The organism is Microcystis sp. M015S2, from assembly GCF_020245945.1.
GTDB lineage: Bacteria > Cyanobacteriota > Cyanobacteriia > Cyanobacteriales > Microcystaceae > Microcystis.
The window spans coordinates 1-54,285 of record NZ_JADBTX010000033.1 but is presented as its reverse complement, the minus strand read 5'-3'; the positions used below and the strand labels follow the sequence as shown (position 1 = coordinate 54,285).

The window sequence follows — 54,285 nt, the reverse complement described above, 5'->3', positions numbered from 1 at the left end:
GAGTCAGAAGCCAGTAGTCGGTCGTCAGGAGAATTAAGAATGAGCATTAATCAATTAAATGCTCTATTTAGGGATTTTATGCAATTTTATGTCTATTTTTCTCATTTTTGCACTCTCAAAAATTAATTATGCAAGAACTCTATTATCGATAGCTAATGAGAATAAACTGCAAAAAAACTCTGCACCCATCCGCAAAAGCAACAGAAAGAGTGCAAAAATTAAGACAGGAATATTGGGATAAAAGTCTAGATGTGGATAATGAATTTTTGATGGGTCTGATTTCCTACTAGGCTTTAGGTCTTAAATAAACTAGAGACTGTTGCCAAATTAAAGTGGGTTTATCGTAGTGATCAACTAGGTATAGACAGTTAACATCTTGCCAAAGGATGCGACCAACGAGCAGATCATCGGTGCTTAACTTAATTTCTACTTCCCGTTTCTCTTGAATATAGCTCTGTACTTGTTTGACACTCGGCAGACCAGGATCGAATTGAGACATAATAAGTTTATCGATGAGGTGTTCATCCTCTATTATTCCTGTTGAGCAGCTTTTATTGACGATGAAAATCCCCTTTACCAAATATCAAGGCCTGGGCAATGATTTTATTTTGATAGATAACCGTCACAGTCCCGAACCCCTGATCACAGCGGAAATGGCCGTGGCTATGTGCGATCGACATTTTGGCATCGGTGCCGATGGCGTGATTTTTGCGCTTCCTGGCCAAGCGGAAACCGACTACACCATGAGAATTTTCAACTCCGATGGTTCAGAACCGGAGATGTGTGGTAACGGTATTCGCTGTCTAGCCCAATTTATCGCCCGTTTAGAGGCTAACAACGCCATTGGCCGCACCTATCGCATTCATACTCTAGCAGGAACTATCATTCCCCGTTTAGAAGCCAATGAACAGGTAACGGTCGATATGGGGCCGCCGCAACTCCTCGGCCGTGAAATCCCCACCACCTTGGTCAAGGGGTCAGAAAAAGTCCTCGCGGTTCCCCTAGAGGTAGAGGGTAAAGATTGGTTAGTTACTTGCGTTAGTATGGGTAATCCCCACTGTGTCACTTTTGTGGATGATCTCGCCTCTATTCCCCTAGAAACTATCGGGCCAAAATTCGAGCATCACCCGGTTTTTCCCCAGCGGACTAATGTGGAGTTCGTGGAGGTAATCGCGCCAGATTATATGAAGATGCGTGTCTGGGAAAGAGGAGCGGGAATTACTCTCGCTTGCGGCACCGGTGCTTGTGCTGTGGTAGTGGCGGCCGTGTTAACGGACAAATGCGATCGCATCTGTACCGTGGAACTCCCCGGTGGTTGTCTTCAGATTCACTGGTCCCAAACCGATAACCGGGTTTACATGACAGGTCCTGCTAAAGCTGTTTTTGAGGGCATTTATGCTATCTGAATCACCCCGTCTGGACGGGGACTGAACTCCCCGAACAGCGCGACGGGATTGTTAATTCTTAGAGACTGGTAATCCAAGCAATGATTCCTTTACCGGTTAACAATTCAATGGCTAAAAGAGAGACAAAGCCAATCATAGCTAGTCTGCCATTCAATTTTTCGGCGTTTTTGGTAAAACCGAGACCGCTGGAACTATCAACGTACATTTTCGGTTCGACAGCAAAATTATTCAGTCTTCCTTGTTCTTCGGTGGTGTAGCCGCGGGCAGTCATGGGGAGGCTCCTTTTGTATGCTTGTGTTAAGAAGTGTAACACATTGTTAAGTTATGTTGCAAATTTTAACAAAAAATTTTTGGGGACTCAGAAAACCTCGATCGGGTAGGCTGTCAGGGTAGTGCTATAGTTCTATCTCCTCTGGGTTTATCGATGAAATTTTGCCTTTTTCTTGACAAATTAGTCAGATTGTGGTACCAAAGAGGTATAAACTCGATCGCCTAATCAGGGAAAAGACAAAAACTATCTTAAGGTCGCCAGAGGAGTCCCGTTAAACCGTGCAGGAGTTAGCGGGGGATAAATTGCCACCAAAAGCGAACCCGACCCTAGAGAGTCAACTTACCTTGAGTGGAGATGCGCCGAATGGGTAAGTGTGGGGAGAATAGGTAAAAACCACTAGGAAAAACCTGAATAGAATCTTAATATATAGAGTGCCTAGTAGCCGTAACGATTGCGCTCACTGTTTTTGTAAATTCTATGGCAGAGATTAGCCCAGAGATCAACCTCATGCAGATAGCGACTATACTCAACCAATATCGATTTGAAATGAGAGGATATAAAGCGCAAGAATTAATCGAGCGCTGGTTGCCCACCTATTCGCTAAATTGGATTCGCATGGCGATTTTAGAGGCACTCTATCAGGGACGTTACAAAGTCATTTCGGTGGAGGAAATTCTCAAAATTTGGCACCGTCGCGGCCATCCTACCTTTCATTTTACGGGGGAATTCGAGCGCTTGGTTTGTAAAAACTTGCCAGATTCCCAGTTAAATGGCAAAAAACCAGTATTTATCCCTCAACAGGAACAGGTCAATATACTTTCTCCCACCCTTGAGCGGCCTTGTCCAGAGCCACAAGCGGAAGCCACAAGTGAAGATTCTTTACTCAACTTAGAAACTTCTCTTTTTAATGATCCTCGCAAAGGTATGAGTAATGTGGAGGAATTATTCTCGCAGTTAACCCCGGAAACGCCCAAATTCCCCGAATTAGAATCATTGCCTAAATCGCCTAACGGTCATGGAACTAGGGAGAATTTTCCAGCTAATTTTAAGCCAGTAATCGATGAGTTTATCCCTTTGTTAGACCCTTCGGAATTATATCCCAAATTAAAAGCTGTGGCTCGCTCACAGTCTAAGTAGGGTTGGCTGAAAAAGTTTTTCGTGGGGACAGGGTGTGGGGTGTTAGGTGTGGGGTGGTGGGGTACTGACACCAATTAATTGCCCGCCCTCAAGAAAAAAAAATCGCCCTGACGATTAAAATAGAGTTAACTTTTCCCCTCAAGGCTCTGCTCAATTAACTAAATTATGACATCCTCCTATTTTGGTCTAGAAACCGAAGAAAATAAACTAATTAACTCTAATAATCTTTCGTTCGCCGCTTCTCTTGGTATTCATGCCCTACTTTTAGCGATTATCTTACCTAATTTCCTCAATAATCCAGCGCAGGAGCCAAAAAAGGATTTACGCAACGTCAATCTGATTGAATTGAATCCTCTAGAGCAGTCACGTCTTCCCAGTCTTGACTCCTCCCTGTCCAGCTTACCCGGACTGCCTAACCTCAATTCGTCTTCTTCCTCTTTGCCTCCTCTCCCCCCCATGGACGGCATCCATAACAGCACCTTACCTCCTTTACCCTCGGTTTCTTCCCTTCCCCCTTTACCTTCCTTACCTGCTTTACCTCCCCTCTCCTCTTTACCCTCCGTCAATATCTATTCTCCTCCCGTGGCATCTATCCCCTCTCCGGGTAGATTACCGATTCCTCGCAATTTTCCCACTTCTACCCCCAGTTTACCTAGTCCTCCTGCTGTTCCCACCCTGTCAGAGAATAACAATCTGCCTAGGGAGACTAATAACCAACAGATGCCGCCTTACTTTGATCCCTACCAAGATAATCTAACTTTAGATAGATTGCGAAAATCGCCCCTTAGTGCATCGCAACAGGCACAGCAACAATTAAACAATTCCTTGGCCCGCACGTCGGAGCCGAATGGTCAATCGCCCCTCGATGAACAACGTCGTCAACAATTAATGTGGGAAATGCGGGAACGTTTGCGCTCCCTGGAGGCGGACAAAAGCAATACCAGTAACGAGGAGGCCATGAGAAATCAGGTGGATTGGCTGGCCAGAGTCCAAAAAACTAATCCTAACGCCTTAAATGAATTAAATCAGCCCAATCAAGGCAGCAGAGGCATAACTACCGTCAATTTGACTGGTAATTATCCCGCCACGGCTTGTTCCCGTCAATTAGCGGGGACGGCGGTTTATGGGGTGACGGTGGATGCCCAAGGCCGCCTCAGCAGTGAACCCCAGTTAATTAAAAGTGCTGGCTTCCCGATTTTCAATCAACAGGCGGCTGGGGAAGTGAGATCAACTCGTTTTAATAATCCCAGTGGTGAGTCGAGAATCTATCAGGTGCGAGTCAGTTTTGCCCCTAACCCGGAAGTGTGCCGAGGCGCGATCGCTAATCCCCCAAAACCGGAGGGTAGTAACCTCAATACGCGTAACTCCCCCCCTGTAACGCCAGCAATTGAAACCCCGCTTCGTCCCAATCAACCGCCGCAACCCGCCGTTAGCCCCCAACCGGATAACGTCAAGCCGCCCGAAACCACAGGGACAAATCCACCCCAAACCCAGCCAGAACCGCCCAAAGAAGCGATAATCGAAGAAAAAGCCCCAGACACTCCTCCCCAAACCCCCGCTCTCAATCAGCCGGAGGTTTCCCCCGCTAGTCCCCCCACTAGCCAAAATCCTCAACCCGTCAGCGAGGAAGCCTTGCCCCCCGGTCCGCCGGCGTCCGCTAAAACTGAACCAGAAAGTTAGGCCTTTTCAGTTATCAGTTATCAGATGTGAGTTTTAGGTTTACTGATTACTGAAAAAAACTCTCATCTTCCTAGTCAATGATTCGATCCCCCCTTAATCCCCCCTTAATAAGGGGGTGCCGATCCCCCCTTAATCCCCCCTTAATAAGGGGGGCATCTGATAATTTTTAACGGCTACCTACTTATTTTTACTTAAATGATTTCCACTTCCCAAATCCCCGATTCTTTTGTCTCACCTTGCCGTCGCGCCTCGGTTAGTCGTACTACCAAAGAAACCGATGTAGAGGTGACGATCGATCTTGATGGTAGCGGCAATTGTCGCGCCCAGACAGGAATTCCCTTTCTCGATCATATGTTGCAGCAAATCGCCTCCCACGCTGCGATCGATCTCGATGTACGCGCCACCGGAGATCTAGAAATTGATGACCATCACACCAATGAAGACGTGGGAATCACCCTTGGACAAGCTTTACTGCAAGCTTTGGGGGACAAAAAAGGGATCGTCCGTTTCGGGCATTTTGTCGCCCCTCTCGATGAAGCTTTAGTACAGGTTGCCCTCGATTTTTCCGGTCGTCCCCACCTCAGTTATGGTCTAGAAATTCCCACCCAAAGAGTGGGAACCTACGATACTCAGCTAGTGCGGGAATTTTTCGTTGCTTTGGTCAATCACAGTCAAATGACCCTACATATTCGCCAATTAGACGGGATTAATTCCCATCATATTATTGAGGCTACTTTTAAGGCTTTTGCCCGGGCGATGAGTATGGCCATAGCGATCGATCCCCGTCGCGCCGGTATAATTCCCAGTTCTAAGGGAGTTTTATAGAAGCGCTGCTTAACCCGAATTAACGTTAGCTTAGAAGCCCATAATTTGAGCCACTTGCGTTAATTCGGGAGCAATCCCAGATTTTAGTTGGTTATTGCTGTGTTTTACCGCCGAATCTGGGTCTTTTAGTCCATTTCCCGTTAAAACACACACTACGGTGGCCCCATCGGGAACCTGTTGATGCACTTTTAATAATCCTGCCACAGAAGCGGCGCTGGCAGGTTCACAGAAAACCCCCTCTTGGCCCCCTAAAATCCGATAGGCTGCCAATATTTCCTCATCGCTGACCGCGTGAAATTGCCCTTGACTAGCGTGACTAGCGGCCCAAGCTTTTTCCCAGTTAGCGGGGTTGCCGATACGGATAGCCGTGGCCAGGGTTTCGGGATGGTCAACCGGTTGTTTAGAGATAAAAGGGGCGGCCCCGGCGGCCTGAAAACCCATCATTTTCGGCAGTCGGTCACATTTGCCTATCTGGTGATACTGACAGAATCCCATCCAATAGGCGCTAATATTGCCCGCATTACCCACGGGAATACATAACCAGTCGGGGGCATTACCCAAGACATCGACAATCTCGAAAGCAGCAGTTTTTTGACCCTCTAAACGGTAGGGATTGACGGAATTGACTAAAGTTACGGGATAATTTTCTGATAGTTGGCGGACAATCTTGAGGGCATCATCAAAGTTGCCATTGATAGCGATGACTTCGGCTCCGTACAATAAAGCTTGGGCTAATTTTCCTAAGGCCACATAACCGTCGGGGATAATCACAAAGGCCCGCATCCCGGCTCTTCTTGCATAGGCTGCCGCCGCCGCCGAGGTGTTGCCGGTACTGGCACAAATCACCGCTTTTGCCCCTTCTTCTTTAGCTTTCGAGATGGCCATGGTCATGCCCCGGTCTTTAAAGCTGCCGGTGGGATTTAAACCATCATATTTGACAAAAACCTTGACATCGCGCCCGATTTGTGCTGAGAGATAGGGGGCGGGGATCAGGGGTGTATTGCCTTCTAGGAGGGTAATTACAGGGGTGTTACTGCTTACGGGCAGAAATTGGCGATATTCTTCGATCAAACCGCGCCAGCCGCCGATAGACGAGGATTTAGTGGGTGATTGGGGGATCGATCGAGAAATAATTGTCATAGCCTTAAGGATACAGATTTGATTAGATGGCCCAGTCTCCTATTTTATCCAATAAGCAGTCCAAAAAATTAATCTCGATCGCCCTATTGGGATTCATGGGGTTTAAAACAGGGATGCGGGGAGATAAAAGGCAATAACAGCAAATAAATGGGCTTTTAGGCAAAAAATTGTTATTTTATCGCTATAAATCTGATTTTTTGCTCTTTTTGTCTTTCAGAGGTTGATTTAATTAGGGTTTACTGAATAAATCTAAAAACCTTCTGAAAATCGGTAAAACCCCACACCAACCAACAAAGTTTTTCAGCAAACCCTAATTAGTAGTAGTGCCAGATTAATTTCTTAGCTAGGATAGGCAAGAGGCAGCTGGAAGAAATTCTCCTGTCTCCTGTCACGGCTGCTGGCAGTAAGTAATTTTGCTGGCATCTGATATTCAAACTCAAGCAACTATGTGTCAACTTCTAGGCATGAATTGTAATGTCCCCACGGATATCTGTTTTTCCTTTGAGGGATTTTGTGCGCGGGGAGGAAAAACCGACGAACATCGAGACGGTTGGGGAATCGCTTTTTTTGAGGGTTTAGGTTGTCGAACTTTTATTGATGTTCAACCCTCGATCGCTTCTCCGATTGCGGAATTAATTAAAAACTATCCCATCCATTCTACCAATGTTATCGCCCATATTCGCAAAGCCACCCAAGGAGAAATTAAACTAGAAAACTGTCATCCTTTTCGGCGGGAATTGTGGGGAAAATATTGGGTTTTTGCCCATAATGGTCATTTAGAAAATTTCTCACCTCCTGCGGGAGATTTTTATCAACCGGTTGGGGAGACGGATTCGGAAAAAGCTTTCTGTTTAATTCTTAATATCCTGCGAGAGACTTTTCCCCAGGGCAAACCTTCCCTAGAACAACTTCATCAAGTCCTAAAAACTATAACAAACTCTATCGCTTGTCAAGGAATTTTTAATTATCTTTTATCCGATGGTGAACATTTTTTTGCCCATTGTTCAACAAAATTAAGCTATATAATCCGGCAATATCCTTTTGCCGCTGCTCATTTAATTGATGAAGATGTTAGCGTTGATTTTCAAGCTTTAGCTCGTCCGGGCGATCAAGTAGCAATTATTGCCACTACTCCCTTAACTGATAATGAAGTTTGGACAGCGATTAATGCAGGAGAATTATTAGTTTTTCAGGAGGGCGCACCAATTTTAAGTTAATCTTACCAGTTGTCACTTTGTCGAGATTTTTCTAAATCAATTAACTGAGTTTTTAGCCCTAACCAATCTAATTGATTGGTTAGGCAATCTGACCTGATTTTTCCCGCTTCTAGATAAATAACTCTCTCGGCAAATTCCTCTAAAAAATCCAGTTGATGATTGACCATAATTATCGTCATTGAACTTTGATTATTTAATACTTCTAATAACCTGTTGGCCGTGCCTGTATCCAGAGCAGAGGTGGGTTCATCTAATAACAGTATGCTCGGTTCTAACAGCAAGACTCTGGTAATTGCCACCAATTGTCTTTGTCCTAAAGATAATTCTAACTCCCCGCGTTCAAACCACTGTTGAGGAATTTTTAATAGAGATGTCCAACGGTCAATTCTCTGATTAATTTCCGCAGGGTTAAGTTTTTTTAATTGCAAAGGATAAGCGAGAGCCTCTCGAACGTTCATTCCTAATAACTTTGACTCTTGTAGCAATAAAACTATCTGTTGTCTCAGGGAAATAACTGGTATTTCCTTAATCGATTTACCGTGAAAATAAATATTTCCCGTGCTGGGTTCCTGCAAACGATTTAACAATCGTAAAAGAGTCGTTTTTCCTGCCCCAGATGCTCCGACAATAGCTAACTTTTCTCCTTGCTTGATGCTAAAATTAATATCTTCTAACAGATAAGCACTGCCCCGTCGGATAGCTAAATTTACTTGCTGTAGTTCTAAAATCAAGATCGGTCTTTTCCTTACTTAGTTCAAATTTATTATATAATGAAAATAGCCCAATGAGTTCGGCAGGTATTCCCCATGGTTAGTCAAGTTAACAAAAACGAGATTATCTATCCTGAGAGCGACGGTAAACCGATGGCAGATAATACTAAACAATTTAACTGGATAGTGACGATTAAGCAGAATATCGACTGGTTATATATCGATGATCCCCAGGTATTTGTAGCGGGGGATCTGTTGTGGTATCCCGTGGAAGGCCAGCCGAAAATTGCCGCCGCTCCTGATACGATGGTAGTATTTGGCAGACCGAAAGGCGATCGAGGTTCCTATAAACAATGGCAAGAGGATAATCTTGCTCCTCAAGTCGTCTTTGAGATTCTTTCTCCCAGTAATACCTCCATCGAAATGGCCAAAAAATTGCTATTTTATGATCGCTATGGAGTCCAAGAATACTACGTCTATGATCCCGATGATAATAGTCTAGAAGCTTGGCAGCGAATTGGTGACAGTTTAGACAGTGTTAGTGAGGTTAATAATTGGGTGAGTCCTCGTTTAGGAATTCGTTTTGACTTAACCGACGAGTTAAAAATTTATCGTCCTGATGGTACTCAATTTTTGTCCTACAGCGAAATTAATCAACTACTGGAGCAGGAAAAGCAACGGGCTGAAAATGAACGACAACGGGCTGAAAATGAACGCCAACGGGCAGAACAGGTCAATCAGCAGTTAGTAGAAATGGAGGCAAAACTGCAAAAATATCGTCAACTTTTTGGGGAATTACCTAACTAGGGTTTGCGGCAAAAAGTTTTTCGGTGGGGGCAGGGTGTGGGGTGTGGGGTGTAGGGTTTTACCCATTTTCAGGGAAAAAGTGCCTAAATTTCCCCCCCGATCACCCCAAGGTCTGGCACTTTTGGCTTTCAAAAAGGTCTAAAAGTTTTATCCAACAAGGTTTTTAGATTTATTTAGCCAGCCCTAACTAAAATGTTAACTAGCGACGGGAGTATAACAAAAAAAAAGAGGACTGGTTAGTCCTCTTAACAAGATTAGTTTTCGCTAAATGTTAAACACAGAATGATTGCCAGGCCTAGTAGGCTAGACCCATACTGCGGGTGGTTTCTGCTCCGAGATAAACCCGAATGCTTAGGAAATCCGTCGGACAAGCCGTTTCGCAACGTTTACAACCAATACAGTCTTCCGTGCGGGGGGAGGAGGCAATTTGGGCAGCTTTACAGCCATCCCAGGGAACCATTTCCAGCACGTCGAGGGGACAAGCCCGAACGCATTGGGTGCAACCGATACAGGTATCGTAAATTTTAACGCTATGAGACATTGAATTATGACTCCTTACCGAGTGTTCTCCATGTTAAATTTCGGGTTTATCGGTTAGTTTACCTTACAGCGATCTGTTCATCGCTCGATCGGTGACATAACTTTAAACTCTGTAACACTTGGGGCAAAATGGCGATCGCTAGTCAGGGATCGGGCAATTCTAAAATAGCCTTAAAGAATTGCTTGCCGGGGTTACGCGGGGAACCGAAAAAGGTAATCTGGATCGCAAGATAATTTATTTCGTTTGCCATTATGACAGAAATAGCGATCGAATCGATCCTACAGGAAAATCGGCTGTTTCCCCCCAGTGCCGAATTTTCCCAGAATGCCACCATTAAAAGCTTTGAAGAATACCAGCAACTCTACGCCAAAGCCAAGGCCGATCCCCCGGCTTTTTGGTCCCAATTAGCTGAAAAAGAACTACATTGGTTTGAAAAATGGTCAGAGACTCTTGACTGGCAGCCCCCCTTTGCTAAATGGTTCGTCAACGGCAAGATTAATATTTGTTACAACTGTATTGACAGACATCTCACCACCTGGAGACGTAATAAAGCCGCCATCATCTGGGAAGGAGAACCGGGGGACAGCCGCACCATTACCTATGAACAGCTACACCGAGAAGTGTGCCAATTTGCCAACGCTTTAAAGGAATTAGGCGTGAAAAAAGGCGATGTGGTCGGAATTTATCTGCCGATGATTCCCGAGGCGGCCATCGCCATGTTAGCCTGTGCCAGAATTGGTGCGCCCCACAGTGTAGTTTTTGGGGGATTTAGTGCCGATGCTTTGCGCGATCGTCTTAATGATGCGGCTGCTAAGGTGGTAATCACTGCCGATGGTGGTTTCCGCAAGGATAAAGTCGTTGCCCTCAAGGAACAGGTAGATCTGGCTCTAGCCGATAATAGCGCCCCCAGTGTGGAAAAAGTTCTCGTTGTCCAGCGCAGCAAGGAACCCATCAATATGGTTGCCGATCGCGATTACTGGTGGCATGATCTACAAAAACAGGTATCTGCTAACTGTCCGGCCGAACCCATGGATAGCGAAGATATGTTATTTATCCTCTACACCAGTGGTTCCACCGGCAAACCGAAAGGAGTCGTCCACACCACCGGCGGTTATAATCTCTACACCCATGTCACCTGCAAATGGATTTTTGACCTGAAAGACACCGATGTTTACTGGTGTACTGCCGATGTGGGTTGGATTACCGGCCATAGTTATATCGTTTACGGACCGCTTTCCAATGGTGCAACCACGGTAATGTATGAAGGGGTTCCCCGTCCCTCTAATTTAGGCTGTTTTTGGGATGTAATCGAGAAATATCGCGTTAATATCTTTTATACTGCCCCCACTGCTATCCGCACTTTTATCAAAATGGGTGAAGATATCCCCAATAGCCGGGATTTATCCTCTTTGCGCTTACTGGGAACCGTGGGAGAGCCGATTAACCCAGAAGCGTGGATGTGGTATCACCGAGTTATCGGTAAAGAAAAATGTCCGATTGTCGATACTTGGTGGCAAACGGAAACCGGGGGGATTATGATTACTCCCCTACCCGGGGCAATTGCCACCAAACCGGGGTCAGCAACCCTACCTTTCCCCGGTATTATGGCCGAAGTGGTGGACTTAGACGGTAATCCCGCCCAAGCGAATGAGGGGGGTTATCTGGTGGTCAAACATCCCTGGCCCGGTATGATGCGAACAGTTTATAAAAATCCCGATCGCTTCCGCAATACCTACTGGGAACATATCGCCCCCAAAGATGGCCAATATCTCTATTTTGCTGGAGATGGTAGTCGTCAGGACGAAGACGGTTATTTCTGGGTAATGGGGCGCGTTGATGACGTGATGAGCGTTTCTGGCCACCGTTTAGGGACAATGGAGATCGAATCAGCTTTAGTATCTCATCCCGCAGTAGCAGAGGCGGCTGTGGTGGGACGACCGGATGAAATTAAGGGGGAAGAAGTCTATGCTTTTGTGACTCTCGAGGGGCATTATGAAGCGAGTCCGGAGTTAGCGCAAGCATTAAAGGATCACGTTGTCAAGGAAATTGGCATTATTGCCCGACCGGGAGAAATCCGTTTTACCGATGTGCTGCCAAAAACGCGATCGGGTAAAATTATGCGTCGTCTCTTGCGAACTTTAGCATCAGGTCAAGAGATTTCCGGTGATACTTCTACTCTAGAAGATCGATCGGTTTTGGATAAATTACGGCAAGGTGCTTAATTTAATTGCTGGTTTTTCCTAGTAGTTAGGGTGAGGAATAAGAGTTAATCTTATCTCACTCTAACGGGAGTGATTCTCGGTGAACATATTTGCTCAAGCATCAAATCTATAACGGTTCTTCGTTAGAACCAGAATTAATTGGAAATTATAAAAATAGCGGTGCTGAATGGCTAAAAAAGGGAGAGCCAGTACAAGTATTGGTTCATGATTTTCCTGACCAAGATAAGGGAAGAATCATTCCCTATGGAATTTACGATCTGAGCGAAAACGCGGGATGGGTAAATGTAGGCAAAGGAATATACCAGAGCGCGTCGAGAAGCCGCCAGACAAACAGGTTTAGTCCTCAGCATTTTTCCCGAGTTTTGTCCCGATACTATCGCGCAGGTGATAGAAGATTGGTGGCCCCAGTGATAGCCTTGATTAAAGGTTAAATAATATCAGCCAGACTGGGAAACTATCTGATCAAATTAGTTCCCCCAGAGAACCCCCTTAGTCCAAATAGCACACTTTCCTTTTTTTGTCAAATTTTATGTTAAGAAAGATGTAACTAGGGCTGGCTGAATAAATCTAAAAACCTTGTTGGATAAGGCTTTTAGACTTTTTTGACCTCAAAAAGTGCTGACCATTGGAGTGATCGGGGGTAAAATTCAGGTACTTTTTCCCTGAAAATTAGGTAACTGACTACCTCAAAATCGGTAAAACCCTACACCCCACACCCCACACCCCACACCCTGCCCCCACCAACAAACTTTTTCAGCAAACCCTAACTAATGGATAGGGGGACTGTCAAAGATTAACCGTCTTCGTATTCGGGGATTCTTTCTTTTTTCTTCTCGGTGATATTGATGCGGGGGGGATTATAATCCGGTTCCACGTCATCATCCCACATATCATCCTCGGCCTTATCTTCGTAATCGTCGTACTGAGGACGAGAAAAGCTTTCGGTGCGTTCTGAGCGAGCTTCTCCCCAGTTATCTTCTTCTTCCTCGTATTCTTCCTCATAATAACGAGCTTCGGCCCGTTTTTGCGGTGGGGGAGTGGCACGCAGGGGTTCTTTTTCCCATTCATCCTCACTCCAGCGTTCTTCAACGGGTTTAGCTGCCTCAACGGGGGTACGGAGAGGAATGCCCGTACCTAACTGATTTTCTGGGCGAGCAGCGGGGGTATAATAAGCTTCTTCCTCTTCTCTTTCCCAGGGGGGACGACCAATACCCAAACGTTCCAAAACCCCCACACTAACTTGGGTGAGACGTTCTTCGGCCCCTTCAAAAACAATTAAGCGATTCGGACCACTGCTAACCACTTCTTCAATGGCAATTTCGTAGGTGCTGATCAATTGTTCGGGGATCAGAGGCAATCCCAGGGAAGCGATGATAATGGAATGTAATTGACCACTAAGGGGATCAAATTGATAATCGCGGACTTTGCCTAAAGGTTCGCCGGTTTCCGTGATCACGTCACTACCGATTAAGGGAGTATAAGCATCGATATCGACGGATTCCAAGACGTTATCATCTTCAACGAGAACCACGTCTCCCGTCTGACTGATGCTCGATAAATACATATATTGAGGCATTCCCGACAGGGAGAGGATATTATCGCGGAGTCCCAGGGCAACCACTTCTCGTTGATCGATATCTACTAGGATATCTTTAACAACGCCGAGTTTTTTGCCTGTATTGCGAGTGATAACCTGTGTATTTAAAAATTCTGAACGTAAGCGACTATTCTCTGTGATCATTTTTTCCTATGGGTAGGCGTTAGGTCGTGGGAATACGAATTAGTGTAGGCTTAATATATAGGGCGAGATTGGGTGTTAATTTACCGATATTAGCTTAGATCTTAAAGTTCCCTGAGATTAACACTTTTTTTGGCCTCGTTTGGGCGATAGTTTCGGGTGATAGATAAGGTTAAACCCATTTTAGCTAATTCCTTACATTTTTTTATTGACAACAAAGCAGGAGCTAGAGAGAAACTCCCTTGGCTCCTGCTGTCTAGATTCTGATTACATAGTTAAAGACTGCACCTCAGTTTCGATCAGTTTAGCTAAGTCTTGCAGGAAGGAGGCTGCATCGGCCCCGTAGATGACTCGGTGGTCACTGGTGAGATTAACCGTCATCTGTTTTTGCACTCCGAATAAACCATCTTTATTGACGACGATTTGGGGACGGGAAGCACCCACTGCCAGGATCGCGCCTTGGTTGGGGGGTAAGATAGCGGTAAAGCGATCGACTCCGAACATTCCCAGATTAGAAATGGTAAAAGTACCGCTATTATATTCTTCCGGTTGCAGTTGTTTACTGCGGGCGCGATCGACTAAATCTTTCCAACTGCGGGAGAGGGAATAGATATCCATCTGGTTAGCAGAGCGCAAAACCGGCGTAATTAAGCCACCATCGGGCATAGCTACGGCGACAGCGACGTTAATCGCCCCGTGGTATTGAATTCCTGCGTCGCTATAGCAGGCATTAACGATCGGATGTTTAGCGAGGGTGTTGGCCACCGCTTTTGCTAACAGGGCCGTCATGGTGACACCCTTGGATTTTAGCTGTTGATAGAGTTGATCCAGTGGGTCGGTGGTGATAGTGTAGCCCACTTGGAAGGTGGGAACTTGTAAGCTAACCGACATATTCTGGACGACGGCTTTTTGCAGAGTGGTGAGGGGAACAGTCCGACCGACCGGGGTGCTGGCCGGAATCGGGGCTTTAGGAGCCGCTACAGGGACGCTGACGGGTTGCGGAGGAGTAATGACGGGAGCGGGGGCGGTGCTGACTTTTCCTGTCGATTTTTCTACGTCTTCGGCGGTAATTCGTCCGTGGGGACCGCTACCCACTAGGGTTTTCAGATCCACCTTTAATTCTTTAGCCAGTTTTTTGGCCCTGGGAGAGGCGACTAAACGGCCATTATCTTTAACGACGGCGACGGGGATCGAAACGGGAGGCGGAGCGATTTCTGGGGTCTCTACGGGCTTGCTAGGGGCGACTGCGGCGGTTTTTCCCTGAGCTTTGGCCAGTTCAATTTCCGCTTCAGTTTCGGCAATATAGGCGATCGCTTCCCCCACGGGCGCTTCTTGGCCAGCTTCGACTAAAATTACAGCGAGATAGCCATCATAAAACGATTCCACGTCCATGTCGGCCTTGTCGGATTCGACCACTAACACCGTTTCCCCTTTGCTGACTTTTTCCCCGGGGGACTTCACCCAAGAAACTATTTTTCCTTCGGTCATGGTGGAACTGAGCGCGGGCATGAAGATATCTCGAATCATGGTGGAGTGCTTCTATCTCTAATGTTTTGAGCCATAGCGCATTTTACCACAGTTGATGGGGATGGGGGGCTTTTCAGTGAGCAGTAATCAGTAATCAGTAATCAGTAATCAGTAATCAGTAATCAGTGAACTGATAAGCTGTTGACTATCTAAATTACTCGTTAAGATTGCAGGGGAGCGCCGGAGCTGCGGAGCAGGGAGAAGCAGTTTGAGCATTTGTACTAAAATTTCCAAGACGCAGTTTCAATTCAGTACAGCTTAACTCACGTCTGATAACTGATAACTGGCAACTGATAACTGATAACTGATAACTGGTGACAGAGGGAAAAAGAGAAGGGAAAACGGACCCTTCTCTGCCGTATCTAGACAAAAATTGTTCTAGTTGCCAATATGGACCGGTTGTGCTTGCAGAGATTCAACTAAACCGCGCACGGCTGCCACCATAGCTACTTCATTATCCAATTGATTGATCGCCGAACCAACACCGATACCAGCCGCTCCAGCAGCGATCGCCATAGGGGCGGTAACGCTGGATAAACCGGAAGCGCAGAGGACGGGAACTTTAACCGCATGGGAAATAGCGTGGGCTGCCGCTAAAGTCGGGGCGGCTTTTTCAATCAGTCCCAAAATACCGGCGTGACGGGGTTGACTGCTAGTGCCGCCTTCGGTTTGAATGATATCGGCACCCTGACTAACTAAAGCTTCCGCTAGTCTCACCTGTTCATCGAGGGGTAGGAGATGGGGAACTGTCACAGACAGGGTAATTTCGGGCAGTAGGTCGCGAGTTTGACGGGTTAGGGCTAAAACTTCCGCCGCCTCAAAAAAGCGTCCTTGAGCATAAAAACTATCGAAATTACCGATCTCAATTAAATCGGCCCCGGCCGCCACTGCCATCACCAACAATTCTGGCTCGACGGCCGATACACACACGGGTAAATTTGTCAAGGCTTTTACCGCCCGAATTAGGTCAGCATTAGCGGCAATATCGACAAAAGTTGCTCCTCCGGCTGTAGCGGCTTTAACTACTGAGAGAACCTGCGAGCGATCGAAATTATTTAACCCACTGATCACTTTCAGGGCATGACGACGGGCGAAGGCTTGCTGTAAGGCAAAATTGATCATTAATCTACACCTATCTGGAATTCTCAAAAAACATTTTCCCACCTTCTCGCTGATCAGAGGGTGGGATTTGAGAATTCTTAGGGAAATTTTCTTTAATTTAGGTTTTGATTCTCTTGGTTTTTGCGCTTGAGGTTTTGCAGTTGTTGCAGCAGTACCTCGATTTCCGCTTCTAGATGCAGGTATTTAACCTGTTGGTCAGCTTGGTAGGTGGTGCGAATCTGTTTCATGGCGGGGGATTCCTTAGTTAGTACAGTTGTCATAGCGGTATCTATAGAGGGCTAATTATGTTCAATTGTTTCAATTTGTACATAGTACCTTAACAATGTCTTAAAGAAAACCTTTTTATGGTAGTTTCTCAACTGGCACAGGATGAAAGAGGGGAAAAATTCTTGCAACCAAAGGGATCGGAGTGCGATATACTCAGTCGCGAACGATATTGGCAAGCATGACCATGGTAGCGGTAGCAATTTTAGCAGCGGGTAAGGGAACCAGAATGAAGTCCAGCCTTCCGAAAGTTTTACATCCCCTCGGCAGTCGCTCGCTAGTGGAACGGGTGCTTAATGTCAGCGAATCCTTACATCCCCGGCGAAAACTGGTGATTATCGGTTATCAAGGGGAACAGGTGCGAAATACTCTACAGCATCTCGAGGATATCGAATTTGTTGAACAAAAGGAACAGTTAGGCACTGGCCATGCTATTCAGCAGTTAATCCCCCATTTAGAGGACTTTCAGGGGGATTTGTTGGTCTTAAATGGCGATGTTCCCCTGTTGCGTCCCGAAACCTTGCAAAATCTTCTCCAGATTCATCAAGACCATGGTAACGCTGCCACCCTCTTAACTGCTAACCTCCCTAACCCGAAAGGTTACGGTCGAGTTTTTTGTGATGGCAATAATCTCGTTAAGCAGATTGTGGAAGAAAGAGACTGTACCGATGCCCAACGACAAAACCACCGGGTTAATGGGGGTATATACTGCTTTAATTGGTCAAAATTAGCGGCGATACTGCCTAATTTAACGCCCAATAACGATCAAGGTGAGTATTATCTCACGGATGTGGTCAATTTTCTCGATCCCGTCATGGCTGTGGATGTGGAGGACTGTTTAGAAATTAGCGGCATTAACGATCGCAAACAATTGGCCGCCGCCTATGATATCCTGCAAACTAGAGTCAAAGATGATTGGATGGCCGCCGGAGTCACCATTATTGACCCCGATAGTGTCACCATTGAGGATACTGTCACCCTCAGTGCCGATGTGATTATTGAACCCCAAACCCATCTGCGCGGTGAGACGATAATCGCTTCTGGTTGTCGTATAGGTCCGGGGAGTTTAATCGAAAATAGTCGCATAGGCAGCGATGTAACCGTCTTATTTTCGGTTATTTCTGATAGTCAGGTGGATTCTGGTTGTCGTATCGGCCCCTATGCTCATTTGCGCGGAGAAGCGAAAATTGGGGCTAATTGTCGAGTCGGTAATTTTGTTGAAATTAAAAAAAGTGACATCGGCAATAAAACCAATATTGCCCATTTATCCTATTTGGGAGATGCCACTTTAGGGGAAAAAGTGAACGTTGGTGCGGGAACAATTACTGCTAATTACGATGGGGTGAAAAAACACCAAACTATGATCGGCAGTGGCACAAAAACCGGGGCAAATAGTGTTTTAGTGGCTCCTCTAGAATTAGGGAAAAATGTCACCGTGGCTGCGGGTTCAACTATCACTAAAAATGTCCCCGATAATGCTTTAGTTATTGCTCGTCAAAGTCAGCGCGTGATCGAAAATTGGTCAAATTAGTTTCAGTAGGTTATGGCAGTAAACAGTTATCAGTTATCAGTTATCAGACGTGAGTTTTCAGTTTACTGTTTACTGTTCACTGATGCTGATTAAGGCGTTAAATTTGCGCGATGAAGCATGAAATGCTATAAAAATCTCAGTCCTCCCTATAGAAAAGAGTAGAAACTTTATGGCACGCACCGAGTCCACAATGTTAGATCTGGGGACAAAAGCTCCCAGTTTTGCCTTACCCGATGTGGTTTCGGGTGAAACTATTTCTCTGGACAGCTTTGCGGCTAAAACCGCTCTGTTAGTCATCTTCCTCTGTGAACATTGTCCCTTTGTTAAACACATTCAAGAAGAACTTAGCCGTCTAGGTCGCGATTATGCTAACACCAATCTGGGCATCCTCGCCATTAGTTCTAATGACGTGGAGAAATATCCCGATGATTCGCCCGAAAATTTGAAAAAAATGGCGATAACCCTTGACTTTAAATTCAATTTATGCTATGACGAAAGCCAAGAAGTGGCGAAAGCTTACACAGCAGCCTGTACTCCCGATTTTTTCCTCTTTGATAGTCAGCGGATTCTAGTCTATCGCGGTCAATTGGATGATAGTCGTCCTAGTAATGGAATACCAGTAACAGGCAAAGATCTCCGGGCCGCTATTGACAAGGTTTTAACCGGTCAACCGGTGCCGACAGACCAAAAACCGAGTTTAGGCTGTAATATCAAATGGAAACCGGGTAATGAGCCACCCTATTATGGTTAATTAACGAAGGGTGTGGGGTGTAGGGTGTGGGGTGTAGGGTGTAGGGAAGGAAACCTCTTTCATCTGTGGGGGTGAAAATTTTTTCATCGGGACTGACTCCTGACTCCTGACTCCTGAATACTAACTCCTAACCCCACCAACAAGCTTTTTGCCGCAAACCCTACTTATGAGACTATTTCAATAGCGTAACCGATTGCTGTGCTAATAAGGCAGTACCATAGGCCGCTTGCTCCTGTTTAGATAAAAGCACGGGAACCCCCAAATGACGCTGACGAATTATTCTCCAAGTCGGATTTTTTGCCCCACCACCGGCACTATCAACTCGCTCTAATTTATTGGCCCCCAATTCCTGTAAACGCTGATAACCTAAAGCTTCAATGCGGGCAATACTTTCTAGTAAACCATGTAAAAATTCTAGAGGATTATCGGGGCGGGGAGTCAGTTTTGCGGGTAAAAAAGGATCATTAATGGGAAAGCGCTCGCCCGGTTTTAGTAGAGGATAATAATCTAAATTACTTTCTTTTTGTCCATCTATTGCTAAACTATAATTTCTCAATTCTTGATCAGAAAAAAACTTCTTTAACACTGCTCCTCCCGTATTGGATGCCCCACCGGTTAACCACAAATTTCCTAAACGATGACTATAGATGCCATAGTTACTATCATCAACTTTCTGGCTACTTAATAATTTTAAGACTAAAGTTGAACCTAAAGATGTCACTGCATCCCCTAAAGAATTAGCACCACTGGCTAAAAATGCCGCTATGCTGTCGGTGGTTCCCGTATAAATTAAACAATCTTTCGGGATAGCAAAACGAGTCACTAAATCCGGTTTAATAGTATCGATCGCTGTACCCGGGGCAAAAATTTGCGGTAATAAATTAAACATCGGTAAATTCTCTAACCAATCGGGATAACAGAGATTTTCGAGATCATAACCTAACTTTAAGGCATTGTGATAATCACTAATTCCCAGTTTACCGTGCAGGAGAAATGCTAACCAATCCGCTTGCGAGAGAAAATAACGCGCTTGCGAAAAAATTTCTTGTTCACTCCACCAAAGTAATTTAGCTAAACTGGAGGTAGCAATAATCACGGGATGGTGAGGGGGTGCTATAGCTTTAATTGCTTCTAAAAAGGCAATTCCTCGCCCGTCATTGTATAATATTGCCTCAGAAAGAGGATTACCCCAATTATCACATAATAACACCGTCGAGGAAGTACCATTAATCGCGATCGATTTAAGTTCTGAACGCACCGAATCCCCTAGATTATCCAATAAATAAAATAGGGCTTTTTGCCAATCCTGAAAATTGGCATCAGTGAAAGGATAATGAACCTCAGCGACGATATTTTTGCTAGAATCAATAGCAATCGCTCGCGCTCCCGATGTGCCAAAATCAATACCTAAAGATAAACACATAGATGTCTTCACAACCCCCTCATTCTGGCTACCATTGGGATGGTATCACTTCCCGATTCTTTGAAGGTTGGTACTTCCGAGTCATGATTCCGCAATTAGCCGATGGATTCGCCTTTATGTATTCTATTCAAGACCCAAGGGGCGGTCAAGTCAATAGCGGTGGAGCGGTACAAATTTTAGCCATAGAATCTAATTATCTTTGTCGCACTTTTCCCGATACGGATAAATTTTGGGCAAGTCGTCAGGAATTAGCTATCATCCATTGGGGAAAAACTAACTTAAAAACCCGTCCCCGTCTGCTTTCTCCGTCAGATTTTTTTGAGTCTATTCGAGAAGGTTATCAAGCAACAGCAAACCAGCAGCAAGGACGAATTTATGATCCCGTCACTGGAGAAATCTGTCAATGGGATTATCGCATTGAAACTAGGTACACTTGGGGAGATAAAAAGCGTCCACCCCAAGCAACAGCAGGAATATTATCTTATTTACCGATTTTTGACCCGGGTTGGCAGATTTTAACTGCTCATGGTTTAGCAACGGGAATGATTACCTATGGGGGAAAAAATTACCAATTTGAGAATGTACCTTTTTATAGCGAGAAAAATTGGGGTTATTCTTTCCCCGAAAAGTGGTTTTGGATTAATTGTAATGCTTTCCCTGAAAATCCCGATTTAACCTTAACCGCAGTGGGTTCTACCCGGAAAGTTCTCAACTGGACGGAATCGGTGGGAATTATCGGTATTCACTGGCAAAATCGCTTTTATAAGTTTGATATCTGGAATTCTCAACTAACTTGGACAGTGCAACCCTGGGGATACTGGGAAATGAGGGCAACTAACGAGAATTATACCATTGTCTTAATCGGGATCAGTGATCATCCTCCCGATCGCGTGCGTGTACCCACGGAAAAAGGTCTCTGTTTTGCTTGTCAAGATACCCTCAAAGGTAAATTATCGATAAAATTGGCTGATAGTCGTGGTAAAACCCTTATAAATGCCTCTAGTCGTCTAGCTGGTCTCGAAATTGGCGGTATTTGGCCATCAGCTTGGATTAAACATTAAATCACCATGGCGACGGGAGAATGTGGAACGAACCACAGAGACACAAAGGACACAAAGATCGATCGCTACTATATAAGTCAAACTTATCACACAAAGAATAAGAGAGCCGGGGAACTTGTCACCACACTGGCAATTAGATATTTAATTATAACCACTTACTTAATAAAGATGATAATTATTTACTTGTCTAGCATTTTATCTAATCTTTCCTGAATCAATAAAGCCAGGGAAGAACGCAGAAAAAATAAAGCAAATAACCCCGCTAAACTGAAGGGAATAATAGCTAGTTTGCTATAGTTTGTGTCTAATAAAAATATGGCTGAGACAATGCTAAATCCCAATAAACAGACATTAATTAATAATTTAATTCCCAGATAAATTCTTTTCAGAAGTCGTTCATTTTCCCGTGACTTAACTTGAAAAACTAAATTTCCTCGCTCGATTTTTTCCTCTAATTGACGGATCATTCTCTCGTTTTTATTACCTTTTTGCCATTGTTGTTTAAGAAAAGTGCGAGCTTGATTAGCTAGGGTAAGCATGGTGTTGGTAGTTCCTCCCGATACCGCTAGACTTTTCACAAAAGGTTGACTAGCTGCTAATAAATTATACTGGGGATCTAAAGAGCGGGCAATCCCATCCAAAGTGGTGACAGATTTAATAATAAAAGTCATTTGGGGAGGTAAGCGAAAAGGTTGCTGTTTAAACATTAAATACACTTGATCGCTAATTTGTTCAAAGACCCTCACATCTACCGGTTTATCGCGAAATTCATCTAAAAGAAACTGCAAGATATTTCGCACAGGTTGCAGATCTCTAACGGGTTCAATTAACCCCATATACACGAGAGTTTTTAAGACTGTTTCCGTATCCTTTCTCAAGATAGCAAAAAAGGTTTCAATCATTTGATCTTTAGCGACGGACTTTAACTCGAACATCGTGCCGAAATCGTAGAAAATTAACTCCCCTTCCTGACTAACTGCCATATTACCCGGATGGGGATCCGATTGGAAAAAACCATCCTGTAATAGTTGTTTGAGATAGGAACAGATTCCCAGTTGAATAATCCCATCTACGTTAATACCATTAGCTAGTAAAGTCTCCCGATCATCAACTTTAATACCCGGTACATACTCCAAAGTTAATACCTTGCGGGTGGTATATTGCCAGTAAACTAAAGGGACTTTTACCTGGGGATAATTCTTAAAATTTTCCCGAAAGCGATCAGCATTTTTGCCCTCATGAATATAATCGATTTCTTGAAAGAGTAGTTCAAAGAATTCTTGATAGATAGCTTCTAAATTATATTTTTTCACCACGGGGAAAATATTTAACCAACGGGTGAGACGATGCAACACTTCAAAATCGAGATTAAATAGTCCTTCTAGATTTGGTCTTTGTACCTTAATAACGACCTCTTCCCCACTTAATAACTGCGCTCGATGAACTTGTCCTAAACTGGCACAAGCGAGGGGAGAAACGCTAAAACTTGCAAATAAATTATCTAGGGGTTGTCCTAATTCTGTTTCAATAACTCGGATCGCTTCTTGATTATTAAATTCGGGAACTCGATCCTGTAATTGGGTTAATTGTTCGATATATTCGAGCGGAATTAAATCTGCTCGCGTCGATAAAGATTGCCCAATTTTAATAAAAGTTGGTCCCAAATTCATGAGGCGATCTACTAACCATTTCGCTCTCCTTTGCCGTTTTTTGCCCCTATTAGCCCCCGTTAAACGATCCCAGAGCAAAAAAGTCAAAAACTGCGTTGTAAAGCTAAATATCTCCAATTGACGAATAATTGGCGATCGCAAGCTTTGCTGCCAATGTAAAGATTTGGGGGAATCAAAGGGAGTAAGCATCAGTTATCATTTATCAGTTATCAGCAAAACCGATCTACAGCGTTTCTCGTCAAGGTGAAGTATAGATTAAACCTTGCCGAAGTAAAAATTCCAGTCGCAAAAATGCACCTCATCTATCTGAGAAACGCTGTCAAGTATCCCCTTCCCGTTTCCGAATTCGCCGGTAAAAATCCTGATTTTCAGCTTTTAATCTCTGGGACTAGGTAAACCGAGATCTACCGCTAGACGATGACCACAAGCAAAACCAGAAAAGGCCACCGCATTTAATCCTTGACCGGGGAAGGTACTATCTCCCACACAATAAAGATTAGGAATAGCTGTGCGATTAAAGGGCATTCCTAACAAGCCTAACAGTTTTCTTCGCGGTATTGGGCCGTAACTGCCATCGATTCTATTCAAAAAGCGGCGATGAGTTCGGGCCGTACCAATTTCGATATAATCTAATCCTGTATCTAGTTTGGGAAAGAGTTTTTTCAGGCGCTCGATGAGACGATGAGCAGCGGCCTCTTTTTTCTGTTGATATTCTTGGGGAGGCAGTTTTTGCCATTGATCAATCCAGCTAGGGGTGAAAGTATGAATGATATGATGGTCCGGGGGTGCTAGGGAGGGATCGAGTAAGGTAGGAATAGAAACAAAGATAGTTCCCTGTTCTGCTTCCATATTTTCCCAATCTTCTAGTAAAATATGGTGACATTCGCTTCCTGATGGTAACACATCGGCCTTGACTCCCAGATGCAAACTCAGGAAACTGGGGGATTTTTGATAGCGTTTTTGCCATTTTTTTTCGCTACCCGGGAGAGATTCCGGGGGGAGTAGTTTCTCGAAGGTATCCCAACGGGTGGCATTAGAAACAATCTTTTTAGCGTAATATTCCTTACCATTGGTCAATCTTACCCCGATCGCCCGTCCTGCATCTAAAATAATCTTGGTAACTCTCGCTTGATACTGGATTTCACCACCAGCTTTTGCCAATCCCTCGACTAACTTGAGAGCAATCTGTCCCACTCCCCCTCGGGGATAGTTAATTCCGCCGTAATGGCGATCGCTAAAGACCATTCCCGCATTAATCATCGGAGTGCGATCGGCGGGTACTACCGACCAACAATAACATTCCATATCGATAAATTTCAATAATTTCGGGTCTTTAATATATTTTCTGGCCAGATCTCCCGCATTTTGGGGTAAATACTTGACCAATCCCAAACAGGATAAAGGATGCTGGAAAAAAACCTTAGTCAGATAGCGGGGTTCTTCCAACGATAGTAAATCCATACTATTGAGGCAATTAAACACCTGCCAGCATTCATCGTAAAAGCGCCGGATACCGGTTTTTTCTGCGGGAAAATGGCTAATTAATTCCTGTAAAAATTGTTCGTAGTCGCGATGAACTTTTAGGTCTAATCCGTCCGGGAGATGATAATGGATCTGGACGGGATCGGCAATGGTTTCGATACTCATATCCACCGCTGCCAAAGCCTTGGTTAAGAGGTTAGTCGTCCCCTTTTTGCCAAAACCAAAAATCATCGAAGCACCCACATCAAAACGATAACCCTCTCGTTCAAAATAACCCGCGCTGCCCCCCGGAATCAGATAACTCTCTAAAACTAAGACTTTTGCTCCTTTTGCCACTAATTGCGTCGCTGTCACCAATCCCCCGATTCCTGACCCAATCACGATCGCATCGTACTGATTACTCATAACTTTAGTTGATAAATTTTTGTGTCAATTCTTGATTGTAACCCTTGACTAGGGATCATTTATCGGCTAGTTTTCGGGAGCAGAAAATTTTTGAGGAGAGATGAAAAGTTGCTAAAAGGAAAAAATTCTGGACAAATCTGGCAACTTGACATAATTGGGTTTGGGTGATATCATCTCCGGAAAGACAGGTAGCGCTACTGTTATAAAAAACATTAGCTCTTCTTGTTTCTGTGTGGAAGGGAGAAGAATAGGGGTAATTTTCCAGAAATATATTCTTCAAAGCCTTGCCTAGCAAGACTACTAGAAATAATAAGCACTGATTATCACAGAAAGTCGAGAGGAGCTAAGTAAATTTACCTTAAAATTAATTATAGCGGTGTGCAGTCGTATGAAGTACAGTGTCACGAGCTATAAACCATGCTAGGCAAGGCTTGGTCTGTATCTCACTCAAGCGCTTACCGCTATAATCAATTGGATAATGTATAGAAAACTGGCCAACAAAATCCTTAAATTAGCTAATTCCCTATCTAGATCATCGAAGCGCTCTCTTTTAATTGTCACCGATTGCCTGGTTTTTTGTCTAACCATCTATCTAGCCTTCTCTCTCAGGTTTAATCTCAGCCTCGAATATCAGGAAATTAGACCTTTTTTGGGGGAAATATTGGGCTTAATCGCCATTAAAACTCTAGTTTTCTATCTCAGAGGTATTTACAGTCCCGTAGTACGTTATACAGGATTAGAGTTTCTTTCCTCTGTGCTGCAAGCGGTTCTCTATAGTTCAGGGGTTTTAATCAGTCTTGCCTACTTTCAAAGGGATGCCTTTTTGCCGCGTTCAGTCCTGATTATCGACGCCTTGTTAACCCTAGTATTGGTTATTGGGATCAGATTGTTGATTCGCTCTGTCTTTCACCGTCTGAATATTTACGTTAGTAGTGTAGATAGAGAACCGACAATTGTTATCTATGGTGCCGGGGTTGTGGGTCGTCAATTAGCACGTTCCCTACAAAATGACCCCCACTATCGTTTATTGGCCTTTGTTGATGATAATCCCAATTTGCAGCAGCGAGTTATCCAAGGCATTAGGGTTTACCCCCCCCTCTCAATTGGCACTACTGCAGCAAAAACGGGCCTTTGACTGGGTTGTTCTCGCTATTCCGAACCTAGACAAGGCCAGAAAGCGGCAAATCATCGAAAGTCTAGAAACTTTACCCATCGTCATTAAAACCGTCCCTCCCCTCTCAAAAATTTTATCGGGAGAAGCGACCATCAATCAGATTCGCAGTGTCGATGTCTCGGAATTATTAGGACGAGAAGAAATTCTACCCCATCCCGAACTTTTGGGAAAAAATGTCACGGGTAAAGCGGTGTTAGTCACCGGGGGTGGCGGTTCCATCGGTTCGGAATTATGCCGACAAATCGCCTTCCTTAAGCCAAAATGCTTGGTAATCTACGAATTAAACGAGTTTTCCCTCTACAAAATCGATCTCGATTTAAGTGAAAATTATGCCGATTTACGCAAGTATGCCTATCTAGGCAATGTTCTCGACCGTAATCATCTGGCCCGAGTCATCCAACAACACCAGATCCAGACAATTTATCACACGGCCGCCTATAAGCACGTTCCCCTTGTGGAAGCTAATCCTAGTCAAGGGATTTACACTAATGTTTGGGGGAGTTTAAATGTCGCTCAGACCGCGGTCGAGAATTCAGTTAGTAATTTAGTTCTCATTTCCACCGATAAGGCCGTCAGACCGACTAACATTATGGGGGCCAGTAAACGCTGTGCTGAGTTAGTCGTGCAAGCTTTGGCCGCTTTACCCGACACTTCCACCTGTTGCGCTATCGTCCGCTTTGGCAATGTTCTCGATAGTAGCGGTTCCGTGGTGCCGCGTTTCCTGGAACAAATCGCCCAACGTAAGAATATTACCCTCACCCATCGCGATATTATTCGCTATTTTATGTCTATTCCCGAGGCGGTGCGTTTGGTTATGCAAGCAGGAGCCATGGCCCGAGGGGGTGAGGTATTCCTGTTAGATATGGGTGAACCGGTAAAAATTTACGATTTGGCCCTACAGATGATTCGTTTAAGTGGCTTGGAATTAGGACAAGATATCGATATTGAAATCACAGGATTAAGACCGGGGGAAAAACTCTACGAAGAATTATTAATCGATACCGATAAAGCTCGTCCCACCCCTCACCCAAAGATTTTTTGCGCTCATGAACACTTTCTTGCTTGGGACAAATTGCCAATCAAATTAGAGCAACTGCTTAATTATATTCAAGTTAATGACCGTCAGGGCTTAGTTAAGTCCCTACAAGATTTAGTTCCCGAATATCAGCCGCCGCAGCAAATAGCCAGTAATTTGTCAAGTAAAAAGTAAAAAAGAGGAGTTTTACCTCTCCTCTTGTTGCCAAAATTTATTAATCTAATTGAACCGAATGCTCTTGTTTTAATTGCTTTTGGATAGTTTTTACCGTCTGCTCAATTTTATTGATTCCGCGAGAAGAAGGGCGATTTACTCTATCAGCTAGAGGAGAAGTTTGTTGAATAGCAATGCTTAAATAAAGAGGAAAAGCGAGGGTAAAGGCTAAAAAAAGACGTTGTAACATGATCCACTCCCACAAAAGTTTTTCAGCGATTATTCTAGCCGGCTGAAACTTTTACCAGAATAACGACTAACTAGGAAAATTTCAGCTAGTTTGTGACAGTCCGGCAATTGGTGGGGCAATCCTAAAGAATTAGCGCTGAAACCCTCAACCCTAGACCGAGATTCTGATACATTGATCTAGAAACATGATCGATCGCTCTATCTATGCACAAAATTCCAGTTACTGTGATCACGGGTTTTCTGGGTGCGGGAAAAACTACCCTCATCCGTCATCTACTGCAAAATAATCAAGGCCGACGGGTGGCCGTTATGGTCAATGAATTCGGAGAAGTGGGAATTGATGGTGATTTGTTGAAAAGTTGTCAGACCTGCGACGACAACCCCAACGATAATATTGTGGAACTGACCAACGGTTGTCTGTGCTGTACAGTGCAGGAAGAATTTCTCCCCACCATGCAGAAATTGCTGGAGCGACGGCAACAGTTGGATTGTATGCTGATCGAAACTTCGGGGTTAGCTTTACCTAAACCTCTGGTTCAAGCTTTTCGCTGGCCGGAAATCCGCAACGGTGCGACGGTGGACGGAGTAATCACCGTGGTGGATGGTTTTGCCATCGCTAGGGGTCGTCTGGTGGCGGATTTGGACGCTTTAACGGCACAAAGGCAAGCAGACCCCAATTTAGAACACGAAACGCCCATTGAGGAGTTATTTGAGGATCAGTTAGCCTGCGCTGACCTGGTACTCTTAACTAAAACTGATCTCATCAGCGAAATTGAATTAGAAAAAATTATTAATTGGCTGAAAACGCAACTGCGATCAACGGTAAAAATAGTTACTTGTGCTGATGGACAAATTAGCCCCGATGTGCTATTGGGATTTAATGCCGCCGTCGAGGATAATTTAGCTAGTCGTCCTAGTCATCATGATCACGAGGAAGAACACGATCACGATGAGGAGATCAATTCTGTGCAGTTTTGCCTCGATTCTCCCGTAGATGCCCAAATTTTGACCCAACGGATCAAAGAATTGGTAGCCCTGGAAGAAATCTATCGGGTCAAGGGATTTGTTAACGTGGCCAATAAACCGATGCGTATGGTGTTACAGGGAGTCGGCGAGCGCTTTGATTCTTTCTTTGATCGACCCTGGCAATCCACAGAAATGCGGCAAACCCGCTTGGTCTTTATCGGCCGCTCCCTCGATAGTCAGAGAATCGAGCAGGCCTTAACTAGCGTTTGCTGAAGAAGTTTTTCCTGGGGTTAGGGAGATTATTTTTATTTATTCTCCCTTCTCCCTTCTTCCCCTCTACAATAATTACTCGCAGCCAGAAATACGTTGGGTAATTTCATACTTTGTGCTTTTTGTCAAAAAAACTTTTTTTTTGCAATAAAACTACACAAAAAAAAGATCATCGTCATGGGTGAAATTGACTGATTTAACCGTCTTAATTAGGATCACTTTCTATATGTGGCAAGGGTTTTAAGCGTTGCTGCCCAAAAAAGCACAAAATAACCCATTATGAAATTCAGTAAAATCGCTGTAACCATGATAACATCGTTGTTAAATAAAAATCTTTCTCAATTAATTTTTAAGAATTTGTAAATATTGCGGAATGTTAATTTAAATATTCTCAATCTTGTGCAGTCAATAGATAATTTTTGCTTATCTTTGCCCCACATTGGGTTAGGAGTCAGGAGTCAGGAGTCAGGTTTTAGGTGTTGGAGTTTTAGGGTTTTGGGGTTTTAGTTCAATTTCCCCACTTCCCCACCTCCCCACTTCCCACACCCCACACCCCACTGATCACTGAAAAAGCTCCGGCAATCGATCGCCCGGATAGATGGTTGGGGATTTGGGTTAGGGTAGTAAAAGATACAGATTACTCGCCCTTGCAGACCAAAAATTATGACGAATACCAGTAACCCGCTGCTTGCCGGTCAAGGATTACCGGCTTTTGACCAAATCCAACCCGGCCTGATTGTCCCTGGGATGACGCAACTTTTGCAGGAACTGGCCAGAGAATTAACCGAACTAGAAGCGCAGATTATCCCCACCTGGGAAAAATTGGTCGAACCCCTCACCCGGATCGAAGAACGTTTAAGCTGGAGTTGGGGGATTATCGGTCATCTGATGGGGGTAAAAAATAGCCCGGAATTGCGTCAAGCTTACGAAACCGTACAACCACAGGTAGTCGAGTTTATTAGCCGTTTAAGCCAAAGTAAACCCATTTATGAGGCATTTTTGTCCCTGCGCCAAGGGGAAAGCTGGGGGCAATTAGACGAGGCACAACAGCGCATTGTCGAAGCTTCCCTACGGGATGCTCAATTGGCTGGGGTGGGATTGGTAGGGGAGAAAAAAGACAGATTTAACGCGATTCAACTGGAATTAGCCGAAATCACCACGAAATTTTCTAATAACATCCTCGATGCCACCAAAGCTTTTCAACTGAAACTAACAACCCCAGAAGATATCGCCGGTTTACCCCCTAGTCTCCTTAGTTTAGCCGCCCAAACCGCCCGGGGCCAAGGAGAAACTAACGCCAGCAGCGAAACTGGCCCCTGGGTGATTACCCTCGATTTTCCCAGTTATTTCCCCTTTATGAAATACAGCGATAATCGGGAATTGCGCGAAAAACTCTATAAAGCCTACGTTAGTCGGGCCGATCTGGGAGAATTGGATAATAATCCCCTCATCGATCGCATTTTGCAACTTCGTCAGGAACAAGCCCATCTTCTAGGTTATAGTACCTACGCCGAGGTCAGTCTTGCCCGGAAAATGGCCAATTCTGTGGATGAAATCGAGAAATTGCTTGACAATTTGCGCCAAGTAAGCTATGAAGCGGCAAAACAGGATTTAGAGGCCTTAAAAACTTTTGCGGGAACCGACGATCTCAAGCATTGGGATATAGCCTATTGGTCAGAAAAACAGCGTCAGGCCAAGTTTAACTTTAGTGCCGAGGAATTACGCCCCTATTTCCCCCTACCACGGGTTTTAGAAGGCATATTTAGCCTCGCTAAACGGATTTTTGCGGTAGAAATTATCGCCGCCGACGGTAAAGCACCTATCTGGCATCCCGAGGTGCGTTATTTCCAGATTAACGACGAAAAGGGCGAAAAAATCGCCTATTTCTACCTCGATGCCTACAGTCGTCCCGCCGAAAAACGCGGCGGCGCTTGGATGGATGTCTGTATCGGTCGGGCCAAAACCGGCACCGAGGTGCGTTTACCCGTGGCTTATTTAATCTGCAATCAAACGCCTCCAGTGGACGGAAACCCCAGTTTAATGACCTTTGAGGAGGTAACTACCCTATTTCACGAATTTGGCCACGGTTTACAGCATATGTTAACCACTGTGGATTATTCTGGCGCAGCGGGTATTAATAACGTTGAGTGGGACGCGGTGGAATTGCCCAGTCAATTTATGGAAAATTGGTGTTATGATCGCCCTACTTTAATGAGTATGGCCAAACACTACGAAACTGGTGAAACTCTCCCCGAACATTACTATCAAAAACTGCTTCTAGCTAAGAATTATATGAGCGGTTCGGCTATGCTGCGTCAGTTACATTTGTCTTTAGTAGATTTGGAATTGCACCATCGTTATCAACCCAATGGCGGCGAAACTCCTAAACAAGTCAGACAGCGTTTAGCGGCGACGACGACAATAATTCCTCCTCTACCGGAAGATGCTTTCTTATGTTCTTTTGGGCATATTTTCGCTGGCGGTTATGCGGCGGGTTACTATAGTTATAAATGGGCAGAAGTTCTCAGCGCCGATGCTTTTGCCGCTTTCGAGGAAGTGGGATTAGATAACGAAGAAGCAGTGAAAGCGATCGGCCGCCGTTTTCGCGATACTGTCTTAGCTATGGGGGGAAGTTCTCATCCTATGAATGTTTTTAAAGCTTTCCGCGGTCGCGAACCTAGTACCGAGCCTCTCCTCCGTCATAGCGGCTTATAAAAGTAGTCAAAAACTTTTTTTTGTGGTGCGTTACGGCAATATTTAGCTCTTGATTTTTTCCCTAAAAACAAGGGATTGTCTGACGCACCCTACTTGAATATATTGTGATAACATATCAGGAAAAAAAAGTTAACTAACAGGAGGAAACTGTAATGAGTATCGCATTTTTTCAAGATATTATCGAATCGGTAGAGAGTCTATCCATTGAAGACCAAGATTATTTGTTTGAGCTAATTCGTAAAAGACGCATTGAGAAACGCCGGGAGGAGATGGCTAAAAATGGCGAAGAAACCTTAAAATCTTTAGCAATGGGAACAGCAAAAAAAGGCAGTGCTGAAGAGATAATGGCTTATTTGTTAGAGGATGAAGAAGAATAAAATTAGTTGCTGACAAAAGCTTTAAAAGAGCTTTTCAACGCTTAATCAGCAAAAATCCTCAACTACAAAGCAAGGTATCAGAGGTTCTACATTTGTTAGAAGATAATCCCTTCACCCCTTCTTTAAAATCTCATAAGCTGACAGGTAGATTAGAAGGTTATTGGTCATGTTCTGTTAGTTACGATTGCCGTATTATTTTTACTTTTCGTCAAGATACTGATTCAGGAGAAACTTTAATTGTTATAGTTGATATTGGAAAACACGATCAAGTTTACTAATTTATCTCTTGAATTTGTTCTTGCTTATCAATTGTATAATTACAGTGCGATATCGCCTACTTTTCTAGCGTGCGTTCCTGGAAATTTTTGGGTCTGAAACCCCTTAACTACTGTATATTTTTATTAAGAATTATCTGTCCCTTGTAACATTAACTCTTAATTCTTAACAAATTACCCTAGATTCTCAGAGAAAAACTGATTATAATAAAGGGAACTGAACAGAACTGCTCGATCGATAGATAACTGATTAATTAAAGTTTTATTACTTTTGATGGACTGGGATTAAGAGAAGTAAATTTATTCTCGATCGCTCCCTGAAAGTGAGAAGAAATAGTTTTAATAAACAAAGAGTTTTCAACTTGGCAAAAATCCTCTGGGGGCAATACACATGGAAGTTCTAACCGAGACAATTAACCCAACTTCGCTCGAACGGGAACCGATCCATCTCTATAACCGAATTCAACCGCACGGGGTGCTTTTAGTTCTCAGCGAACCGGAGCTAAAAGTCAGCCAAACCAGCAGTAATAGCCGCAGTTTATTGGGTATTTCTCCGGGGGAAATTATCGGTAAAACCCTAGAGGAAATCTTCGATCCCTTTCAGATCGATCCTCTGAAATCAGCCATAGAAAATAACGATTTTGATGCTATCAATCCCTCCAAAATTTGGGCGCGGGTTAAAGGGGATGATTTTGCCGTCTTTGATGCTATTTTTCACCGCAACGCCGAACAAATGCTGATTTTAGAGTTAGAACCAGCTATTTCCTATGAAAACATTCCTTTCCTGAGATTCTATCACCTAGCCAAAACTTCGATCGATAAACTTGAAGCCACCCGTAACCTGAAAGATTTCTGTAATATCATCGTTAAAGAAGTGAGAAAAATGACAGGATTCGATCGAGTTATGTTATACAAATTCGACGAAGAAGATAACGGTGATGTGATAGCAGAAGACAAAATAGAACAACTAGAACCCTATCTCGGTTTACGTTATCCCGCTTCCGATATCCCTCTCCCAGCACGAAATTTATTAAGTGCTAATTGGATTCGACAGATTCCCGATGCTACCTCTGAACCCGTCGATCTAGTGCCTAGTCTTCATCCCGAAACTCAACAACCCTTAAATTTAACCCTGTCCAGTCTTAGAAGTGCTTCTCCCTGTCATTTAGAATACCTGCATAATATGGGAGTGGGAGCATCTCTAACCATTTCTCTGATTGAAAATAAACGTCTCTGGGGAATTATTGCTTGTCATCACCGCACCCCTAAATATGTACCCTACGAACTCCGTAAAGCTTGTGAATTCTTAGGAAGAGTGATTTTTTCGGAAATATCGGCACGGGAAGAAACCGAGGATTATGACTATCGAGTAAAATTAAGCTTTGTGCAATCGCAATTAATCGATTATATGGCGGAAGCTAATAACTTTATTGATGGATTAATTGCCCATAAACCGAATCTGCTCGATCTAACTAAAGCCACGGGAGCCGCTATTTGCTTAGGTGGTAACTATACCTTAATTGGAGTAACACCGAGCGAAGAAGAATTAAACTATCTGATTACTTGGCTAGAAAAAAACGTCCATGAAGATGTTTACTATACTAATTCCTTACCGCGAATTTATGCCGATGCGGGTAAGTTTAAAGACATTGCCAGTGGTTTACTAGCAATTCCCATTTCTAAACGTAATTATCTCCTCTGGTTTCGTCCGGAAGTAATTCAAACCGTGAACTGGGGTGGTGATCCGGGTAAAGCGATCGAAACGACTGCCATAGATGGTGATATTCGTCTCTGTCCGCGTAAATCTTTCTCCCTCTGGAAAGAAACCGTTCGCTTGAAATCTTTACCCTGGAAAGCAGTAGAAATCAACGCGGCACTAGAATTACGAAAAGCGATCGTCAATATCATCTTAAAACAAGCCGATGAATTGGCACGTTTAGCGCGGGATTTGGAACTATCGAACGCCGAATTAAAAAAATTCGCCTACGTCGCTTCCCACGATTTACAGGAACCCCTCAATCAAGTCGCCAACTATGTGCAGTTGCTAGAAATGCGCTACACCGAAGAACTGGACGAAGATGCTAAAGAATTTATTACTTTTGCCGTCGAAGGTGTCAGCTTGATGCAAACATTAATAGATGATGTGCTGGCTTACTCAAAAGTGGATATGCAGGCGGTAGAGTTTAATACCATTGATGCTAATCTGGCACTGGAAAAAGCTCTCGCTAACCTGAAAGGGAGAATTCAGGAAAGTCAAGCTATAATCACCGTTGATCCCTTGCCAATTGTCATGGCAGATAAAACCCAGTTAATGCAATTGTTCCAAAATCTCATCGGTAATGCCATTAAATTCCGGGGAAAAGCAACTCCCACTATTCATATTTCCGCGCAACGTCAAGAGGAGGAATGGCTGTTCTCTGTCACCGATAATGGAATTGGTATCGATCCCCGATTTTCCGAACGCATTTTCGTGATTTTCCAACGACTGCACACCCGCGACGAGTACCCCGGCACAGGTATGGGTTTGGCGATTTGCAAGAAAATTATCGAGTGTCATCGCGGACGAATTTGGGTAGAATCCCAATTAGGCAAAGGAGCGGTTTTCTGTTTTACAATTCCCCTAGGAGGTAACGAGCGTGAGCGCTGGCGAGGACGTGCCACACAAAATTATCTTATTAGTGGAGGACAGCAAAGCTGATATTCGCCTCATCCAAGAGGCATTAAAAACTAGCACCGTCCCGCACGAATTAGTTATCGTTAGGGATGGTGTCAACGCCATGGATTATCTGCGTCGAGAAGGGGAGTATCTCGATTCTCCCCGTCCTAATCTGATTCTTCTCGATCTGAATTTACCCAGAAAAGACGGACGGGAGGTATTAGCGGAAATAAAAAACGATCCCAGTTTAAAAAGAATTCCTGTGGTGGTTTTAACCACTTCTCGCAACGAGGAGGATATTTTTTATAGCTATGAACTGCACGTTAATTGTTATATAACCAAGTCGCGCAATCTCAACGATTTGTTCAAAATTGTCAAAAATATCGAGGCTTTTTGGTTAGAAACCGCTACTTTACCCGGGGAGTGAATCATTATCAGTTATCAGTTATCAGTTATCAGTTATCAGGTTTGAGTTTTCAGTTCATAGTATCAAGTGGCAAGTTCGGAGCTTTCTTTTCACTGATTACTGATTACTGTTTACTGATCACTGAAAAATCTTCCCACTTCCTAACCTCCGAAATCTCTTTAACTCTTGATTAAAAAATGGGACTCTCGCAGGATATAAAAGTTCTTTTAATCGAGGATAATTTAGCCGAAGCTCGATTATTAAAGGAAATTCTTAAGGGTAATGAAAAAAAAGAATTTCATCTGGTTAATGTCTCAAGATTATCCGAGGCTATTTCCCTGTTACAACAAACAAATTTTGATGTAATTTTATTAGATCTAACTTTACCAGATAGTCAGGGTTTGCAATCCTTAGCTCCCCTTTTGATTACGGCTCCGAAATTGCCGATCGTGGTTTTAACTAATACTAATGATGATAATTTAGCTTTGGCAGCACTGCGTCAGGGAGCGCAGGATTATTTAATTAAAAGAGAAGTAAGTTTAGAAATTTTAACTCGATCGCTATGTTATGCGATCGAGCGAAAACAGATGGAGGAAGCTTTACGAGAATCGAACGAAGCTTTAAAAATGAGCGTGATTGAACGCACTAATCAACTGGAAAAAGCTCAGGAATTAAATCAGTTAAAAACTGAATTTGTTTCCATGTTATCCCACGATTTTCGCAATCCTTTAAATAAAATTTTACTCTCGGCTGGATTATTAGAAGAAAGTCGCGATCGGTTGACAAAAGATCAGCAAGTTAGCTATTTTCGCATGATTCGATCGGCCATTAAAGACATGGATCAATTGCTCACAGAAGTGTTATTAATTGGCCGGGCCGATTCCGGGAGATTATACTGTCAATTTGATCCGGTGGATTTGCTGGATTATTGTCAGAAATTGGTAGAATCTTTTACGGTTAAGCCAGAGCCGCAATTAGCAATTATTTTCCAAATTGAGGGGAGCTTAGAAAGAGGACTTTGGGATATTAATTTAATTAAACATATCTTGACAAATTTACTGGGAAATGCTCTCAAATATTCACCCCAAGGGAACCAGGTAGAATTTAAGATTATTGTCGAATCCGAGCAGGTAGTCTTTAAAATTGTTGATCGAGGAATTGGTATTCCCAGCAAAGATCAAGAACATTTATTTAAACCTTTTTATCGCGGTAGCAATGTCGATAATATTCAAGGAACGGGATTAGGATTAGCCATTGTCGGACGCTGTGTGGAAGCGCACAAAGGACAAATTCACCTAGAAAGTGAGGAAGGAAAAGGCACAAAGATCACGGTAATTTTACCGATTATTACCGACATTGAACACCTAAATTGAGATCAACAATAGGGTGGCACCACAATTTTTTTTCTGCTGCCCCTCTCTCCTCTCCCCTAGGGTTGATTCATAGTAGGGTTGATTCATGAATCAACCCCACCTCTCCCCTCTCCCTTCTCCCCTTCCATCAGATTGATACTAAATCCAGTTATTAAAAACTGATTATCTATTCCCCCTTTTGCCTCTTGCCCCTTGCCTTTTGCCTATCCTGATATGTCACCTATACTTAACGGATTTAGTATGAGGATCACCCTGAGCGTTCATCCGATCGAGTGATTTTGCGGAAAAGTGTTAAAAAAGATTGCTGTTTGTAAAGACAACTGTTACCGTGGGTTCAAGAGTGCGCTTTGAAGGAGGAAAAATCCCATGCACCCTAACCTATCCATCTATCCCCCGATTGCTTCGCTACTTATGTAGGGCATAGATGCACAAATCAAAGATTTCAGAAGCAAAACCAATAAATTTCTGTACTGTTGCTTAAAACAGGAGTTTGATCATGAAATTACAGGGAAAAACAGCCCTAGTCACGGGAGCATCCCGGGGTATCGGACGTGCGATCGCCTTAGAATTAGCCCGACAAGGTTTAAGCAGAATTGTGATTGTTGCCAGAGATCAAGAGCGATTAGAAAAACTAGCCAAAGAAATTGAGTCCCTAGGGGTCATTGCCACACCTTTAGCCCTAGATTTAACCGAAAATGACCTTGTTAGTCCTTCAATTATCCGCGTTTGGCAAGAATGCCGTGGCATTGATATCCTCGTTAACTGTGCCGGTATTGCCCATCAAACCCCCTTTCTACGCTCGCAATTTTCGCAAGTGCAAGCAGAAATATCTTTAAATCTGATGGCCATGTACACAGTTACTCGCTTAATTGCCCGCCGGATGGCAATTAGGGGACAGGGAACGATTGTCAATGTTTCCAGCATGATGGGTAAAATTGCCGCTCCTAGCTTCGCTACCTACTCGGCCACCAAATTTGCCATTTTGGGTTTTAGTCAAGCTCTCAGGTCGGAATTACGGGAACACAACATCAAAGTTATCACCCTCTTACCCTCTTTAACCAATACGGATATGGTGCGAGAATTGCAGTTATTTCGATGGTTAAAACCGATGAGCGCCGAAGAAGTCGCCCAAACTCTAATTACCGGGTTAAATAGGCAAAAAACAGAAATTGTCGTCGGTTGGCAAAGTCATCTAGCTCTTTGGTGTCAAAAATTGGCCCCGAAACTGCTTGAGAAAATTGTCGATTTAGCTTCTCCCTTACGCCAAAGCAAAGGAAAGCGAGGATGGCGAGAAGTGTTTAACTAGGGTTTGATTAAATCTATCAGGGTGAGTATGGCTCACCCTAATCACCTTCACCAACAGGCAATTAAACGGCTGTCAGGGTTTTTTCTAGAAGTTGTCGGGGAGCTTGAACCGAACCACGACAGTGGATTTCCGCAGAATTATTGGGACTTTCAATCAGTTTAACTTTATCTAATTCGGCTCCTAATTGGCGGATCGGTTCTTCTAATAGTTGAGCGATATGTAAGGCAATATTTTCGGCGGTGGGAACCACTTCGGCAAAGTAGGGAATATCCTTATTTAAAAAAGCATGATCGAAGGGTTCTACTACCAATTCATCGATCACTTTTTGTAAATCCCCTAGATCCACAATCATACCGGTGCGGGGATCGATTTCTCCCGCCACGGATACTTCTAGGTGATAATTATGGCCATGACCGTTTACCCTGGCGCATTTGCCGTAGATTTCCGAGTTTTGTTCGAGGGTTAATTGCGGTAAAGCCAAACGATGAGCGGCACTAAAATGGGTTTTGACAGTTAAAGTTGCTTCCATATCTTTTCCTTGATATTCTGCCCACAATTCGGGGTGTTCAAATAGTTGAATTTTGACCAATGGTAAATAGGGTGCTAATCTTTGCCAGATAACTCTAGCGATATTTTCTGTGGTGGGTAGGGTTTGCTGAAATTCCGGCCAGACTTGATTGAGATAGGAGTAGTCTAATTGACTGGTTATCTCTCGTTTAATTACCTGTTTCACGGTGGAGAGATTCTCCACCATGCCATAAAGATTGAGTTCTTTGTATACGGAGACGTATAATTCGTAATTGTGACCATGACCGGGAAAACGGCTACCAAGACCAAAACGTCTTTGATTTTCGGCTTCGTCCCATTCTGGTAGATAATAGCGATGGCTGGCTGAAAACCGCGCTCGACGATTGATGATGCAATCCATAAATGTGGGCGATCAATGACTTTGTAAAGTTACGTTAAGAGTAACCCTTTCTAGCATAAACCAGTTTTGTCTCCTCTGGCTTGCGGACCGGGGAAAGTTATCCCTCAATTCCAGCAGGGTGCGATCGCTGTGAGCTTCTAGTCAGAAAATTGGCGTTGCTGAATCAAGGTATTAATGCCAACCGTGCATCGTATCCAAAAGTTAGTTTGGGTCTAGGTTTTAAAAATCCCACAAAAGAAGATTCAAGTCTCAAATCAGCAAGGCCGAAAATCCCTTGACTATCAAACTCCCGATCAAGTATTCTACAAACATACTTCAGACTTCGTTGCACTTCAGCTCTGAATCGGCACTTTGTCAATGCGTAAGTCCTATAATTTATGGTCGAGCAAATACCTCCTATTTATTTTCATCTTCCCGCTTCCCATCGACCCGACCCTTTGCCCGATCACGCCGATCAATTACGAACGGGTCGAGGTTCATTGGCTTGGATTTTACAAACTTATTTGCGATTACGCGAATCGAACTTTCCCTGTGAATTAGTAGATACTATCCCTAAAGAAGGTATTGTAATTGGTCATCGAGAATCGTTAGCTTATGATTTTCAACCCTATCCCAAGTTATTACTGGCTTGTGTTAAAGGGGATCAAAATCCTCAACCCTACGCTCAAATTCATATTGTCCAAAATCGACAGGAATTAACTGCTTCTCAACTTTATATACAATCAATAGCCGAAGATCGCTATCTTTTACCCGGTAAGCGATACTTTTTACCCCATTGGACTCAACCAGGCTTAATTCCTCGTGATCCTCAACGGGGCGATCGGTTTGAAAATGTAGTTTATTTTGGCCTTACTTCCAATTTAGCTCCCCCCTTACGCAAACCGGAATGGCAACGGCAGGTAGATAATTTAGGTTTAAACTGGTGCATTCAAACTAATGATAAGTTTTGGCATGATTATCGTCAAGTAGATGCAATCATCGCTGTTCGTCGTTTCGACTCAAAGGAAACTTATCCTTGGAAACCCGCCACTAAACTCTATAATGCCTGGTTAGCAGCTGTTCCTGCTATTTTAGGAACTGAATCCGCTTTTCAAGCAGAGTACAAAAGTGAGCTAGATTTCTTTACTGCTAATAATGAGAATGATGTTATTTATTATCTCAAAAAATTGCGGGACGACAATTACTTAAGGCAGCAAATAAAATCTCATTATCAAGAAAGGTCGAAAACCGTGACTGTTAGCCATCTTGTTCATTGTTGGCATCAGTTTATCTTGAATGAATGTGTTCCCGCCTATAATCAATGGTGTTCCCTTTCTCTCTGGCAACAAGAACAGTTCTTTTTGCGTCGTCGTCTCCTGTTGAAATTGAATCAACTGCAAATGAAAACCCTGAAAATTATCACTCCTCAATAGCCAATGGTTCTCGGTGATTGGGGACAGTAATCTTTGAAGTCCTCTTTTTACCCAGTTTTTGGGGTAGTATTCACTTATCTCTCTTAGATGGCGAGTAGTTGAGTAGTTACTGAGATTGACTTGACACTTTTTCTATAGGTTTTTTTCTGATCGGTTTCAATTATAGATATTTTATCTTGAACGAAAATTACCCTTCCTGTACTAAATCAAGATAACCCAAAGATTCGCCAGTATGCGCATCTAATATTTCTTCGTCATCGATAGGATAAACCATCATTCTTTGACCTTCTCGAATTCGACTAATTTCACCTCTATTCATTACTAATTTATAGTCGTCAATAACTTTGACAACTTTGGCAGGGAAGGTTCCTTTGGGTGATAAAAGGGGAGTTTCTGTGACGTTTTCGGCTCTTCTAGGTTCTGTGTGAGCATGGTATAATAGTAACACAGAACAGGAGGTGGGTTATCTGGATAAATTTTGAGCAACTCCTCGATTTACCAAATGTCACAGTGGTCAATTATCAAAAAATTGAGCAGACAATTTTCCTAAAGCTCGCCCTTTTAAATGAAACAATTGAATGTCCGAATTGCCATGAAACCTTGGACAGAATCAATCAGACAGAGTATAATCTAGTCAGAGATTTGTCAATATTAGGCAATCGAGTATATTTAGAAGTACCACGCCGCCAGTTTCATTGTCAAAATTGCCAAAAGTATATGAGCGAAAGATTGAGTTTGATGAGATTAAGACAGCATCATACAATCCGCTATGAAGCGATGATTTATGAGAGAGTAAAAAATTGTAGTATCGAAGAAATAAGTCGAGAAGAAGGGTTAGGATGGGAAGAAGTTCAGTTAATATTTAATCACTTTGCTAAAGAACTAGAAAAGGAAGAGTGGGAAGCACCAGAACGAATAAGCTTAAAGGATTACCTCATTTATTATGGAAGAATAAAGAGGACTTAAAGGACGAGCAAAAACAACAACTAGAAGTTATCTTGAAAGAACATCTATGCTTGGGAATAGCCGACGAAATGAAAGAAGAAATTAGACAAATTTATCAAGGTTGTAGAACGTTCAAAGGTGCTGAGAGAAAATTGGAAAAATGGATAAGAATAGGCGGAATATTAGATCAAAGTAGTGCCAGTATGATCCAGAAGCATTTGTCGGGTATCTGTAATTACTTTGAAAATCATACAACCAACGGATTAATTGAGGGAATGAATACCAAAATAAAGCTTATTAAAAGAATAAGTTATGGATTTACCAATTTTGAACATCTTCGACTTAAGCTGTTTGCTTGCTTTAATTCATAACAAAAATTAACACACGAAAACCAGAAGATCCCCCTGCTCCCTAGCTTACCTCATCAGCGATTAAAGGTAGCAAAAAAAAGAATTAGATTCGCAGAATGAATCGTACTAAATCTGGTTATTAAAAACTGATTATTTATTCACCCTTTTCCATAAGTGCCTGTTGCATGAGTGCCTCTCCTGATAGGTAACCTATACTCAAGGGATTTGGTATCATTAAGCCTTGGCGGAGAGTTTTTGGGTCTTCGAGAATCTCTGGATAGTAAAGAGCGACCATTCTTTGCCAGTGACGGACAGGATCACAACCCCCGGTGACAGAGACAAGACGACCAAAAACGGAATTGTTCAACCCAGTTTCACAGAGACGAAATTTCGCCTCTGTTAGCCGGACTGATAGCCGATTGAATCGCTAATAATTTTCTCGAGGATTTGTGGTCGGAGAATTTTCTTGGTAGGAAAGGCTGCTACCAAACTCGAATTCTTGTCCGTAGGCTTCCTCTCCGTGTTCAGGAACATCTAACCCTTCTGCTTCCGTATTCGGTTTAACCCGCAGCTCCATAAATAGACTGAGAACTTTCAGAATCACAAAAGTACCCACGGCCGCAAAGATATAAGTAGCGGCAACGCCAACAAATTGCGTCCACAGTAACCCCGGATTCCCAAAAAACAAACCATCATTTCCGGCTGAATTAACTGATTTTGTGGCAAAAAGCCCCGTAAGCAGCGCACCTATGGTCCCGCCGACACCATGGACGGGATAGGTATCCAAAGAATCATCAAAGCGCAATTTTGCCCGCAGACTAACCGCAAAAAAACAGGTAAGGGCAGTGATCGAACCAATGAGAATCGCCCCGATCGGCAGCACATAACCGGCAGCGGGAGTAATACCGACTAATCCCCCTAAAAATCCACTAGCAATACCGATCGCCGTCGGTTTACCCCGTAAAATCCATTCTATAAGCATCCATGTCAAACCACCGGCCGAAGCGGCGATCGTGGTATTAACAAAAGCTGTCGTAGCTAGGGAACTAGAGGAAAGCGCGCTACCCCCATTAAAACCAAACCAACCGAACCAGAGTAAACCGATACCCAGAAGAACAAACGGCACATTATGGGGTGCATAGGTTTGGACACCAAAACTACGCCGCGGACCGATCATCCAGGCGGCCACCAGTGCGGAAATCCCAGAACTAATGTGAACAACGGTTCCACCGGCGAAATCCAGCGCCCCAGTGGCTGCTAACCAACCCTTACCCCAAACCCAGTGAGCTAGGGGAGAATAGATTAAGGTGGACCAAAGCAGTAAAAACCAAAAATAGGCCTTAAAGTTGACCCGTTCCACGATCGCACCCGAAATTAAAGCCGGGGTGATGATGGCGAACATCATCTGATAGACCATAAACACTTGATGGGGAACGGTGGGTGCATAACCGATATTGTCAGGTGTGGCCGCAGTGACTCCGTTGAGAAACACCCAATCCAGACCACCGATAAAAGCTTCGATCCCTTCACCAAAGCCACTTTTACCCGGGGTGACATCAAAAGCAAGACTATAACCCCACAGCACCCAAGTTACACCGATGACGCCCATGGCCACCAAACTCATCATCATGGTGTTGAGGACGTTGCGGGAACGCACTAAACCCCCATAAAAAAAAGCCAGTCCGGGGGTCATTAATAAAACTAAAGCTGAGGAGATCAGCATCCAAGCGGTATCCCCAGAACTAATCGGATTGGGGGGAGCGGCGGTGATGGTTTCCGCAAAAACCGGGGCAACTCCGCAATTGAATCCCAGTCCCAGCAAAAGTACGGTTATTCCTACGATCTTTTTCATTGACGGTTGGTGGTTAGTAGCAAGATTAATTTTTTCTGTCCGGAAAGAGACAAAAAACCGAAAGAGAAAAGGTTTAGAAGGCAATTATAGCCACCGATCGCATCGGGGCGAGGCCTTCTTCCTTTTCTCTTTAACTTTGTCGGGGATAAGTTAATCTATCTTTACAAGGTTTAACCTAACGAGTGCTAGGCGTTTCCATGTCAACACTGGAAGCATAATAGCTACCAGCGACGATATCGGACTCCTTGACGAAACCGCTATAGGCTTCCATGCCGTGTTCACCCACATCCAGACCTTCCAATTCTTCTTCGGGAGTAACACGAATACCGAGGGTAGCCTTGAGGATTGTCCAAACAATACCACTAACAATCAGGGTAAATGCCCCTACTGCTACAATGCCGATAATTTGGTTAATAAACAGTTGGAATTGACCGGTGATTAAACCAGCATCTTTGTTGAAGATACCGACGGCTAAGGTTCCAAACACACCACAGACGAGGTGAACGGAAGTTGCACCCACCGGGTCATCAATTTTCAGGTTATCGAAGAAACCCACCGAGTAAACCACGACTACGCCGGCGATTAAACCGATGATTGCCGCCGACCAATAGGATACACCATCACAACCGGCAGTAACGGCGACTAAACCGGCGAGAATACCGTTAATAATCATCGAAAGGTCGGGTTTACCATCTTTCGCCCAAGCGGTAAAGGTAGCGGCAATACCCCCCGCAGCCCCGGCGAGGTTAGTGGTGACAGCGATATAGGGTACAGTTTCATTAACCGCTAAAGTAGAACCGGGGTTAAAACCAAACCAGCCAATCCAGAGAATTAAACAACCCAAGGTCGCGATACTCATGTTATGGCCGGGTAAGGCACTGGTGCGACCGTTGATGTATTTACCCATTCTCGGGCCGAGAATTGCCGCCCCGGTTAAAGCAGACCAACCACCCACCGAGTGGACCACCGTCGAACCAGCGAAGTCTTTAAAACCAAGGTCGGCTAACCAACCGCCACCCCAAACCCAGTGACCGGTGATCGGGTACATGATACCAACGATAATTAAGCTAAAAACTAGGAAATCGACGAATTTAATCCGTTCTGCCACCGCCCCAGATACAATGGTGGCCGCCGTTCCCGCAAAAGCGACTTGGAACAGGAAGAACACCGAGGTGGGCAAATATTTCGGCATGGCGTAGGTGGCAGGATCGCTACTGCTGAGGAACCAACCTCCTGTACCGAAAAATTCGTTACTGACAGACCCAAACATCAGCGAGAAACCGATCGCCCAAAATGATATGGTGGAGAGGGCGAAAACGATCAGGTTTTTGGCGAGAACATTAACGGCGTTTTTCTGGCGACAGAATCCCGTTTCTAGCATCGCAAAACCTGCGTTCATAAAGATCACGAGAATGGCGGCAATTAAAACCCAGATTGTATTGAGGGCGTTTTGCACATCTTCGGGGGTTAGGGGTTTCGCATCTTGGGCCTGTACGGCCGTGTTCCAAACCACAAAAATAATCGCAGACAAGGGAACACAGGCTAACCAGACAGGGTTAATTTTCGGTAATAAACCGACAAGTTCCCCAGATTTTCGAGCAATTCGTTTCATCGTTAATTCGTTTACTTTGTTGAGTTAGTAGGTCGATTCATTACTTTTGAAAATAATCACCGAGCAATTATGTCCGTTCAACCGCTAAATACTAGGAACAGAGGTCAATCATTTCAGAAGACCAAACACCTAGGGATTTATCTTGATCTGTGAGTAGTCAATGCTTTTCGATCTTTGTTTTTTTAATCTGAGATTTCTGTATTCTTTGATACATTTCATTTTAAAATAATAATAGTAGAGAAGTGATCAATAATTCAGTTATCAGTTATCAGATGTGAGTTTTCAGTTCACTGATTACTGTTTACTGGACGGCTACGCCGTGCCTTTGGCAACACTGAAAAAAGCTTCCCACTGATCACTGATTACTGATCACTGATCACTGATAAAGTCTCCCCTCCTTTGGAGAAATCAACCATGGCCCGGGCAACGGAATTCGATCGCACAATGATACAAAGATGTCTAACCCTTGCTAGGCAAGCCTTGGGGCGGACTTCTCCTAATCCCTTAGTCGGTTCTGTGATCGTTCAAGAGGGTACAATTATCGGCGAAGGTTTTCACCCAGGGGCCGGACAACCCCATGCAGAAGTTTTCGCCCTGAGACAGGCAGCAGAAAAAGCCCGTGGTGCCACTTTATACGTCAATCTTGAACCCTGTAACCACTATGGACGGACTCCCCCCTGTAGCGAGGCAATTGTGCAAGCAGGCATTAAAAAAGTGGTGGTGGGGATGATCGATCCTAATCCCCTGGTGGCGGGGAAAGGCATTCAAAGACTAGAATCGGCAGGCATCGAGACGCTGGTGGGAGTGGAGGAGTCCGAATGTCGTCAACTCAATCAGGGTTTTATCCATCGCATCACCGCTAAAAAACCCTTCGGTATTCTCAAATATGCCATGACTCTCGATGGCAAAATTGCCGCCACTAGCGGTCATAGCACTTGGATTACTAGCCCCGCTTCTCGCCAAATAGTCCATCAATTGCGATCGGCCTGTGATGCGATTATCGTCGGCGGTAGCACTGTCCGTCAAGATAATCCCCACCTCACCACTCACGGCCTCTCTGATCATAATCCCCTGCGCGTGGTCATGACTCGATCGCTCGATTTACCACCCTCCGCCCATCTTTGGGATACCAGTCAATTTCCCACCCTTGTCTATACACAAATTGATGCCAATGTCAAGCTTAAGCAACAATTATTAACAAAAGGCGTGGAAGTGATCGAACTCACCGAGGTGACGCCCACTTTAGTGATGGAAAATCTTTATCAGAGGGGATTTTGTCAGGTTTTGTGGGAGTGCGGCGGCGGTTTAAGTGCGGCAGCGATCGCTGAGGGCATGGTACAAAAAATTATCGCTTTTATTGCGCCCAAAATCATCGGGGGAATCCAGGCACCCACTGCCGTGGGTGATTTAGGTTTCCAGTTAATGAGCCAAGCTTTACAGCTAGAAAATGTCACGGTTAATTATCTCAATCCCGATATTTTGATTGAGGGATATCTGCAAAGTAAACAGTAGAGCTACTGCAATTCTGGCTCAATCGGCAAATCTCAAGCAACCGCTTGCAAAAGTCAAAAAGTCATCAATAACTGCGGTAATCTGGCACCTACCCCTAATTTTTGTGATCGAGTTCTAGAAATCGCCCTGCTGCCGTTAAATGCCTTTATCGGTACGGTTATCACCCTAGAAGAAGTTGGGCAATCGCTCTGTGATCAATGGTGCCATTATCGAGCAAAATAAAAAAGTTAGAATAGTCAAACCCTTAGTGATTGAACGTATGACGGTACTCGAAAAAGGTAATATCACGATTCATACCGAGAATATCTTCCCTATTATCAAAAAATCTCTCTACACCGACCATGAAATTTTTCTACGGGAATTGATATCCAATAGTGTTGATGCCATCTCGAAATTAAAAATGGCTTCTTTAGCAGGAGAAGCAAGAGGAGAATTCCCCGAACCAGAAATTAATCTCGCCATCGATAAAGAAAATCGTACCCTATCAATTACCGATAATGGCATCGGGATGACGGGGGAAGAAATCAAGAAATATATTAACCAAGTTGCCTTTTCCAGTGCGGAAGAATTTATCAATAAATACCAAAAATCAGCCAACGATTTAATCGGTCATTTTGGACTAGGTTTCTATTCGGCTTTTATGGTGGCTAAAAAGGTAGAAATTGATACTCTTTCCTATCAGGAAGGTGCTACCCCTGTCCATTGGTGCTGTGATGGTTCTCCAGAGTTTGAACTAACCGATTCTTCCCGCAGCCAAATCGGCACCACTATCACCCTAACTTTAATGGATGAGGAAGGGGAATATTTAGAACCTGCCCGCATTCGCCAGTTAGTCAAAACCTACTCGGATTTTATGCCTGTTCCCATTAAAATTGATGGGGAAGTGATTAATCAACAACGGGCTTTATGGAAAGAATCTCCTCAAAATCTGACGAAAGAAGACTACCTAGAATTCTATCGTTATCTCTATCCTTTCCAAGAAGAACCTTTACTCTGGGTACATCTGAATACCGATTATCCTTTCTTGCTCAATGGCATTCTCTATTTTCCCAAACTAAGACCGGATGTGGATGTCTCAAAAGGACAATTAAAGTTATTCTGTAATCAGGTTTTTGTCAGCGATCATTGCGAAGAAATTATTCCCGATTTCCTGATACCCTTGCGAGGAGTTATCGATAGTCCAGATATTCCTTTAAATGTGTCTCGAAGTGCTTTAACCAAAGATCGCACCGTTCGCCGTATTGCCGATTTTATTGCCAAAAAAATTGCTGATCGCCTCAAATCTCTCTACAACGAAGACGCAAAAGAATATATTCGTTGTTGGGGAGATGTGGGAAACTTTATTAAATTTGGTTCCTTGAAAGAGGATAAATTTAAACAGCAGGTAGAAGATATTTTAATCTATCGCACTACCTACAAACCCCCAGAAACCCCCGTACAAGTGGAAGTGCAAACCGCCGAAGGTGACGCATGGCAAGAAGCAACGGCGAAAACTCCCCTAGAAGCGATCGAACAGGAAGGTTATACTACTCTCAAAGCCTACCTGGAACGCCATAAAGAACGCCACGAAAATCGAGTTTTTTACTGTACCGATCCTCGGAGTCAATCCACCTACGTTGAACTCTACAAAAATCAAGGCTTAGAAATCCTTTTCTTTGATTCTTTCATCGATACTAATTATTTTATTCCTTTCCTAGAAAGAGAATACTCCGATGTGAAATTCACCCGGGTTGATTCTGAATTAGACTCGACGCTGCTCGAACAGGATCAAGCTAGTGAAATTATCGATCCCGGTAGTAATAAAACCCGGGCTGAATTGATCAAAGAAATCTTCGCCAAAGCTCTCGATAATTCCCGCATCAATATCAAAACTGAAGCCTTGAAATCCGATGATCCCCAAGGTACTCCCCCGGCAATTGTCTTACTTCCAGAAGCGATGCGACGCTTACAGGAAATGACGGCAATGATGCAACAAAAAGCCATGGCTTTCCCCGAAGAACATATTCTGATGATTAATACTAATCATCCCCTAATTCAACAGATTGTCCAGATTAGTCAGGGAAGTATTGTTACCGGTAGCGGCGAATCTCCATCGGCGCAATTAGCGAAAATGCTCTGTCAGCACGTTTATGATTTAGCTTTAATCGCTCAAAAAGGATTTGATGCCGAGGGAATGCAAGCTTTTGTGGAACGTTCCAATCGCGTTCTGACTAAGCTAACCGAAAAGATTTAATCTATTGCCAAACTTTAGCTGTTCCGATATGCTGAGAGTGTGTTAATTCACACTCTATTTTTTTAACCCGATCAATATGATCTAACGATAAGCTATCTTGCCGCCGTCAGCCTTGAATCAGTTAAGTAGTCGTGCAAAATTAATTTCCTAGTGAAGATAGGCAAGAGGCAAGAGGCAAGAGGCAAGAGGTGGTTAGATATGTGTAATTAATTTTGCTTAGGTACTTATCAGTTATCAGATGTAAGTTTTCAGTTCACTTATACTGTTTACTGTTTACTGTTTACTGTTTACTGATAACTGAAAAATGCGCTTACCCACCCTCAAATATGAGCGAGGAACCTTAATTCTCCATCCACCACCAAAAGGGAAAAAATGGCTAGATTTTGCCACTTGGGATGATCGTATTGAAAGATTTCGCATTTTGGCACTTCATTATCGTCCTCTGGTGGAAACTCTACAGGAGGAGGGCATTAACTTCCAAGATGAAGCAAAAGCTTTTAACAATTTAGAATTAATTGCCAGTTTTGAACGGGAACCTTACCCCCACCAAACTGAAGCTTTAATCGCTTGGAAAAAATCCCAGAGAAGGGGTGTTATCGTCCTTCCCACCGCTGCCGGCAAAACCTATCTTGCCCAATTAGCTCTACAATCGACTCCCCGCAGTACCTTAATTATCGTGCCGACTATTGATTTAATGCACCAATGGTATGCCCAGATGTTGGCGGCTTTTCCCGATGCCGAGGTGGGATTATTAGGGGGAGGTTCTAAGGATAATAGTGCTATTTTAATCGCCACCTATCAAAGTGCGGCAATTTATTCAGAAACTCTTGGCAATCGTTACGCTTTTTTGATTTTTGATGAATGTCATCATTTACCATCGGATTTCTTTCGGAAAATAGCGGAAGATTCGATCGCACCCTATCGTTTAGGCTTAACAGCAACACCGGATCGCGGTGATGGTAGTCATCAAGATTTAGATTATCTTATTGGTGCAATTGTTTATCAAAAAAGTCCCCAAGACTTGTCAGGAAAAGCCCTAGCCGATCATGAAATAATTCAAATTAAAGTGAAACTATCTGCCAAAGAACAGGAAAAATATCAAGAAGCAATTAAAATTCGCAATGATTTTTTAAGAAAAAATAATCTCAGTTTGTCTGGTTTAGATGGTTGGCAAAATTTTGTTATGATTAGTGCCAGAAGTAGCGAAGGGCGCCGGGCCATGTTAGCGCACCGGGAGTCGAAGGAAATATCCTCTGGAACCCAGGGAAAATTGCGGGTTTTAGCCGAGTTAATCTGTGAACACCATCCGGAACCAATTTTAATTTTTACCAACGATAATGCCACAGTTTACCGCATTTCCGAGAGCTTTTTAATACCTGCCATAACCCATCAAACTCCCGTGAAAGAACGCCATGAAATCCTGACCCGTTTTCGTCAGGGAGAATACAAAATTCTGGTGACTTCCCATGTTCTCAATGAAGGGGTTGATGTGCCGGAAGCGCGCATCGCGATTATTTTATCGGGAACCGGTTCCACTAGGGAATATATTCAGCGTTTAGGACGGGTTTTAAGAAAAGGCCAACAAGAGGATAAACGGGCGATTTTGTATGAAGTGATAGCCGAAAATACCACGGAGGAAAAAACCTCCCAACGACGACGGGGAGAGCAGAAAAATAAAACTAGCTATAAAACCGGTAATCGACAATTGGAATTATTGCCTTCTGCTCCGAAAAAATCTTTTTCTTTCCCGAAAGCTGCCGAATCTTCTACCCCTTGGGTAAGTTCTCCGGAGTCAGAGGAAGAATAGAAAATTTCTCTGGGGGATTTTCCTCTATAATAAAGATAAAAAATCTTAATTGATACCCCTATGACCGAACTTGCCCAACAAAAATGTCAACCTTATCAATCGGGTTCTTCTCCTATCACGGCCGAGGAAATTACCGCTTTACAGGCTAAAATTCCCGATTGGAATCTCTTAGAATACGAGGGTATTCCCCGTCTGCAAAAACTCTATAAATTTGCCAATTTTCAAGGGGCAATCGCCTTTACTAATGCCGTGGGAGAAGCGGCGGAAAAAGAAGGCCATCACCCCGCTTTATTGACAGAATGGGGTAAAGTTACCGTTTCTTGGTGGACCCATGACGTGGGGGGATTACATCAAAATGATTTCATCATGGCTGCCCGTACCGATGATATTTATCGCCAACAAAATGCTTAATCGTAGGCGCGAATCATCGCTTGGGTTCCCTGTTTAATTCCCTTGCCTTCGTCCAATTCCGCTACTACTTTAAATAGAGTTTCCGCTAAATCTGTCCCGGGCAGAATTTCCCCGGCTGTCTGGGCAGTTTCTTTAACTAATCGCAAATCTTTTAAAATATGTTCAATCATAAAAGCTGGCTGTAAATCTTGGGCGAGGATTTTTGGTCCCAAATTTTCCAAAGCCCAAGAACCCGCCGCCCCCGTTTTACAGACTTCTATGACTAAATTGGGGTCTAATCCTTGAATTTTTGCCATTTTTAGAGCCTCACACAGTGCCACCATGTGAACCGCCCCCAAGACTTGATTACAGAGTTTTACCGCCTGTCCGTTGCCGATTTCGCCACACCAGCGAATAGTTTTACCCATGGCTTGAAAACAGGGCAGACAAGTCTGAAAATCCGCTTCTTTCCCCCCCACCATAATAGTTAAACTGCCGTTTTTCGCCCCAATATCGCCCCCAGAGACGGGAGCATCGAGAAAACGGAGATTATTTTCCTCTAGCTTTTTACCAATCATCCTAGCGGCTTGAGAGCCAATGGTACTCATATCCACCACCAGAGTTCCCACCGCTGCCGATTCCATGACACCCCCCGGTCCTAAAATTACCGCTTCCACGTCAGGCACATCCCCGACGCAGGTAAAGACAATCTCGGCATCCCTGACGGCGGCGGCGATACTAGAACAAATGTTCGCACCTGCTGCCCCGGCAATGGTTATCCCCGGCACCTCTGGGGTACGATTCCAAGCATTGACAGCAAAACCTTGACGGACAAGATTAGCCGTCATCGGCGCCCCCATCACTCCTAATCCTAAAAAGGCAATTTTTTGACTCATAATTTTGGTAATCAAGGGAAAGGGAATTATGAATTATGAATTATGAATTATGAAGTGGGGTATATTTTCAGTGAACAGTAAACAGTTAACTGAAAACTAAAATCTGATAACTGATAACTGATAACTGATTTAGGATTCTACCATTTGCAGAAATTGGGCTTCTGAAAGGGTTTTAATGCCTAATTTTTGAGCCTTTTTGAGTTTCTCACCGGGAGCTTTACCGAGGAGAATATAATCAGTATTCGCACTGGGGGAACCGGTAACAGTACCACCGACATTAATAATTAATGATTTCGCTTTCTCGCGACTGATTTTGCTGAAGGTTCCTAGTATAACTACGGTTTTTCCCCTTAGGGGATTTTCTGCGGATTCTTGACTCGTCTGGACTATCTTTGCTGCGGGTTGCACTTCTAAACTTGTATCGGCAACCGGGATTTTTTCTGCTGCTACTACCGGAGTTTCCTTGGCCATCACCGGGGGGGTTTCTGGTTCTGCTACTACTGGAGTTTCACTAATAATTGCTTCCGGTTCATTAGTAATAATGGGAGCAGTTTGTTTAGAGAAATCGTCTCTTTCTTGCTGTAGGTTTTGAATTTTAACCTCTAAAGCAGCGATTTCTTCTTGCTTAGTTGCTAACTCACCCTCGAACTTAATTTTTTCTTTTTCTAAAGCTTTAGCTGCCGTTTTTTGGGCTTCTAAATCTTGAGTTAGTTGGCGATTTTGTTGGCTTAATTCCTCGATATGACGGGAAGTTGTGGTCTCTAATTGGTCTTTTTCGGAACTTAACTGGTGTAGTTGAATCTCTAAATTAGAAATGTTTTCCCGATAGGTTTCTAGCTGTTGGGGTAACTGGGTTAATTCCTGTAATTGCCCTTCTAAATGGACAATTTTTGCCTGAGAATCGGCCAATTGTTGGGGTAACTGGGTTAATTCCTGTAATTGCCCTTCTAAATCAGCAATTTTTGCCTGAGAATCAGCCAATTGTTGCGGTAACTGGGTTAATTCCTGTAATTCCCCTTCTAAATCAGCAATTTTTTCGGCAGCAGTGGTTAATTCTGCCGATAATTCCCCTTTCTGGACTTCTAAAGCTTGTAACTCCAGTTTAGCTGCTTCGAGACGAGCGCCGAGACTGTCCTTTTCGGCGGTTATGGCTGTCACTTGAGCGACGGTTTCTTGGAGTTTTATAGTTAAATTGTCGCATTCTTGCCCTAAAGAGAGCGATCGAGTTTGACTTGCGGCTAAATCTTCGCTGAGAGACTTTTTTTGCTGCTCTAACCCAGTAATTTGACCCTGTAAGCTGGCTATTTCTTGCTGTCCTCGCTCATACTGTTCTGTTTGGTCAGCCAGATTCTGTTCCAAGGTTTGAATTTGACCTTGCAAGTTGGGAATTTGGGCGGCTAAATCGCTTAATTCTTGGTTTTTATGCTCTAAATCGGCCACTTTCGCCCTTAATTCCTCAGCTTTTTCTAGCTCTTGCTGTAAAAGAGCTTTATCCTGTTCTAGGGTCTGAATTTGACTATAGAGAGAGGTGGTCTGTTTTTTGGTCAAATCAAATTGACGGTTAATTTCACCTTTTTGCTGCTCTAAAGTTTGAATCTGTGCCTCTAGGCTAGTAATTTGGGCTTTTTCTCCCTCTAATTGCTCCATCAAACCAGCTTTCTCCGCTTCTATTTCCTTAGCGGTGGTTTTCAGGTGTTCAATTTCACTCTCACCTATCTGGACAGCTTGCTGGAGGGACTGGAGAGAATTTTCTAAATCCGTAGCTTTGTGCTGTAATTGGGCGGAATGTTGTTCTATGTAAATTATTTTGGCGTGCAGCTGCTGATTTTCGTCTTTTAACTCTGATTGCGCCACGTCTAAACCCTTGACTTGAGCAAACAAATCTGAGTTACTTTGCTGTAATTGCGCTTGTGCGGCTAAAAGGGCGGTATTTTTGCTGACGAGACCAGAGCGCGACCAGAGGAATAGTCCTCCGAAAACAGCACTTAAACCTAATCCTTCATAAATTAATTCGTTGAGCATATCTACCCTCCTAGACAAGCGAAAAACAGTCACCTAACCGAACTGATGCGGCAATTTTGGTTATAGACCTACATCTCTACTTATATCAGTTACGGGGTGCATTCGGGGAAAGGGCGGGGAAAAAGTCACTTCTTTCCTCCCGGTGTAAAAAGGTGATTTAGCTATTCGCGTTATGCTAATTTGTACCTGATCCCATTCTTGGGTGATTTCCAGGTCAATTTCTTCCTGATGATTAAAATAGTAGCCCATGGCCGCAGGAGCTATGGTTGATAATTATCCATTGTCCTTGCCTATTATCCATTAAACCTCTCCATAATTTAATTAAATCACAATAATAGGATATAATAAAACAAATAGTAAATCAAAAAAAGCCATGAAAAACTACACTTGGGAATACATTCAAAAATATCCGAAACAAACTAAAAGACTATTAGGAATTG

The 54,285-nt window shown here is 43.7% G+C and carries 42 protein-coding genes and 5 pseudogenes; 27 read left to right on the top strand and 20 right to left on the bottom strand.

The genetic code is table 11. The features are described from left to right. Positions 1 to 286: 286 nt before the first annotated feature. The gene (locus IM473_RS07495; RefSeq protein ID WP_045357091.1) at positions 287 to 499 is read right to left on the bottom strand and encodes an Hfq-related RNA-binding protein; all 213 of its coding nucleotides are present in this window, start codon (positions 497 to 499) and stop codon (positions 287 to 289) included. A gap of 61 nt (positions 500 to 560) precedes the next feature. Here IM473_RS07495 and dapF point away from each other — a divergent pair, with 61 nt between their 5' ends. Then, positions 561 to 1,406: a diaminopimelate epimerase gene (dapF, locus tag IM473_RS07490; RefSeq protein ID WP_287657850.1), complete on the top strand. Its 846-nt coding sequence runs from the start codon at positions 561 to 563 to the stop codon at positions 1,404 to 1,406. Positions 1,407 to 1,464: 58 nt separating this feature from the next. Here the strand turns inward: dapF and IM473_RS07485 are convergent, their stop codons facing one another. Further along, on the bottom strand, positions 1,465 to 1,677 hold the full coding sequence (locus IM473_RS07485; RefSeq protein WP_271947470.1) for a CAB/ELIP/HLIP family chlorophyll-binding protein: 213 nt from the start codon (positions 1,675 to 1,677) through the stop codon (positions 1,465 to 1,467). A gap of 477 nt (positions 1,678 to 2,154) precedes the next feature. Here IM473_RS07485 and IM473_RS07480 point away from each other — a divergent pair, with 477 nt between their 5' ends. From IM473_RS07480 to hisB, 3 genes are all read left to right on the top strand, one after another. Beyond that, positions 2,155 to 2,814 carry a hypothetical protein gene (locus IM473_RS07480; protein WP_287657849.1) on the top strand — a complete coding sequence of 220 codons (660 nt, stop codon included), beginning with the start codon at positions 2,155 to 2,157 and terminating at the stop codon, positions 2,812 to 2,814. Positions 2,815 to 2,979: 165 nt separating this feature from the next. Next, complete coding sequence (locus tag IM473_RS07475) at positions 2,980 to 4,494, top strand: energy transducer TonB (protein WP_287657847.1); 1,515 nt, start codon at positions 2,980 to 2,982, stop codon at positions 4,492 to 4,494. A 195-nt stretch (positions 4,495 to 4,689) separates the two neighbouring features. Continuing rightward, positions 4,690 to 5,319 carry an imidazoleglycerol-phosphate dehydratase HisB gene (hisB, locus tag IM473_RS07470; RefSeq protein ID WP_002756684.1) on the top strand — a complete coding sequence of 210 codons (630 nt, stop codon included), beginning with the start codon at positions 4,690 to 4,692 and terminating at the stop codon, positions 5,317 to 5,319. A gap of 30 nt (positions 5,320 to 5,349) precedes the next feature. Here the strand turns inward: hisB and thrC are convergent, their stop codons facing one another. Beyond that, positions 5,350 to 6,459: a threonine synthase gene (gene thrC / locus IM473_RS07465; protein ID WP_287657846.1), complete on the bottom strand. Its 1,110-nt coding sequence runs from the start codon at positions 6,457 to 6,459 to the stop codon at positions 5,350 to 5,352. 446 nt (positions 6,460 to 6,905) lie between these two features. Here thrC and IM473_RS07460 point away from each other — a divergent pair, with 446 nt between their 5' ends. Beyond that, on the top strand, positions 6,906 to 7,676 hold the full coding sequence (locus IM473_RS07460) for a class II glutamine amidotransferase (RefSeq protein WP_287657845.1): 771 nt from the start codon (positions 6,906 to 6,908) through the stop codon (positions 7,674 to 7,676). Between the two features lie 2 nt (positions 7,677 to 7,678). Here the strand turns inward: IM473_RS07460 and IM473_RS07455 are convergent, their stop codons facing one another. Beyond that, positions 7,679 to 8,407, bottom strand: coding sequence for an ABC transporter ATP-binding protein (locus IM473_RS07455; RefSeq protein WP_287657843.1), 729 nt, complete (start codon positions 8,405 to 8,407; stop codon positions 7,679 to 7,681). A 75-nt stretch (positions 8,408 to 8,482) separates the two neighbouring features. Between IM473_RS07455 and IM473_RS07450 the strand changes: the two genes are divergently transcribed. Then, positions 8,483 to 9,193 (top strand): Uma2 family endonuclease, encoded by a 711-nt coding sequence (locus IM473_RS07450; RefSeq protein WP_287657842.1) that lies wholly within the window; start codon positions 8,483 to 8,485, stop codon positions 9,191 to 9,193. 295 nt (positions 9,194 to 9,488) lie between these two features. Here IM473_RS07450 and psaC read toward each other — a convergent pair whose 3' ends face one another. Beyond that, on the bottom strand, positions 9,489 to 9,734 hold the full coding sequence (gene psaC, locus IM473_RS07445; protein WP_002734319.1) for a photosystem I iron-sulfur center protein PsaC: 246 nt from the start codon (positions 9,732 to 9,734) through the stop codon (positions 9,489 to 9,491). Between the two features lie 251 nt (positions 9,735 to 9,985). Between psaC and acs the strand changes: the two genes are divergently transcribed. From acs to IM473_RS22690, 3 genes and pseudogenes are all read left to right on the top strand, one after another. Next, positions 9,986 to 11,956 carry an acetate--CoA ligase gene (gene acs, locus IM473_RS07440; RefSeq protein WP_287657841.1) on the top strand — a complete coding sequence of 657 codons (1,971 nt, stop codon included), beginning with the start codon at positions 9,986 to 9,988 and terminating at the stop codon, positions 11,954 to 11,956. Between the two features lie 131 nt (positions 11,957 to 12,087). Beyond that, positions 12,088 to 12,246 (top strand): annotated as a pseudogene (locus tag IM473_RS07435) (ISAzo13-like element transposase-related protein); the annotation flags it as partial. Further along, positions 12,245 to 12,367, top strand: a pseudogene (locus IM473_RS22690) (DUF29 family protein); the annotation flags it as partial. The pseudogenes IM473_RS07435 and IM473_RS22690, both read left to right, overlap by 2 nt. A gap of 382 nt (positions 12,368 to 12,749) precedes the next feature. Here the strand turns inward: IM473_RS22690 and IM473_RS07425 are convergent. The 4 genes from IM473_RS07425 to IM473_RS07410 all read right to left on the bottom strand — a co-directional run bounded on the left by IM473_RS07425 (position 12,750) and on the right by IM473_RS07410 (position 16,603). Then, on the bottom strand, positions 12,750 to 13,697 hold the full coding sequence (locus IM473_RS07425; RefSeq protein ID WP_287657840.1) for a PRC-barrel domain-containing protein: 948 nt from the start codon (positions 13,695 to 13,697) through the stop codon (positions 12,750 to 12,752). 264 nt (positions 13,698 to 13,961) lie between these two features. Beyond that, complete coding sequence (locus tag IM473_RS07420) at positions 13,962 to 15,221, bottom strand: dihydrolipoamide acetyltransferase family protein (RefSeq protein ID WP_287657839.1); 1,260 nt, start codon at positions 15,219 to 15,221, stop codon at positions 13,962 to 13,964. A gap of 378 nt (positions 15,222 to 15,599) precedes the next feature. Next, positions 15,600 to 16,343 carry a DUF561 domain-containing protein gene (locus IM473_RS07415; protein WP_287657838.1) on the bottom strand — a complete coding sequence of 248 codons (744 nt, stop codon included), beginning with the start codon at positions 16,341 to 16,343 and terminating at the stop codon, positions 15,600 to 15,602. 92 nt (positions 16,344 to 16,435) lie between these two features. After that, positions 16,436 to 16,603 (bottom strand): hypothetical protein, encoded by a 168-nt coding sequence (locus IM473_RS07410; RefSeq protein WP_287657837.1) that lies wholly within the window; start codon positions 16,601 to 16,603, stop codon positions 16,436 to 16,438. A gap of 191 nt (positions 16,604 to 16,794) precedes the next feature. Here IM473_RS07410 and glmU point away from each other — a divergent pair, with 191 nt between their 5' ends. Together glmU and IM473_RS07400 are read left to right on the top strand one after the other, a co-directional pair. Next, a complete protein-coding gene (gene glmU, locus IM473_RS07405; RefSeq protein WP_287657854.1) occupies positions 16,795 to 18,138 on the top strand; it encodes a bifunctional UDP-N-acetylglucosamine diphosphorylase/glucosamine-1-phosphate N-acetyltransferase GlmU in 1,344 nt (447 codons plus the stop codon). Between the two features lie 169 nt (positions 18,139 to 18,307). Then, positions 18,308 to 18,889, top strand: coding sequence for a thioredoxin family protein (locus IM473_RS07400; protein ID WP_287657836.1), 582 nt, complete (start codon positions 18,308 to 18,310; stop codon positions 18,887 to 18,889). A gap of 172 nt (positions 18,890 to 19,061) precedes the next feature. Here the strand turns inward: IM473_RS07400 and IM473_RS07395 are convergent, their stop codons facing one another. Continuing rightward, positions 19,062 to 20,312 (bottom strand): FGGY-family carbohydrate kinase, encoded by a 1,251-nt coding sequence (locus IM473_RS07395; RefSeq protein WP_287657835.1) that lies wholly within the window; start codon positions 20,310 to 20,312, stop codon positions 19,062 to 19,064. A 2-nt stretch (positions 20,313 to 20,314) separates the two neighbouring features. On the opposite strand from IM473_RS07395, the gene IM473_RS07390 reads away from it, so the two are divergent. Then, complete coding sequence (locus IM473_RS07390) at positions 20,315 to 21,373, top strand: tocopherol cyclase family protein (protein WP_287657833.1); 1,059 nt, start codon at positions 20,315 to 20,317, stop codon at positions 21,371 to 21,373. Positions 21,374 to 21,552: 179 nt separating this feature from the next. Here IM473_RS07390 and IM473_RS07385 read toward each other — a convergent pair whose 3' ends face one another. Both IM473_RS07385 and crtH read right to left on the bottom strand, forming a co-directional pair. Beyond that, complete coding sequence (locus IM473_RS07385) at positions 21,553 to 23,232, bottom strand: ABC1 kinase family protein (RefSeq protein WP_287657832.1); 1,680 nt, start codon at positions 23,230 to 23,232, stop codon at positions 21,553 to 21,555. Between the two features lie 186 nt (positions 23,233 to 23,418). Beyond that, positions 23,419 to 24,930 carry a carotenoid isomerase gene (crtH, locus tag IM473_RS07380; protein WP_287657830.1) on the bottom strand — a complete coding sequence of 504 codons (1,512 nt, stop codon included), beginning with the start codon at positions 24,928 to 24,930 and terminating at the stop codon, positions 23,419 to 23,421. Between the two features lie 478 nt (positions 24,931 to 25,408). Here crtH and IM473_RS07375 point away from each other — a divergent pair. Continuing rightward, a pseudogene (locus tag IM473_RS07375) lies at positions 25,409 to 27,314 on the top strand (polysaccharide biosynthesis protein). A gap of 40 nt (positions 27,315 to 27,354) precedes the next feature. Here the strand turns inward: IM473_RS07375 and IM473_RS07370 are convergent. Continuing rightward, complete coding sequence (locus IM473_RS07370) at positions 27,355 to 27,543, bottom strand: hypothetical protein (protein ID WP_002784873.1); 189 nt, start codon at positions 27,541 to 27,543, stop codon at positions 27,355 to 27,357. 203 nt (positions 27,544 to 27,746) lie between these two features. On the opposite strand from IM473_RS07370, the gene cobW reads away from it, so the two are divergent. The 8 genes from cobW to IM473_RS07330 all read left to right on the top strand — a co-directional run bounded on the left by cobW (position 27,747) and on the right by IM473_RS07330 (position 37,886). Next, complete coding sequence (gene cobW / locus IM473_RS07365) at positions 27,747 to 28,781, top strand: cobalamin biosynthesis protein CobW (RefSeq protein WP_287657828.1); 1,035 nt, start codon at positions 27,747 to 27,749, stop codon at positions 28,779 to 28,781. 660 nt (positions 28,782 to 29,441) lie between these two features. Then, positions 29,442 to 31,493: a M3 family metallopeptidase gene (locus IM473_RS07360; RefSeq protein WP_287657827.1), complete on the top strand. Its 2,052-nt coding sequence runs from the start codon at positions 29,442 to 29,444 to the stop codon at positions 31,491 to 31,493. A gap of 152 nt (positions 31,494 to 31,645) precedes the next feature. Next, positions 31,646 to 31,870: a hypothetical protein gene (locus IM473_RS07355; RefSeq protein WP_002784870.1), complete on the top strand. Its 225-nt coding sequence runs from the start codon at positions 31,646 to 31,648 to the stop codon at positions 31,868 to 31,870. Continuing rightward, positions 31,867 to 32,148 carry a type II toxin-antitoxin system RelE/ParE family toxin gene (locus IM473_RS07350; protein WP_004163338.1) on the top strand — a complete coding sequence of 94 codons (282 nt, stop codon included), beginning with the start codon at positions 31,867 to 31,869 and terminating at the stop codon, positions 32,146 to 32,148. Before IM473_RS07355 ends, IM473_RS07350 begins: the two co-directional genes overlap by 4 nt. Before the next feature lie 388 nt (positions 32,149 to 32,536). Next, a complete protein-coding gene (locus tag IM473_RS07345; RefSeq protein WP_287657826.1) occupies positions 32,537 to 34,843 on the top strand; it encodes a sensor histidine kinase in 2,307 nt (768 codons plus the stop codon). Further along, positions 34,782 to 35,228, top strand: a complete 447-nt coding sequence (locus IM473_RS07340; RefSeq protein WP_002758488.1) for a response regulator — start codon at positions 34,782 to 34,784, stop codon at positions 35,226 to 35,228. Before IM473_RS07345 ends, IM473_RS07340 begins: the two co-directional genes overlap by 62 nt. 176 nt (positions 35,229 to 35,404) lie before the next feature. Next, a complete protein-coding gene (locus tag IM473_RS07335) occupies positions 35,405 to 36,580 on the top strand; it encodes a hybrid sensor histidine kinase/response regulator (protein WP_287657825.1) in 1,176 nt (391 codons plus the stop codon). 496 nt (positions 36,581 to 37,076) lie between these two features. After that, on the top strand, positions 37,077 to 37,886 hold the full coding sequence (locus tag IM473_RS07330; protein ID WP_287657823.1) for an SDR family NAD(P)-dependent oxidoreductase: 810 nt from the start codon (positions 37,077 to 37,079) through the stop codon (positions 37,884 to 37,886). Between the two features lie 61 nt (positions 37,887 to 37,947). Here IM473_RS07330 and IM473_RS07325 read toward each other — a convergent pair whose 3' ends face one another. Beyond that, positions 37,948 to 38,814 carry a 6-pyruvoyl trahydropterin synthase family protein gene (locus IM473_RS07325; protein WP_287657821.1) on the bottom strand — a complete coding sequence of 289 codons (867 nt, stop codon included), beginning with the start codon at positions 38,812 to 38,814 and terminating at the stop codon, positions 37,948 to 37,950. A gap of 377 nt (positions 38,815 to 39,191) precedes the next feature. On the opposite strand from IM473_RS07325, the gene IM473_RS07320 reads away from it, so the two are divergent. Then, positions 39,192 to 40,226, top strand: a complete 1,035-nt coding sequence (locus IM473_RS07320; RefSeq protein ID WP_287657820.1) for a hypothetical protein — start codon at positions 39,192 to 39,194, stop codon at positions 40,224 to 40,226. A gap of 146 nt (positions 40,227 to 40,372) precedes the next feature. Here IM473_RS07320 and IM473_RS22505 read toward each other — a convergent pair. Beyond that, a pseudogene (locus tag IM473_RS22505) lies at positions 40,373 to 40,674 on the bottom strand (hypothetical protein); the annotation flags it as partial. Between the two features lie 17 nt (positions 40,675 to 40,691). On the opposite strand from IM473_RS22505, the pseudogene IM473_RS07310 reads away from it, so the two are divergent. Then, positions 40,692 to 41,542 (top strand): annotated as a pseudogene (locus tag IM473_RS07310) (transposase). A gap of 133 nt (positions 41,543 to 41,675) precedes the next feature. Here the strand turns inward: IM473_RS07310 and IM473_RS07305 are convergent. From IM473_RS07305 to IM473_RS07295, 3 genes are all read right to left on the bottom strand, one after another. Then, a complete protein-coding gene (locus IM473_RS07305; RefSeq protein WP_287657818.1) occupies positions 41,676 to 41,888 on the bottom strand; it encodes a hypothetical protein in 213 nt (70 codons plus the stop codon). A gap of 60 nt (positions 41,889 to 41,948) precedes the next feature. Then, positions 41,949 to 43,373, bottom strand: a complete 1,425-nt coding sequence (locus IM473_RS07300; protein ID WP_287657816.1) for an ammonium transporter — start codon at positions 43,371 to 43,373, stop codon at positions 41,949 to 41,951. A gap of 175 nt (positions 43,374 to 43,548) precedes the next feature. Continuing rightward, positions 43,549 to 44,985, bottom strand: a complete 1,437-nt coding sequence (locus tag IM473_RS07295; protein ID WP_287657815.1) for an ammonium transporter — start codon at positions 44,983 to 44,985, stop codon at positions 43,549 to 43,551. Between the two features lie 414 nt (positions 44,986 to 45,399). Here IM473_RS07295 and ribD point away from each other — a divergent pair, with 414 nt between their 5' ends. The 4 genes from ribD to IM473_RS07275 all read left to right on the top strand — a co-directional run bounded on the left by ribD (position 45,400) and on the right by IM473_RS07275 (position 50,948). Further along, positions 45,400 to 46,497, top strand: coding sequence for a bifunctional diaminohydroxyphosphoribosylaminopyrimidine deaminase/5-amino-6-(5-phosphoribosylamino)uracil reductase RibD (gene ribD / locus IM473_RS07290; protein ID WP_287657814.1), 1,098 nt, complete (start codon positions 45,400 to 45,402; stop codon positions 46,495 to 46,497). Positions 46,498 to 46,756: 259 nt separating this feature from the next. Then, a complete protein-coding gene (gene htpG, locus IM473_RS07285) occupies positions 46,757 to 48,730 on the top strand; it encodes a molecular chaperone HtpG (RefSeq protein WP_287657852.1) in 1,974 nt (657 codons plus the stop codon). A gap of 304 nt (positions 48,731 to 49,034) precedes the next feature. Further along, complete coding sequence (locus tag IM473_RS07280) at positions 49,035 to 50,537, top strand: DEAD/DEAH box helicase (RefSeq protein ID WP_287657813.1); 1,503 nt, start codon at positions 49,035 to 49,037, stop codon at positions 50,535 to 50,537. A 60-nt stretch (positions 50,538 to 50,597) separates the two neighbouring features. Then, complete coding sequence (locus tag IM473_RS07275; protein WP_002744294.1) at positions 50,598 to 50,948, top strand: 4a-hydroxytetrahydrobiopterin dehydratase; 351 nt, start codon at positions 50,598 to 50,600, stop codon at positions 50,946 to 50,948. Here IM473_RS07275 and IM473_RS07270 read toward each other — a convergent pair. After that, a complete protein-coding gene (locus IM473_RS07270) occupies positions 50,945 to 51,823 on the bottom strand; it encodes an NAD(P)-dependent oxidoreductase (protein ID WP_287657812.1) in 879 nt (292 codons plus the stop codon). The genes IM473_RS07275 and IM473_RS07270 overlap by 4 nt on opposite strands. A gap of 129 nt (positions 51,824 to 51,952) precedes the next feature. Continuing rightward, complete coding sequence (locus IM473_RS07265) at positions 51,953 to 53,845, bottom strand: BRCT domain-containing protein (protein ID WP_287690395.1); 1,893 nt, start codon at positions 53,843 to 53,845, stop codon at positions 51,953 to 51,955. Positions 53,846 to 54,285 lie beyond the last annotated feature (440 nt).

Bases quoted from the DNA above. Each gene is read 5' to 3' on its own strand.
- IM473_RS07495 (WP_045357091.1), bottom strand. From the start codon at position 499: ATGTCTCAATTCGATCCTGGTCTGCCGAGTGTCAAACAAGTACAGAGC.
- dapF (WP_287657850.1), top strand. From the start codon at position 561: ATGAAAATCCCCTTTACCAAATATCAAGGCCTGGGCAATGATTTTATT.
- IM473_RS07485 (WP_271947470.1), bottom strand. From the start codon at position 1,677: ATGACTGCCCGCGGCTACACCACCGAAGAACAAGGAAGACTGAATAAT.
- IM473_RS07480 (WP_287657849.1), top strand. From the start codon at position 2,155: ATGGCAGAGATTAGCCCAGAGATCAACCTCATGCAGATAGCGACTATA.
- IM473_RS07475 (WP_287657847.1), top strand. From the start codon at position 2,980: ATGACATCCTCCTATTTTGGTCTAGAAACCGAAGAAAATAAACTAATT.
- hisB (WP_002756684.1), top strand. From the start codon at position 4,690: ATGATTTCCACTTCCCAAATCCCCGATTCTTTTGTCTCACCTTGCCGT.
- thrC (WP_287657846.1), bottom strand. From the start codon at position 6,459: ATGACAATTATTTCTCGATCGATCCCCCAATCACCCACTAAATCCTCG.
- IM473_RS07460 (WP_287657845.1), top strand. From the start codon at position 6,906: ATGTGTCAACTTCTAGGCATGAATTGTAATGTCCCCACGGATATCTGT.
- IM473_RS07450 (WP_287657842.1), top strand. From the start codon at position 8,483: ATGGTTAGTCAAGTTAACAAAAACGAGATTATCTATCCTGAGAGCGAC.
- psaC (WP_002734319.1), bottom strand. From the start codon at position 9,734: ATGTCTCATAGCGTTAAAATTTACGATACCTGTATCGGTTGCACCCAA.
- acs (WP_287657841.1), top strand. From the start codon at position 9,986: ATGACAGAAATAGCGATCGAATCGATCCTACAGGAAAATCGGCTGTTT.
- IM473_RS07425 (WP_287657840.1), bottom strand. From the start codon at position 13,697: ATGATCACAGAGAATAGTCGCTTACGTTCAGAATTTTTAAATACACAG.
- IM473_RS07420 (WP_287657839.1), bottom strand. From the start codon at position 15,221: ATGATTCGAGATATCTTCATGCCCGCGCTCAGTTCCACCATGACCGAA.
- IM473_RS07415 (WP_287657838.1), bottom strand. From the start codon at position 16,343: ATGATCAATTTTGCCTTACAGCAAGCCTTCGCCCGTCGTCATGCCCTG.
- IM473_RS07410 (WP_287657837.1), bottom strand. From the start codon at position 16,603: ATGACAACTGTACTAACTAAGGAATCCCCCGCCATGAAACAGATTCGC.
- glmU (WP_287657854.1), top strand. From the start codon at position 16,795: ATGGTAGCGGTAGCAATTTTAGCAGCGGGTAAGGGAACCAGAATGAAG.
- IM473_RS07400 (WP_287657836.1), top strand. From the start codon at position 18,308: ATGGCACGCACCGAGTCCACAATGTTAGATCTGGGGACAAAAGCTCCC.
- IM473_RS07395 (WP_287657835.1), bottom strand. From the start codon at position 20,312: ATGTGTTTATCTTTAGGTATTGATTTTGGCACATCGGGAGCGCGAGCG.
- IM473_RS07390 (WP_287657833.1), top strand. From the start codon at position 20,315: ATGTCTTCACAACCCCCTCATTCTGGCTACCATTGGGATGGTATCACT.
- IM473_RS07385 (WP_287657832.1), bottom strand. From the start codon at position 23,232: ATGCTTACTCCCTTTGATTCCCCCAAATCTTTACATTGGCAGCAAAGC.
- crtH (WP_287657830.1), bottom strand. From the start codon at position 24,930: ATGAGTAATCAGTACGATGCGATCGTGATTGGGTCAGGAATCGGGGGA.
- IM473_RS07370 (WP_002784873.1), bottom strand. From the start codon at position 27,543: ATGTTACAACGTCTTTTTTTAGCCTTTACCCTCGCTTTTCCTCTTTAT.
- cobW (WP_287657828.1), top strand. From the start codon at position 27,747: ATGCACAAAATTCCAGTTACTGTGATCACGGGTTTTCTGGGTGCGGGA.
- IM473_RS07360 (WP_287657827.1), top strand. From the start codon at position 29,442: ATGACGAATACCAGTAACCCGCTGCTTGCCGGTCAAGGATTACCGGCT.
- IM473_RS07355 (WP_002784870.1), top strand. From the start codon at position 31,646: ATGAGTATCGCATTTTTTCAAGATATTATCGAATCGGTAGAGAGTCTA.
- IM473_RS07345 (WP_287657826.1), top strand. From the start codon at position 32,537: ATGGAAGTTCTAACCGAGACAATTAACCCAACTTCGCTCGAACGGGAA.
- IM473_RS07335 (WP_287657825.1), top strand. From the start codon at position 35,405: ATGGGACTCTCGCAGGATATAAAAGTTCTTTTAATCGAGGATAATTTA.
- IM473_RS07330 (WP_287657823.1), top strand. From the start codon at position 37,077: ATGAAATTACAGGGAAAAACAGCCCTAGTCACGGGAGCATCCCGGGGT.
- IM473_RS07325 (WP_287657821.1), bottom strand. From the start codon at position 38,814: ATGGATTGCATCATCAATCGTCGAGCGCGGTTTTCAGCCAGCCATCGC.
- IM473_RS07320 (WP_287657820.1), top strand. From the start codon at position 39,192: ATGGTCGAGCAAATACCTCCTATTTATTTTCATCTTCCCGCTTCCCAT.
- IM473_RS07300 (WP_287657816.1), bottom strand. From the start codon at position 43,373: ATGAAAAAGATCGTAGGAATAACCGTACTTTTGCTGGGACTGGGATTC.
- IM473_RS07295 (WP_287657815.1), bottom strand. From the start codon at position 44,985: ATGAAACGAATTGCTCGAAAATCTGGGGAACTTGTCGGTTTATTACCG.
- ribD (WP_287657814.1), top strand. From the start codon at position 45,400: ATGGCCCGGGCAACGGAATTCGATCGCACAATGATACAAAGATGTCTA.
- htpG (WP_287657852.1), top strand. From the start codon at position 46,757: ATGACGGTACTCGAAAAAGGTAATATCACGATTCATACCGAGAATATC.
- IM473_RS07280 (WP_287657813.1), top strand. From the start codon at position 49,035: ATGCGCTTACCCACCCTCAAATATGAGCGAGGAACCTTAATTCTCCAT.
- IM473_RS07275 (WP_002744294.1), top strand. From the start codon at position 50,598: ATGACCGAACTTGCCCAACAAAAATGTCAACCTTATCAATCGGGTTCT.
- IM473_RS07270 (WP_287657812.1), bottom strand. From the start codon at position 51,823: ATGAGTCAAAAAATTGCCTTTTTAGGATTAGGAGTGATGGGGGCGCCG.
- IM473_RS07265 (WP_287690395.1), bottom strand. From the start codon at position 53,845: ATGCTCAACGAATTAATTTATGAAGGATTAGGTTTAAGTGCTGTTTTC.